This window comes from Bacteroides cellulolyticus (assembly GCF_025567135.1).
In the GTDB taxonomy this organism is placed as follows: Bacteria; Bacteroidota; Bacteroidia; order Bacteroidales; family Bacteroidaceae; genus Phocaeicola; species Phocaeicola cellulolyticus.
The window spans coordinates 1-57671 of record NZ_JAOQJJ010000013.1; the positions used below are offsets into that span (position 1 = coordinate 1).

The 57671-nt window shown below is 43.5% G+C and carries 45 protein-coding genes, 2 tRNA genes, 2 rRNA genes and 2 pseudogenes (1 of these 51 running past the window's edge); 33 read left to right on the forward strand and 18 right to left on the reverse strand.

What is annotated here, in order from left to right:
• Together OCV82_RS11180 and rrf are read left to right on the forward strand one after the other, a co-directional pair.
• A 23S ribosomal RNA gene (locus OCV82_RS11180) occupies nucleotides 1-1794 on the forward strand; the annotation flags it as partial.
• A gap of 111 nt (nucleotides 1795-1905) precedes the next feature.
• A 5S ribosomal RNA gene (gene rrf / locus OCV82_RS11185) occupies nucleotides 1906-2015 on the forward strand.
• Between the two features lie 247 nt (nucleotides 2016-2262).
• On the opposite strand, the gene OCV82_RS11190 is transcribed toward rrf, so the two are convergent.
• Nucleotides 2263-3147, reverse strand: coding sequence for an NAD kinase (locus tag OCV82_RS11190; RefSeq protein WP_154044468.1), 885 nt, complete (start codon nucleotides 3145-3147; stop codon nucleotides 2263-2265).
• Between the two features lie 106 nt (nucleotides 3148-3253).
• Between OCV82_RS11190 and OCV82_RS11195 the strand changes: the two genes are divergently transcribed.
• The 13 genes from OCV82_RS11195 to OCV82_RS11255 all read left to right on the forward strand — a co-directional run bounded on the left by OCV82_RS11195 (nucleotide 3254) and on the right by OCV82_RS11255 (nucleotide 18313).
• Nucleotides 3254-3967, forward strand: a complete 714-nt coding sequence (locus OCV82_RS11195; protein WP_154044469.1) for a pyridoxine 5'-phosphate synthase — start codon at nucleotides 3254-3256, stop codon at nucleotides 3965-3967.
• 3 nt (nucleotides 3968-3970) lie between these two features.
• On the forward strand, nucleotides 3971-4690 hold the full coding sequence (locus OCV82_RS11200; RefSeq protein ID WP_154044470.1) for a MotA/TolQ/ExbB proton channel family protein: 720 nt from the start codon (nucleotides 3971-3973) through the stop codon (nucleotides 4688-4690).
• A gap of 4 nt (nucleotides 4691-4694) precedes the next feature.
• Complete coding sequence (locus tag OCV82_RS11205) at nucleotides 4695-5111, forward strand: ExbD/TolR family protein (RefSeq protein WP_154044471.1); 417 nt, start codon at nucleotides 4695-4697, stop codon at nucleotides 5109-5111.
• Nucleotides 5108-5950, forward strand: coding sequence for a TonB family protein (locus OCV82_RS11210; protein WP_154044472.1), 843 nt, complete (start codon nucleotides 5108-5110; stop codon nucleotides 5948-5950). Before OCV82_RS11205 ends, OCV82_RS11210 begins: the two co-directional genes overlap by 4 nt.
• A 174-nt stretch (nucleotides 5951-6124) precedes the next feature.
• Nucleotides 6125-6670 carry a DJ-1 family glyoxalase III gene (locus OCV82_RS11215; protein ID WP_154044473.1) on the forward strand — a complete coding sequence of 182 codons (546 nt, stop codon included), beginning with the start codon at nucleotides 6125-6127 and terminating at the stop codon, nucleotides 6668-6670.
• Nucleotides 6670-7353, forward strand: a complete 684-nt coding sequence (locus OCV82_RS11220) for a 2-C-methyl-D-erythritol 4-phosphate cytidylyltransferase (protein WP_154044522.1) — start codon at nucleotides 6670-6672, stop codon at nucleotides 7351-7353. Before OCV82_RS11215 ends, OCV82_RS11220 begins: the two co-directional genes overlap by 1 nt.
• 38 nt (nucleotides 7354-7391) lie before the next feature.
• Entirely contained in the window at nucleotides 7392-9491 is a 2100-nt protein-coding gene (gene recG / locus OCV82_RS11225) for an ATP-dependent DNA helicase RecG (RefSeq protein ID WP_154044523.1), read from the forward strand.
• Nucleotides 9492-9641: 150 nt separating this feature from the next.
• Nucleotides 9642-11261, forward strand: a complete 1620-nt coding sequence (locus tag OCV82_RS11230; protein ID WP_262543562.1) for a sialate O-acetylesterase — start codon at nucleotides 9642-9644, stop codon at nucleotides 11259-11261.
• Between the two features lie 36 nt (nucleotides 11262-11297).
• A complete protein-coding gene (locus OCV82_RS11235; RefSeq protein WP_154044474.1) occupies nucleotides 11298-12791 on the forward strand; it encodes an MFS transporter in 1494 nt (497 codons plus the stop codon).
• Nucleotides 12792-12845: 54 nt separating this feature from the next.
• Nucleotides 12846-13979, forward strand: coding sequence for an endo-1,4-beta-xylanase (locus OCV82_RS11240; RefSeq protein ID WP_154044475.1), 1134 nt, complete (start codon nucleotides 12846-12848; stop codon nucleotides 13977-13979).
• A gap of 77 nt (nucleotides 13980-14056) precedes the next feature.
• Nucleotides 14057-15055 (forward strand): glycoside hydrolase family 43 protein, encoded by a 999-nt coding sequence (locus OCV82_RS11245; protein WP_154044476.1) that lies wholly within the window; start codon nucleotides 14057-14059, stop codon nucleotides 15053-15055.
• Nucleotides 15056-15116: 61 nt separating this feature from the next.
• Nucleotides 15117-17129, forward strand: a complete 2013-nt coding sequence (locus OCV82_RS11250; RefSeq protein WP_154044477.1) for an alpha-glucuronidase — start codon at nucleotides 15117-15119, stop codon at nucleotides 17127-17129.
• Nucleotides 17130-17329: 200 nt separating this feature from the next.
• The gene (locus OCV82_RS11255) at nucleotides 17330-18313 is read left to right on the forward strand and encodes a glycoside hydrolase family 43 protein (RefSeq protein ID WP_154044525.1); all 984 of its coding nucleotides are present in this window, start codon (nucleotides 17330-17332) and stop codon (nucleotides 18311-18313) included.
• 146 nt (nucleotides 18314-18459) lie between these two features.
• Here the strand turns inward: OCV82_RS11255 and alaS are convergent, their stop codons facing one another.
• Nucleotides 18460-21081, reverse strand: a complete 2622-nt coding sequence (gene alaS / locus OCV82_RS11260) for an alanine--tRNA ligase (RefSeq protein ID WP_154044478.1) — start codon at nucleotides 21079-21081, stop codon at nucleotides 18460-18462.
• Nucleotides 21082-21211: 130 nt separating this feature from the next.
• Between alaS and OCV82_RS11265 the strand changes: the two genes are divergently transcribed.
• Both OCV82_RS11265 and OCV82_RS11270 read left to right on the forward strand, forming a co-directional pair.
• On the forward strand, nucleotides 21212-22180 hold the full coding sequence (locus OCV82_RS11265) for a M23 family metallopeptidase (protein ID WP_154044479.1): 969 nt from the start codon (nucleotides 21212-21214) through the stop codon (nucleotides 22178-22180).
• Nucleotides 22181-22197: 17 nt separating this feature from the next.
• Nucleotides 22198-22545 (forward strand): MerR family transcriptional regulator, encoded by a 348-nt coding sequence (locus tag OCV82_RS11270; RefSeq protein ID WP_154044480.1) that lies wholly within the window; start codon nucleotides 22198-22200, stop codon nucleotides 22543-22545.
• Here the strand turns inward: OCV82_RS11270 and OCV82_RS11275 are convergent.
• The 5 genes from OCV82_RS11275 to OCV82_RS11295 form a co-directional block, all read right to left on the reverse strand.
• Nucleotides 22542-24812, reverse strand: coding sequence for a RelA/SpoT family protein (locus tag OCV82_RS11275; protein ID WP_154044481.1), 2271 nt, complete (start codon nucleotides 24810-24812; stop codon nucleotides 22542-22544). The genes OCV82_RS11270 and OCV82_RS11275 overlap by 4 nt on opposite strands.
• Nucleotides 24813-24919: 107 nt before the next feature.
• Nucleotides 24920-26158 carry a lytic transglycosylase domain-containing protein gene (locus OCV82_RS11280; protein WP_154044482.1) on the reverse strand — a complete coding sequence of 413 codons (1239 nt, stop codon included), beginning with the start codon at nucleotides 26156-26158 and terminating at the stop codon, nucleotides 24920-24922.
• A gap of 3 nt (nucleotides 26159-26161) precedes the next feature.
• Nucleotides 26162-26953, reverse strand: a complete 792-nt coding sequence (locus OCV82_RS11285; RefSeq protein WP_235340134.1) for a DUF5683 domain-containing protein — start codon at nucleotides 26951-26953, stop codon at nucleotides 26162-26164.
• Nucleotides 26954-26964: 11 nt separating this feature from the next.
• Entirely contained in the window at nucleotides 26965-27849 is an 885-nt protein-coding gene (locus OCV82_RS11290; RefSeq protein WP_154044483.1) for a ParB/RepB/Spo0J family partition protein, read from the reverse strand.
• Between the two features lie 6 nt (nucleotides 27850-27855).
• A complete protein-coding gene (locus OCV82_RS11295; protein ID WP_154044484.1) occupies nucleotides 27856-28620 on the reverse strand; it encodes a ParA family protein in 765 nt (254 codons plus the stop codon).
• A gap of 273 nt (nucleotides 28621-28893) precedes the next feature.
• Here OCV82_RS11295 and surE point away from each other — a divergent pair, with 273 nt between their 5' ends.
• From surE to pyrH, 6 genes are all read left to right on the forward strand, one after another.
• The gene (gene surE / locus OCV82_RS11300) at nucleotides 28894-29667 is read left to right on the forward strand and encodes a 5'/3'-nucleotidase SurE (RefSeq protein ID WP_154044485.1); all 774 of its coding nucleotides are present in this window, start codon (nucleotides 28894-28896) and stop codon (nucleotides 29665-29667) included.
• Between the two features lie 73 nt (nucleotides 29668-29740).
• A complete protein-coding gene (gene lpxB, locus OCV82_RS11305) occupies nucleotides 29741-30874 on the forward strand; it encodes a lipid-A-disaccharide synthase (protein ID WP_154044486.1) in 1134 nt (377 codons plus the stop codon).
• Between the two features lie 270 nt (nucleotides 30875-31144).
• On the forward strand, nucleotides 31145-31909 hold the full coding sequence (locus tag OCV82_RS11310) for a DUF1295 domain-containing protein (protein WP_154044487.1): 765 nt from the start codon (nucleotides 31145-31147) through the stop codon (nucleotides 31907-31909).
• A 4-nt stretch (nucleotides 31910-31913) separates the two neighbouring features.
• A complete protein-coding gene (locus OCV82_RS11315) occupies nucleotides 31914-33140 on the forward strand; it encodes an NADH:flavin oxidoreductase (RefSeq protein WP_154044488.1) in 1227 nt (408 codons plus the stop codon).
• Nucleotides 33140-33994 (forward strand): SDR family oxidoreductase, encoded by an 855-nt coding sequence (locus OCV82_RS11320; protein WP_154044527.1) that lies wholly within the window; start codon nucleotides 33140-33142, stop codon nucleotides 33992-33994. Before OCV82_RS11315 ends, OCV82_RS11320 begins: the two co-directional genes overlap by 1 nt.
• 55 nt (nucleotides 33995-34049) lie before the next feature.
• Nucleotides 34050-34760 carry a UMP kinase gene (gene pyrH, locus OCV82_RS11325; RefSeq protein WP_154044489.1) on the forward strand — a complete coding sequence of 237 codons (711 nt, stop codon included), beginning with the start codon at nucleotides 34050-34052 and terminating at the stop codon, nucleotides 34758-34760.
• Between the two features lie 97 nt (nucleotides 34761-34857).
• Here the strand turns inward: pyrH and OCV82_RS11330 are convergent, their stop codons facing one another.
• Nucleotides 34858-35373: a histidine phosphatase family protein gene (locus OCV82_RS11330; RefSeq protein WP_154044490.1), complete on the reverse strand. Its 516-nt coding sequence runs from the start codon at nucleotides 35371-35373 to the stop codon at nucleotides 34858-34860.
• Nucleotides 35374-35533: 160 nt separating this feature from the next.
• Between OCV82_RS11330 and OCV82_RS11335 the strand changes: the two genes are divergently transcribed.
• A tRNA-Pro gene (locus tag OCV82_RS11335) sits at nucleotides 35534-35606 on the forward strand.
• A 21-nt stretch (nucleotides 35607-35627) separates the two neighbouring features.
• A tRNA-Leu gene (locus tag OCV82_RS11340) sits at nucleotides 35628-35711 on the forward strand.
• A gap of 109 nt (nucleotides 35712-35820) precedes the next feature.
• Here OCV82_RS11340 and OCV82_RS11345 read toward each other — a convergent pair.
• From OCV82_RS11345 to OCV82_RS11370, 5 genes and pseudogenes are all read right to left on the reverse strand, one after another.
• Nucleotides 35821-36273 (reverse strand): DUF4405 domain-containing protein, encoded by a 453-nt coding sequence (locus OCV82_RS11345; protein ID WP_071148000.1) that lies wholly within the window; start codon nucleotides 36271-36273, stop codon nucleotides 35821-35823.
• Nucleotides 36274-36348: 75 nt separating this feature from the next.
• Nucleotides 36349-36882, reverse strand: a pseudogene (locus OCV82_RS15245) (Crp/Fnr family transcriptional regulator).
• 159 nt (nucleotides 36883-37041) lie between these two features.
• Nucleotides 37042-37659 (reverse strand): flavodoxin family protein, encoded by a 618-nt coding sequence (locus OCV82_RS11360; RefSeq protein ID WP_022053087.1) that lies wholly within the window; start codon nucleotides 37657-37659, stop codon nucleotides 37042-37044.
• 6 nt (nucleotides 37660-37665) lie between these two features.
• Entirely contained in the window at nucleotides 37666-38205 is a 540-nt protein-coding gene (locus OCV82_RS11365) for a flavodoxin family protein (protein ID WP_154044491.1), read from the reverse strand.
• 14 nt (nucleotides 38206-38219) lie between these two features.
• Nucleotides 38220-38603 (reverse strand): nuclear transport factor 2 family protein, encoded by a 384-nt coding sequence (locus tag OCV82_RS11370; RefSeq protein WP_022053089.1) that lies wholly within the window; start codon nucleotides 38601-38603, stop codon nucleotides 38220-38222.
• A 155-nt stretch (nucleotides 38604-38758) separates the two neighbouring features.
• Between OCV82_RS11370 and OCV82_RS11375 the strand changes: the two genes are divergently transcribed.
• A complete protein-coding gene (locus tag OCV82_RS11375; RefSeq protein WP_022053090.1) occupies nucleotides 38759-39106 on the forward strand; it encodes a winged helix-turn-helix transcriptional regulator in 348 nt (115 codons plus the stop codon).
• A gap of 150 nt (nucleotides 39107-39256) precedes the next feature.
• Nucleotides 39257-41272 carry a KUP/HAK/KT family potassium transporter gene (locus tag OCV82_RS11380; protein ID WP_154044492.1) on the forward strand — a complete coding sequence of 672 codons (2016 nt, stop codon included), beginning with the start codon at nucleotides 39257-39259 and terminating at the stop codon, nucleotides 41270-41272.
• 158 nt (nucleotides 41273-41430) lie between these two features.
• On the opposite strand, the pseudogene OCV82_RS11385 reads toward OCV82_RS11380, so the two are convergent.
• Both OCV82_RS11385 and OCV82_RS11390 read right to left on the reverse strand, forming a co-directional pair.
• A pseudogene (locus OCV82_RS11385) lies at nucleotides 41431-42237 on the reverse strand (PDDEXK nuclease domain-containing protein); the annotation flags it as partial.
• 92 nt (nucleotides 42238-42329) lie between these two features.
• Nucleotides 42330-43559 carry a site-specific integrase gene (locus OCV82_RS11390; protein WP_154044493.1) on the reverse strand — a complete coding sequence of 410 codons (1230 nt, stop codon included), beginning with the start codon at nucleotides 43557-43559 and terminating at the stop codon, nucleotides 42330-42332.
• 393 nt (nucleotides 43560-43952) lie between these two features.
• Here OCV82_RS11390 and OCV82_RS11395 point away from each other — a divergent pair, with 393 nt between their 5' ends.
• The 5 genes from OCV82_RS11395 (at nucleotide 43953) to OCV82_RS11415 (ending at nucleotide 49301) form a co-directional block, all read left to right on the forward strand.
• Nucleotides 43953-44762 (forward strand): Fic family protein, encoded by an 810-nt coding sequence (locus tag OCV82_RS11395; protein ID WP_154044528.1) that lies wholly within the window; start codon nucleotides 43953-43955, stop codon nucleotides 44760-44762.
• 191 nt (nucleotides 44763-44953) lie between these two features.
• Complete coding sequence (locus tag OCV82_RS11400; RefSeq protein ID WP_154044494.1) at nucleotides 44954-45523, forward strand: Crp/Fnr family transcriptional regulator; 570 nt, start codon at nucleotides 44954-44956, stop codon at nucleotides 45521-45523.
• 73 nt (nucleotides 45524-45596) lie between these two features.
• On the forward strand, nucleotides 45597-46736 hold the full coding sequence (locus OCV82_RS11405; RefSeq protein ID WP_154044495.1) for an acyltransferase: 1140 nt from the start codon (nucleotides 45597-45599) through the stop codon (nucleotides 46734-46736).
• On the forward strand, nucleotides 46733-47827 hold the full coding sequence (locus OCV82_RS11410) for a DUF418 domain-containing protein (protein WP_262543581.1): 1095 nt from the start codon (nucleotides 46733-46735) through the stop codon (nucleotides 47825-47827). The genes OCV82_RS11405 and OCV82_RS11410 overlap by 4 nt, the downstream gene beginning before the upstream one ends.
• 130 nt (nucleotides 47828-47957) lie before the next feature.
• A complete protein-coding gene (locus OCV82_RS11415) occupies nucleotides 47958-49301 on the forward strand; it encodes an MATE family efflux transporter (RefSeq protein ID WP_154044497.1) in 1344 nt (447 codons plus the stop codon).
• Nucleotides 49302-49370: 69 nt separating this feature from the next.
• On the opposite strand, the gene OCV82_RS11420 is transcribed toward OCV82_RS11415, so the two are convergent.
• Together OCV82_RS11420 and OCV82_RS11425 are read right to left on the reverse strand one after the other, a co-directional pair.
• On the reverse strand, nucleotides 49371-49742 hold the full coding sequence (locus OCV82_RS11420; RefSeq protein ID WP_154044529.1) for a thioesterase family protein: 372 nt from the start codon (nucleotides 49740-49742) through the stop codon (nucleotides 49371-49373).
• Between the two features lie 45 nt (nucleotides 49743-49787).
• Nucleotides 49788-51338, reverse strand: a complete 1551-nt coding sequence (locus OCV82_RS11425) for an ATP-binding protein (RefSeq protein ID WP_154044498.1) — start codon at nucleotides 51336-51338, stop codon at nucleotides 49788-49790.
• A 253-nt stretch (nucleotides 51339-51591) separates the two neighbouring features.
• On the opposite strand from OCV82_RS11425, the gene OCV82_RS11430 reads away from it, so the two are divergent.
• Nucleotides 51592-54843, forward strand: a complete 3252-nt coding sequence (locus tag OCV82_RS11430; RefSeq protein WP_154044499.1) for a S41 family peptidase — start codon at nucleotides 51592-51594, stop codon at nucleotides 54841-54843.
• A 187-nt stretch (nucleotides 54844-55030) separates the two neighbouring features.
• Here OCV82_RS11430 and OCV82_RS11435 read toward each other — a convergent pair whose 3' ends face one another.
• On the reverse strand, nucleotides 55031-57671 hold the 3' portion of the coding sequence (locus tag OCV82_RS11435; protein WP_154044500.1) for a glycoside hydrolase family 2 TIM barrel-domain containing protein. The gene runs 689 nt beyond the window's last position; 2641 of the gene's 3330 nt are visible here — the last part of the coding sequence; the start codon falls outside the window, past its right edge; the stop codon is at nucleotides 55031-55033.

The following is a 57671-nucleotide window of genomic DNA, read 5'->3' on the forward strand; positions in this document are numbered from 1 at the left end:
ATTCATTTAAAGAGTGCGTAACAGCTCACTAGTCGAGGAATTTGGCGTGGATAATAATCGGGTATGAAGTTGTCTGCCGAAGCTATGGAATTGAACAATGGCCGCAAGGCAATTGTTTCCAATTGGTAGGGGAGCATTCCATTCTGCGTTGAAGGCGTGGCGCGAGCCACTCTGGAGCGTATGGAAAAGCAAATGTAGGTATAAGTAACGATAAAGGGGGTGGGAAACCCCCTCGCCGAAAGACTAAGGTTTCCTGATCAACGCTAATCGGATCAGGGTAAGTCGGGACCTAAGGTTCAGCCGAACGGCGAGACCGATGGCAGAAACGGTAAAAATTCCGTTACTACCTCCAATGGCGATGTGGAGACGCAGCAGTGACACCACCGCCGGCTGACGGAATAGCCGGTTAAAGAGTGTAGACGTTGATTCCCGCAGGCAAATCCACGGGAAGAGTCGAACTTGAGAGTACACCAACTCCTTCGGGAAGCGGTGATAGTGTGGGTAATCAGACTGCCGAGAAAATCCGCTAAGCTTAACGTTGGAGGTACCCGTACCGCAAACGGACACACGTAGTCGGGTTGAATATACTAAGGCGCTTGGGTGAATCACGGTTAAGGAACTAGGCAAATTGACCCTGTAACTTCGGAATAAAGGGTCCCTCCTCGCAAGAGAGGGCGCAGAGAATAGGTCCAGGCAACTGTTTAACAAAAACACAGGGCTGTGCTAATATGAAAGTAGATGTATACAGCCTGACACCTGCCCGGTGCTGGAAGGTTAAGAGGAGATGTCATCGATGAGAGAAGCATTGAATTGAAGCCCCAGTAAACGGCGGCCGTAACTATAACGGTCCTAAGGTAGCGAAATTCCTTGTCGGGTAAGTTCCGACCTGCACGAATGGTGTAATGATCCGGACACTGTCTCAACCGTGAGCCCAGTGAAATTGTAGTATCGGTGAAGATGCCGATTACCCGCGATGGGACGAAAAGACCCCGTGAACCTTTACTATAGCTTAGCATTGAATTTGGGCACGCGATGTGTAGGATAGGTCGGAGGCAATGAATCGGGCACGCCAGTGTTCGTGGAGCCGCTGTTGAAATACGACCCTTCGTTTGTTTGAGTTCTAACTTCNGAAGGACATTGCTTGGTGGGTAGTTTGACTGGGGTGGTCGCCTCCAAAAGCGTAACGGAGGCTTCTAAAGGTACCCTCAGGCCGATCGGTAACCGGCCCAAGAGTGTAATGGCAAAAGGGTGCTTGACTGGGAGACTGACAAGTCGATCAGGTAGGAAACTAGAGCATAGTGATCCGGTGTTTCCGTATGGAAGGGACATCGCTCAAAGGATAAAAGGTACTCCGGGGATAACAGGCTGATCCCTCCCAAGAGCTCATATCGACGGAGTGGTTTGGCACCTCGATGTCGGCTCGTCACATCCTGGGGCTGGAGAAGGTCCCAAGGGTTGGGCTGTTCGCCCATTAAAGTGGCACGCGAGCTGGGTTCAGAACGTCGTGAGACAGTTCGGTCTCTATCTATCGTGGGCGTATGAAATTTGCGTGGCTCTGACACTAGTACGAGAGGACCGTGTTGGACAGACCTCTGGTTTGCCGGTTGTGCCGCCAGGTGCATTGCCGGGTATCTAAGTCTGGATCGGATAAGTGCTGAAAGCATCTAAGTACGAAGCCGGCCACAAGATTAGATTTCTTGAGGGTCGTCATAGACGATGACGTTGATAGGATGCAGGTGTAAAGCTGGAGACAGCAAAGCCGAGCATTACTAATTGCCCGTCAACTTTCATTGTCACGTGACACGTTAAGGATGTTATATACGTTTAGCACTGAAACAGAATTAGTTTTGAGACAGATTGGTTTTTCAGTTTGTGCTTCATGCAAGACCTGATATAAAAAGAAATTCAGGTGACTATAGCACGAAGGTTCCACCTCTTCCCATTCCGAACAGAGAAGTTAAGCTTCGTCACGCCGATGGTACTGCATATTGTGGGAGAGTAGGTAGTCGCCGTCTTATATGAGAGATCCTCGAGGTAGAGATACTTCGGGGATTTTTTGCGTTTATAAGCTTTGGATTTTCTCTACACGAAGGTTGCGGATGAACAACGGAAAACGGATCAACGTAAAAATCTGAGGGATTCTAGATTTCTGATCTTGAAATTGAACAAGGATAAACGTATGGAATTTGCACCAATAAAAATAGCATATGAAACATCTAAATAATTTCACATGCTATTTTGTATATATGGAATATCTGATTATTAGATTCTATTATCTGCTCCCCACATCATTTTTTCTCTTAGTGTATTGAAAAAAGTATGGTTGTAGCGTTTTACTATCTTTATAAAGTGGCTAGCTCTTTTTATTATAAGTATTGCTTCTTCATGACAACTTTCACTTCTTCCATCTAAAGATATAAGAAAGTTATGACTGCGACTTCCTACTTCAAGTTTTATTTCCCAATCATCGCGTAGGACAATTGGTCTGACATTCAAACTATGTGGAGCTACTGGTGTTATGCAGAGAGTTCCACTTTGTGGTACCATTATAGGACCTCCTACACTTAACGAATATCCTGTAGAACCAGTAGGTGTTGCCACAATCAGACCATCAGCCTGGTATATATTAAGTAATTCATTATTTACATATGCCTTAATGGTAATCATTGATGAACTGTCTCTTTTCAATACTGCAACTTCATTAAGGGCATATGGATTTCCTTTAAGAATATTGTTTTCGCATGTCAGTTTTAAAACTCTTCTCGGTTCTGCTATGAATTTCCCTTGATATATTTCGTCAAATGTTTCTTCCATTTCATCCGGTGAGATAGCAGCTAAAAAGCCTAAACGTCCTGTATTTATTCCCAATATAGGAATTTCTTTTTCCCCAACGCGACTTGCTGCTTTCAGGAAAGTACCGTCACCTCCTATGCTTAAAGCCATGTCTGCTGTGAAATTATTACCGTCGAATATTTCCAGACCGCTTAAATCTGTTTGTGTGTGTATTCTTAGAAATTCGTAGAATTCATGGCTTATGCATATATTTGCATTCTTCTTTCTCAGAATACTAAGTAAATGAGCCACATGCGCTGATTTGTGCTCTTGATATGTATTCCCGAAAATAGCAAATCTCATTTCTTTTTGCATAGAGTGTAGCTTATTATCAATCTTTTTTAACCTGTATGTTAGTTGGTTTATAATAAAACCTGCTAACTTTGCATTCTGATATGCAAAGATATAAAAATCATTCATTATGACCAAACTAAGTGTTAATATAAACAAGATTGCTACTTTACGTAATGCCCGTGGAGGTAATAACCCTGATGTAGAGAAAGTTGCAATGGATTGTGAGGCATTCGGTGCCGAAGGAATTACTGTACATCCCCGTCCTGACGAACGTCATATCAGACGTAGCGACGTATATGCATTGCGTCCGTTGCTTAGAACAGAGTTTAACATTGAAGGATATCCTTCGGACGATTTTATAGACTTGGTTCTGAAAGTCAAACCTCACCAGGTGACGCTTGTGCCTGATGCTCCGGACCAGATAACATCGAACTCAGGATGGGATACAAAAGCCAATCTGGATTTTCTGTCCGATTTGATGGACAGGTTTGGCGAAGCGGGAATAAGAACTTCCATTTTCGTGGGGACAGATATTGAGATGATAGAATATGCCGCGCGTGCCGGAGCAGACAGAGTGGAGCTATACACTGAGCCTTATGCGTCGGGTTACAAAAAGAATCGTGAAGAAGCTGTAGCTCCTTTTGTGGAAGCTGCCATGGCTGTTCGCAGGCTGGGAATGGGGCTTAATGCCGGACACGACCTGAGCCTGGAAAACCTGGAGTATTTTCACAAGAACATTCCATGGCTGGATGAAGTGTCGATAGGTCATGCTTTGGTGTGCGATGCCCTGTATCTGGGATTGAAGAAAACTATTGAAGAATATAAAAACTGCCTTCGTTAAATTATGATTACAATGACTTTAATGGCAGCTGCACAGATGGCTGCCGACACAATGGCGGGTGCCAATCCGGTTCTGACTCCGGTGGTAGATGGCGAACCGCAAATGAATCTTTGGGATATGGCCCTGAAGGGCGGATGGATAATGGCTGTACTGGCTCTGATGTCGGTCATAGCATTTTATATCTTCTTCGAACGTGCTTTCACCATAAGCCGTGCGGCAAAGGAAGATCCTCTGTTTATGGACAGGATACGCGACTATATACGCACGGGTGAGGTGAAATCGGCCATCAACTATTGCCGCATAGCGAATACTCCGGCTGCGAGGATGATTGAAAAAGGTATTACGCGTATGGGGCACCCTGTGGCAGACGTGCAGGCTGCTATCGAGAATACGGGAAATATTGAGGTGGCAAAGCTGGAGAACGGACTCTCCATAATGGCCACCATCTCCAGTGGTGCTCCGATGTTGGGATTCCTTGGAACCGTCACCGGTATGGTACAGGCATTCTGGAATATGGCAAATGCGGGTAATAACATTGACATTACACTTTTGTCGAGTGGTATTTACGAGGCTATGATAACCACGGTGGGTGGTCTGGTGGTTGGTATCGTGACGATGTTTGCCTATAATCATCTGGTCTATAGGATAGACAAGGTGGTGAGCCAGATGGAGGCACGCACTATGGCTTTTATGGATTTGTTGAACGAACCTAACGAAAAATAATATCATGGCGCTGAAAAGAAGACAAAGGATATCGCCGGAATTCAGCATGTCGTCGATGACGGACCTGATATTCTTGCTGCTGATATTTTTTATGATTACTTCTACCATGGTTTCGCCAAATGCCATAAAGGTGCTGCTCCCTCAGGGATCACAGCAGACATCGGCAAAGCCTATGGCAAGAATTATCATTGACAAGAATTTGAATTATTACGGGGCTTTCGGCAATGAGGACGAGATGCCTCTGTTTATAGACGAGGTGACAGGTTTTCTGCAGGACTGTGCCGCCAGGGAGCCTGAAATGTATGTGGCGCTTTATGCCGACGAGTCTGTCCCTTACAGGGAGATTGTGCGCATATTGAATATTGCAAACGAAAATCATTTTAAAATGGTGTTGGCCACACGTAGGCCGGATAAAAAATGAAAAGAAGCAAACTGACAGGAATTATAGGAACACTGGCTGTACATGTGCTTGTGGTTGTGTTGCTGGTCTTGCTCCGTCTGGCTGTGCCGGAAAAGCAGGAAGAGGGAGGTGTGCCTGTTATGATGGGAAATACCGACCTGGCACAAGGAAGCTCGGATCCTTATACTATGACCGAAGTGGATGTTGTCAGCGAGCCACAGCCTGAAACTCCTAGTGTGCCGGAACCGCAGCCGGAGGTGAAACAACCTATGATAACACAACAGGATGAGCCATCGCTGAAGGTGAAGGAAGAGAAGCCGAAAGAAAAGAAAAAGACTGAAACCAGAAAAAAAGATACTCCCGAGAAGAAAACAGTAGAAAAACCTGAAGCGGTAAAGGAAAAAACTGAGGCCGAGAAACGTGCCGAGGCTGAGAAAGCTGCTGCCCAGGCTGCTGCAAACAAAATTGCCGGAGCTTTCGGAAAGGGAGCACAGATGGGCAGTAAGGGAACGGCTGCATCGGGTACGGGAGTGCAAGGCAGACCGGACGGAAACAGCACGACAGGCGGCACGGCTGGTATGGGAGGATATGGTACTTTCGATCTGAACGGACGTAGCCTGGGACAGGGTGGACTGCCGGTGCCGGTATATAATGTGCAGGAAGAGGGCCGCGTGGTGGTGACAATAGTGGTGAACCCGGCAGGACAGGTGATAAGCACAAGCATAAACAAGCGTACGAATACGGTTAACCCTGCATTGAGAAAGGCTGCCGAGGATGCGGCGAAAAAAGCGCGTTTCAACGCTGTGGAAGGACCGGACAATCAAAGTGGTACTATAACGTATTATTTCAGACTTAGATGAAGGGAATTAATAATTAATAATGAAAAATTAATAATTAACCAACGGTCTGCGAAGCTGATAATGAAGTCGTCTGCTTATTCTTGACTTTCAGTTAACTTCATTGACTTTTAATTTTTAATTGAATATCATTTTTAATTCTTAATTCTTAATTTTTAATTGAATTAATTGAATATCATGAGACCAATGATTTTTTTGGCTGAGGGATTCGAGGAATCCGAAGCCTTGTTGCCGTTGGATATATTACGCCGCGGTGGAGTGGATGCCATTACAGTTTCTGTGTCATCAGACAAAGTAGTGAAAAGTTCGCATGGAGTTCAGATAGTGGCAGACGCAGTGATAAATGAAATCTCTGCTGCCGATGTTCAGATGATTATCCTGCCGGGAGGGCTTCCCGGAGCTACTAATCTTGACGCATCGGAGCAGCTTGACAGGCTGATTATGGATTTTGCCTCTGCAGGCAAGCCTCTGGCTGCCATCTGTGCCGCTCCTATGGTTTATGGCAAGCGTGGCCTGCTCAGAGGAAAGAAGGCTACCTGCTATCCGGGTTTCGACAAGTATCTTGACGGGGCCGAATATACGGGAGCCCTGGTGGAATGTGTGGATAATTTCATCCTTGGCAAAGGTCCGGCTGCAGCAGCGGAGTTCGGATTTGCCATCCTTGAAAAGCTGGCCGGTAGCGAAAAGGCTGCCGAGGTGAGAAAAGGTATGCTCTACGCATGATGAAGCGCTATGTCATTATAGTGGCAGGGGGGAAGGGACTGCGTATGGGGGCCGACCTGCCCAAGCAGTTCATTCCCCTTGCCGGCAGGCCTGTGCTGATGCGCACGCTGGAGAACTTCGCCACTTGCGGGATGCCGGCGGACATTGTGCTGGTTCTGCCGCGCGACCATCAGGAGTACTGGCGCAGGCTGTGCGGGGAATATGGCTTCAGGGTGCCGCACCGCATTGCCGACGGGGGCGAGACGAGGTTTCACTCCGTGCGCAACGGCCTCATGCTGGTGGACGATGATGATGCGGTGGTGGCTGTTCACGACGGTGTGCGTCCGTTCGTGAAGCACGATGTGATACGCCGCTGTTTCGCGATGGCTGCCGCCGGACGGGCTGTGGTGCCTGTTACGGGGGTGGTGGACTCTGTGCGCAGGATGGGGCCGGACGGAAGGAGTGCCGCCGTGCCGCGCGGAGAATACAGGCTGGTGCAGACTCCGCAGGTGTTTCCGGCACGCATGCTGAAGGAGGCGTATGCCTGCGGCTACAGCGAGGACTTCACCGACGATGCTTCTGTGGTGGAAGCTGCGGGCATAGATGTGGAGCTGGCGGAAGGAAACAGGGAGAATATAAAAATCACCACGCCTTTTGATCTGATTGTGGCGGAAGCCTTGTGCCGAAGCCGTGTCTGGGAATAAATGTATAAATCTGAATAGAAATCTTGTCATCCGGCCAAATTATCGATTTGTCATCGCGCGACATCAAGTTTCTCCCGGGTGTGGGACCGCACAGGGCTGAAATTCTGGAGAAGGAGCTGGGAATCCGTTCCTTCAGGGACTTGCTGTATCATTTCCCGTACAAGTATGTCGATAGGAGCCGCATATACCGCATATCGGAAATAGACGGAACGATGCCATACATACAGCTCAGGGGGCAGATTCTGAGTTTCGAGACTTTCGGCGAGGGAAGGCAGAGGCGTCTGGTGGCGCATTTCTCGGACGGCACGGGGGTGGCGGATCTGGTGTGGTTTCAGGGGATAAAGTTCGTCAGCGGAAAGTACAGGTGCAGGGAGGAGTATATTGTGTTCGGTAAGCCTACAGTGTTCGGAGGGAGGGTGAACATCGCTCATCCGGACATCGACAGTGCCGACGGTGTGACGCTTTCTGCCATGGGCCTGAGGCCGTATTACAACACCACGGAGAGGATGAAGAGGATGAACATCTCGTCGGGCGCGATAGAGAAGCTGGTGGCGAACCTTTTCGCGGTGATTGGCGACGATGCTGTGGAGGAGACTCTGAGCGGGGGGATTATTTCGGCCAATGGCCTTATGCCTCTTATGGAGGCGCTGCGCAATGTGCATTTCCCGCGAAATCCGGAGGTGCTCAGGCGGGCGCAATACAGGCTGAAGTTTGAGGAACTGTTCTATATACAGCTTAACATCCTGCGCTTCTCGCGCGAGAGGAGGAACCGTTTCGGCGGAATAGTGTTCGGCAGGGTGGGCGAGAATTTCAATACTTTTTATTCGGAGTATCTGCCTTTCAGCCTTACGGGGGCGCAGAAAAGGGTGGTGCGCGAGATGCGGCGCGACATGGGCAGCGGACGGCAGATGAACCGCCTGCTGCAGGGCGATGTGGGCAGCGGAAAGACGCTCGTCGCACTGATGGCCATGCTCATAGCTACGGACAACGGTTGCCAGGCGTGCATGATGGCGCCCACGGAGATTCTGGCGTCGCAGCACTACGAGACGCTGTGCCGTTTTCTTGACGGGATGAGTGTCAGGGTGGAGCTGCTTACGGGCTCGGTAAAGGGGAAGAAAAGAGAGACGATATTGAGGGATCTTATGGCGGGCACGGTGAATATCCTGGTGGGTACGCATGCCGTGATAGAGGACACTGTGGGGTTTGCGTCGCTGGGGCTGGTAATTATAGACGAGCAGCACCGCTTCGGAGTGGAGCAGAGGGCAAGGCTGTGGGCGAAGAACAGTGTTTTGCCTCATGTGCTGGTGATGACTGCCACGCCCATTCCGCGTACGCTGGCAATGACGCTCTACGGCGACCTGGATGTGTCGGTTATAGACGAGCTGCCTCCGGGCAGGAAGCCGGTGACCACCGTCCACCGTTTCGACTCGACCAGGGCTTCGATGTATGAGTTTGTGCGTGGGCAGTTGCGCATGGGGCGCCAGGCGTATATAGTCTATCCTCTGATACAGGAGAGCGAGAAGATGGATATCAGAAATCTTGAGGACGGATATGCCACGGTGTGCGAGGTGTTTCCGGAGTACAGGATAAGCCGTGTGCACGGCAAGATGAAGCCGGCGGAGAAGGATGAGGAGATGCGCCGTTTCGTGCAGGGCGAGACTCAGATTATGGTGGCCACCACGGTGATTGAGGTGGGGGTGAATGTGCCCAATGCCTCGGTGATGGTGATTGAGAACGCCGAACGCTTCGGCCTCTCGCAGCTGCATCAGCTCAGGGGAAGAGTGGGCAGGGGGGCGGACCAGTCGTACTGCATCCTGATGACGGGATACAAGCTTTCGGAGGAGACGCGCAAGAGAATTCAGATTATGGTGGATACGAACGACGGCTTCGAGATTGCGGAGGCGGACCTGAAGCTGCGCGGACCGGGCGACATCGAGGGTACGCAGCAGAGTGGGGTGGCTTTCGACCTGAAGATAGCAAATCTGGCTCGCGACGGACAGCTGCTGCAGTATGTGCGCGAGGTGGCCGAACGTATCATCGACGACGATCCGCAGGCCACCGGACCGGAGAATGCAGTGGTGTGGCGACATCTGGCGGAAATCAGAAAAAGGAATGTTGACTGGTCGGCAATATCATAGAAATATGGCGTTTCGGGGCGCAATGTAACATACGGCAAAGTTTTTGTTACATTGCGCCCCGCGTATGTTACCTCTCCAAAACCCTTTGTATCATACGGATATACGGGTGGGCGCGGTTTTATGTATCTTTGCCTTAAAACCAGATATATCATGAATACACACAGTTTATATTCAGTAATTATCGCTCTGCTTGCCGCATGGACTTTTTCGGCAGATGTTGTGGCAGAGGTCAGGATGTCGCCACTGATATCCGATGGTATGGTTCTGCAGCGAGGACGTGAGCTCAGCATAGGCGGATGGGCCGCTCCGGGCGAGAAAATCAGCTTCAGCCTGGCGGACAGGAAGTGTGAAGTGCGTGCGGGTGCGGACGGACGATGGACGGTGAAGCTGGAGCCTATGAAGGCGGGCGGACCGTATGTGATGAGGGTGAACGGCACGGAGGTGAAGGATGTTATGGTGGGCGATGTGTTTCTCTGCTCGGGCCAGTCTAACATGGAACTCACCGTGGCGAGAGTTATGGACCGTTTCGCGCAGGAAGTGAACGGATATGAGAACACGCGCGTGAGATATCTCAAGGTACCGTATGCATGGCGTTTCGACCATCCGGCGGACAGCATCCGACGCGAGCCGTGGAAGGCGATGACGGAAGACAATGTGCCCGGATTTTCTGCCTTGTGCTATTTCTTCGGCAGGATGATGCAGGAGCGCACGGGAGTGGCTGTGGGAATAGTGAATGCCAGCTGGGGAGGCACTCCGGTGGAAGCATGGACAGGCGAGGAAGGACTGAAGGACTTTCCGGAATATATAAATCTGAAATCGATGTACGAGGACAGGAGTCTGACTGACGGAATATCGCGCATGGAACGTGCCAGACAGGCTTCGTGGAGCAGACAGCTGTATGCTGCCGATCCGGGTATGCACGACACCGAGCCGTGGTATGCCGCCGGTATAGACGACAGCGGATGGGACAAGGTGGATATGTTTGCCGGCGGCTGGGCCCTGAGATGCGGACGTCCGGCAGCGGGCTCGCACTGGCTGAGGAAGGACTTCACAGTGCCGGCTCATATGGCTGGCAGCGAGGCTGTACTCAGGCTGGGCTGTATGGTGGATGCCGACTCGGTGTATGTGAACGGCCGTTTCGTGGGCAGCACAGGCTATCAGTATCCTCCGCGTATATATAAGGTGCCTGCCGGTCTGTTGCATGAGGGCAGAAATCAGGTTACCATCCGTCTGGTGAGCTATGGCGGTGTGCCGTCGTTCGTCAGGGAGAAGCCTTACAAGATTATCTGCCGCGGGGAGGAGATTTCCCTAGAGGGGGAATGGAAACACCGCGTGGGGGCTCAGATGCCTGCATCTCCGCAATCTACATCGTTCCAGAACATGCCTGTGGGGCTCTATAACGGGATGATATATCCGCTCCGTGATTACACGTTCAAGGCTGTGGCTTGGTATCAGGGCGAATCGAACGTGGGACGCTGGAATGAGTATTCCTCTCTTCTCTGTGCCATGATGAAGGACTGGCGCAGGACTTTTGGCGACAATCTGCATTTCTATATCATCGAGCTGGCGGACTTTCTGGCTCCTGACGATCCGGGCAGAAAGGCTTGGGCGGAGATGAGAAAACAGCAGGCTGCGGCCGCGGAAACAGACGGTAACGCCACGCTGATAAAGAACAGCGATACGGGCGAATGGAACGACATCCATCCTCTGGACAAGAAAACTCCGGCGGAAAGGCTCGTGAAGGCGATAATGGAGAATTCCGGAAAATGATAATTGAAAACCAACAACTAATAATCCTAATACCAAATGAATATTCTTAATCAAAAAGTGTCCATGGCCGAGAAGGTGGGCTACGGGCTGGGAGACTGCTCGGCAAATCTTGTCTTCCAGATGATGATGATTTATCAGACTAAGTTTTATACCGACGTGTTCGGACTGGAAGGTGCCATTGCGGGTACGGTGATGCTTGTGGCGCGTATAGCGGACGCGTTTGTCGATCCTACCGTGGGAATCCTTTCGGACAGGACAAACACACGCTGGGGTAAGTATCGTCCTTGGGTGCTTTGGACGGCGTTGCCTTTCATGGTGTTCTATGTGCTGGCGTTCTACAATCCCGGCATCGAGGACAAGGGGCTCGTGGCTCTGTATGCCACTATCTCTTACACCCTGCTCATGACCATGTATTCGTTCAACAATACTCCTTACTCGTCTTTGGGCGGTGTGATGTCGGCTGATATAAAGGAGCGCACCAGCATCACTTCGGTGAGGTTCGTGTTCTCTACAATAGCGCAGTTTGTTGTGCAGGGACTCACTCTGCCGCTGGTGAGCAAGTTTTCCGAAGGTGCCGACAAGGCTCACGGATGGTTGTGCACGGTATCGCTGTTTGCAGCAGTGGGACTGGCGTTCCTGCTCGTGGTGTTCTTCTCTACCAAGGAACGTATCACTCCTCCGGCAGGACAGAAGAATGACACCCGTCAGGATATCAAGGATGTTTTGAGCAGTGTGCCATGGCGTGCCATGTTTGTGCTCACGCTATTCGTGTTCATCACTCTGGCCATGTGGGGAAGCGCCATGAACTATTATTTCGAGAATTATGTTGATCCTGTTGCCCTGTATGCCTTCCTCGACAAAATCGGACTGGTGGCTGCGGAGGCTTCTGATTCTGTGGGCTATCATATCCTTAATGCTTTCGGACTCATAGTCAGCTCGCCCGACAAGGCTTATGAGGTGGGCTTCGGAGTGTTCAATATGTTGGGAGCGCTGGTACAGTTCTTCGGAGTGATTCTGCTGTCGGAATATCTTGCCGGCAAATATGGCAAGAAACGTACTTTCATCGTATGTCTTGCCCTGACTGCCGTATTCACTGCCATGTTCTATTTCCCGGCAAAGGATAATATCGAATTTATGTTTGTCCTCAACTTCCTGAAGAGTCTGGCTTATGCGCCTACTGTTCCTTTGCTTTGGGCTATGATTGCCGATGTGGCAGACCATTCGGAGTATGTCAACTACCGCCGTGCCACAGGATTTGTGTTTGCCGGCGTGGTGTTCGCCCTCAAGGCCGGACTTGGCGTTGGTGGTGCCATCCTTGGCTTCCTGTTGTCAGGCTTCGGATATGTGTCCGGTTCGGGCGTTGCCCAGTCGGAATCGGCTGTGAACGGCATTGTGCTCTCATCAAGCATTATTCCTGCAGTATGTTTCTTCATCGGAGTGATAGCACTCTTCTTTTATCCTATCAGCAAGGAATATAACGAGAAGATGCAGGCTGAACTCAAAGTCAGAAGAAGCAGAAACGATTACTAACAACTGACAACTAATAACTGATAACTGATTATTAACAACAAAAACCTAAATACAATGAAACTGAAAAACATTTTTGCCGCATCGGTGTGCGGTGCCATGATGGCTGCTTGTGCCGGAAACAATGCAACTGTAACTGTAGAAAAAGGATTGAAAGATGCTGTAGGCGATAAATTCCTAATCGGAACAGCTCTTAACGTACGTCAGTCGGGAGGTATTGACACCTTGGCTGTAAGAATTGTGAAACAGCATTTCAATGCGATAGTTGCAGAGAACTGCATGAAGATGGAAGAGATACATCCTGCCAACGGTGTATATGACTTTGAGGAAGCAGACAAGTTTGTGAACTTCGGTATAGAGAATGGCATGACTGTCACCGGTCACTGTCTGATATGGCACTCGCAGTGTCCTGAATGGTTCTTTCTCGACGATAATGGAAAGACCGTTTCGGCTGAAGTGCTGAAGCAGAGAATGAAGGAACACATCACAACTGTTGTTACCAGATATAAAGGAAAAATCAAAGGATGGGATGTCGTGAACGAGGCTATTGTGGAAGACGGTTCATACCGTAAGAGTAAGTTCTACGAAATCCTTGGCGAGGAATTCATCCCTCTTGCATTCCAGTATGCACACGAAGCCGATCCTGATGTGGAACTTTACTACAACGATTATGGAATGAACGTAAAAGGCAGACGCGACGGAGTGGTTAAACTTGTGAACTCGCTTAAGGAACGCGGACTGCGCATCGATGCTGTGGGTATGCAGGGACATATGGGAATGGACTATCCTGACATTAAGGAATTCGAGGAAAGCATGCTTGCCTTTGCCGCTACAGGCGTTAAGGTGATGATTACAGAATGGGATATGAGTGCGCTTCCTACTGCCCGTCAGAGCGCAAACATTTCGGATACTGTGGCATTCAAGAAATCTCTCAATCCTTATCCGGAAGCATTGCCGGACTCAGTAAGCAAGGCTTGGAACGACAGAATGATGCAGTTCTTCAACCTCTTTGAGAAACATGCCGATTTCGTTATCCGCGTCACTGCATGGGGAGTAACTGACGGCGATTCTTGGAAAAACAACTTCCCTGTTCCGGGACGTACAGACTATGCTCTGCTGTTTGACCGTAATTACCAGCCTAAAGAGTTCGTGAAAGAGATTATTTCAGAATCAGATAAAGAAACAAAGTAAATATATTTATTATCCTATAATAACCGGTGTTCCGTGGTGAGATCATTCTCATTGCGGAACCTTAAAACAGAATTGTTATGAAAAAAGAAGAAAGATACCTTTTCCCTGCCGATTATATGGCAGACCCTTCAGTACATGTGTTCAACGGACGTCTGTATATCTATCCGTCGCACGACCGTGAGTCAGGAATTCCTGAAAACGACAATGGCGACCATTTCGACATGAACGACTATCATGTACTCTCTACCGACGATGTGATGCATGGCGAAGTTACCGACCATGGTGTAGCTCTCCGTGTAGCGGATATTCCATGGGCAGGACGCCAGCTTTGGGACTGCGACGTGGCTTACAAAGACGGAAAGTATTATCTTTATTTCCCTCTGAAGGACCGCAATGACATTTTCCGTATGGGAGTAGCCATCAGCGACAAGCCTGAAGGCCCTTTCATCCCTCAGCCGGACCCTATCCGCGGAAGCTACAGTATCGACATGGCAGTGTTCCGCGATGATGACGGAAGCCATTACATTTATTTCGGTGGTATATGGGGCGGCCAGCTGCAGCGCTACCGTGACAATAAGGCTATCGAGAATCCTCACCTCCCTGCAGATGATGAACCGGCATTGCCTGGCCGCGTGGTGAAACTGGCCGACAATATGCTTGAATTTGCAGAAGAGCCACGCCCTGTAGTTATTCTTGGCGAAGACGGAAAGCCTCTAACAGCCGGCGATCCTCACCGTTTCTTTGAAGCTTCATGGATGCACAAGTATAACGGCAAGTATTATCTTTCATATTCAACAGGTGATACCCATCTTCTCTGCTATGCCATCGGTGATAATCCTTACGGACCGTTCACATATCAGGGCGTGATCCTTACTCCAGTGGTCGGATGGACTACTCATCATTCTATTGCCGAATATAAGGGCAAATGGTATCTCTTCCATCATGACTGCGTTCCTTCAAACGGTAAGACATGGCTCCGCAGCCTGAAAGTGGTGGAACTTGAATATGATGAGAACGGAAAGATTAAAACTATTGAAGGAAGTGAAGATATAAGCAAGTTCGGACAGAGATACTGATATTATTTCGAGATACTAGTTTCTAGTTACTGGTCTCTAGGTACCTTAAAAAAATATAAACATGCTGAAACGAATATTATTAGTTTTATTTATTTCTGCCACTGCGCTGCCATCCTTTTCGGAGGACGGCAGCCGTCTGTGGTTACGTTACGACACAGTGTCTGTACGTAAGCAAATAGATAAAGGCATTGATTCGCCTGTCATGCGTCTGGCAGAGAATGAACTCTCGACATTCTGGAAGGGAGGCAAAGTTTCGTTGCAGCTCATGGCAGACAGTGAATATTTCGCTCTTGGCAAGGATGGTTATACCATTAATGTTGAGAATGGAACAACAGTGCTGCGTTCTATGTCGGAAACCGGACTCCTTTATGCTGCCTATCATCTTCTCCGTCTTCAGGCATGTGGTAAAGACTGCTCCCGACTGGATATCAAGGAGAAGCCTGTGAATGACATCCGTATCCTTAATCACTGGGATAATCCGGACGGAACGATAGAGCGCGGATATGCCGGACGTTCTCTCTGGAAATGGGACGAACTGCCTGCTAAAGTATCTCCACGATATGCCGAATATGCCCGTGCCAATGCCTCTATCGGTATTAACGGTACTGTTCTCAACAATGTAAATGCTTCTCCTGAGGCCCTTTCTTCTGATAATCTGAAGAAGGTTAAGACTCTGGCAGATATTTTCCGTCCTTATGGTATCAAGGTCTATCTGTCCGTAAATTTTGCCACACCTATAAAACTTGGCGAACTGGCTACTGCCGATCCTTTGAACAGCGATGTCGCAGAGTGGTGGAAGCAGAAAGTGCACGAGATATACTCAATGATACCCGATTTCGGAGGATTTCTGGTGAAAGCCAATTCAGAAGGACAGCCCGGTCCGTGCGATTATCACCGCACTCATGCCGAAGGAGCCAATATGCTGGCATCCGCACTGAAACCTTACGGAGGAATAGTAATGTGGCGCGCATTCGTCTATAGTCCTAGCGATGCCGACCGTGCCAAGCAGGCATATCTTGAGTTCAAACCGCTCGACGGAAAGTTCCTCGACAATGTTATAGTCCAGGTAAAGAACGGGCCTATAGATTTCCAGCCTCGCGAGCCGTACAGTCCTTTGTTCGGAGCCATGCCTCACACACAGCTCATGGTAGAGTTTCAAGTGACTCAGGAGTATTTGGGACATTCCAATCATCTGGCATATCTTGCTCCGATGTGGAAAGAGTTCTATTCGTACTATGGCCCTTCGAACATGAAGGCCGCTGCCGGAGTGACAAACATTGGCGATGATACTAACTGGTGCGGAAACGATCTTGCACAGTCCAACTGGTACGCTTTCGGCCGTCTGGCATGGAATCCTGCTCTCTCGTCGGAAGAGATAGCCCGCGAGTGGCTTGCCCAGACATTTACTGCCGACAGCCGTTTTGTCCGTCCTATGACAGAAGTCATGATGCAAAGCCGTGAAGCCGTAGTTGACTATATGATGCCGCTCGGTCTGCACCATATATTTGCATGGGGACACCATTACGGTCCTGAACCTTGGTGTGAGATAGAAGGTGCCCGTCCAGACTGGCTTCCTACTTATTATCATCGTGCCGACAAGGAAGGTCTTGGTTTCGACCGTACCACAGATGGCAGCGATGCCGTTTCTCAATACCCTGATTCTCTTGCTGCCGTGTTCAACAGCATCGACAGCTGTCCTGATGAGTTCCTTCTGTGGTTCCATCATGTTCCATGGAAGCATGAGATGAAGTCGGGCCGCACCATGTGGGACGAGCTTTGCCTGCACTATCAGCGAGGAGTGGATGCCGCACGCGGTTTCCGTGATACTTGGAAGGACATGTCGCCATACGTCGATGCAGAGCGTCATGCCGCGGTGGCCCACCGTTTCGATATCCAGGCATCTGATGCCGTGTGGTGGAAGGACGCCTGTCTGGAGTATTTCCGTACATTCTCTCACATGAAATATCCCGCAGGAGTAGAGAAACCGCGTTTCAGCCTGAAGAAACTGAAGAAAGTGAAGCTTCCGATAGACAACTACACATGCCCGTCGGCCGATATGCTTCCCGGATTCTAGCATAAGTTTTGTTTAGGTTAAATTATAAAGACTGAGACTGCTGTACTGGCCTGCCATGCAGCAGTCTTTTTTGTAGCCATGCGGCAGACTCAAATATCCGATAATTTTGCGGAAACAGACTGGCTGGAATTTGACTAACTCTATTAATGTTCAATCTAAAAAACAATCATATGAAAAAGCTTACAGAAACTCTGTTTGTCATGTTTATGGCAATCATTGCCTGTTCGTGTGGCGGCACAAAGCAGACAGGCGAAAAACAATTCACCTTTACGGGCAATCCACTGATACGCGACAAGTTCACCGCCGATCCTGCACCTATGGTATATGACGGCCGTCTGTATCTCTACGTAGGTCATGACGAGTTCTACGAAGGACAGGACACCGCTTCCGGAGGCAAGGAATTCAACATCACCGAATGGCTCTGTTACTCCACATCCGACATGAAGACATGGACCGACCATGGCTCCGTGCTCCGCCCCACCGACTTCAAGTGGGCTGTAGGCGAGGCATGGGCTTCGCAGGTGGTGGAACACAATGGCAAGTTTTATTATTACACCACCGTACAGGCAGGCGAGCCCTTTACCGGCAAGGCAGTGGGAGTGGCAGTGGCCGATTCACCTACAGGTCCCTTCACCGATGCCATAGGACGTCCGCTTGTGAGCGACGACATGACTTCCAACGGCGAGCGCGGCTGGTGGAACGACATCGACCCTACGGTACTGATTGACGACGACGGCGCGGCCTGGCTCTGCTGGGGCAACGGTACATGTTTTCTTGCCCGCCTGAAGGACAACATGACGGAGATTGACGGCGAGATAATGACCCTTGATCTTCCGCAGTATGTAGAAGGCCCGTGGCTTCACAAGAAGGACGGCATATACTACCTCACTTATGCCTCTATGGGCGACGGACGCGAGAATATCTCATATGCCACAGCCGACAGTATGGGCACTGAATGGAAATATCGCGGCGAACTGACAGGCATGGCCGAAAACAGTTTCACCATCCACCCGGGAATAGCCGAATTCAACGGCGAATGGTATCTGTTCTATCATAATGCCGTCCTTACAATAGACGGACACAAGGGAGCCATAGGACGCCGTTCGGTATGTGTCGATAAGCTTTATTATAATCCTGACGGGACGATGAAGCCGGTGGAGCAGAGTGGAAGAGGATTAGAGTAAGATATTAAAGCAGTAAAGTATCAGAGGAGGTAAAGTGATAAAGTTGTAGAGGAATGAAAATGATACAGTGATAAAGTATAAAAGGAGGTAGAGCCACATATCCGGGCTTTACCTCCTTTATTTTCTTTAATACTTTACTGCTATACTTACTTTCTTCCTGCCATTTCCAGCAACTTGTCAACAGCCGCATTCAGTCCGTCAGCGTTCTTGCCTCCCGCAGTTGCAAAGTGAGGCTGACCGCCGCCACCGCCCTGAATAAGTTTGGCAGCCTCGCGAACCATGGCACCCGCATTCATGCCTGCTTTCACAAGGTCTTCGCCAAGCATTACAGTCAGCATAGGCTTGCCTTCGTAGGCGCTGCCGATTGCCACAAACAGGTTGCCGCCCATTTCGCCTTTCAGCTGGAATGCCAGATTCTTCACAGCGTCTGCCGGAAGCGGAAGCACGGTACTGATCACCTTCATGCCGTCAACGTCTTTTGCGCCCTCTATCAGCTTGGCCTTCACTGCCGCCTCTTTCTCCTTCATGAACTCTTCCATCTGCTTTTTCAGACCGGCATTTTCGTCGATATATTTAGTGATGGCCGCTTTCAGGTCAGGAGCATTGTTGAACAGAGCCTTCAGGTCTGCCAGTGTATCCTGGATAGTGTCAAGCATTTCCTCTACCTTGGCACCGGTTACAGCCTCGATACGGCGTACACCGGCAGCTACAGAACTTTCAGAAATGATTTTAACCATACCAATCTTACCTGTAGCGGATACATGAGTACCACCACAGAACTCTATTGATGAACCGAACTGAACCACGCGCACTTCGTCACCGTATTTCTCGCCAAAGAGAGCGATGGCGCCCAGTTCCTTAGCTTTCTCGATAGGCAGATTGCGGTATTCAGTCAGAGGAACATTCGCACGTATCTTCGCATTAACCAGATGTTCCACCTCACGGATCTGTTCAGGAGTAACTTTCTGGAAGTGTGAGAAGTCGAAACGCAAAGAATCCGGAGTCACGAGCGAACCTTTCTGTTCTACGTGTGTACCGAGAACCTCGCGCAAAGCCTCATCAAGCAAGTGTGTACATGAGTGGTTTGCGGCACAGGCGTCGCGTTTGTCAGTATCCACACAAGCCATCATCGGAGCTTCAGGATGTTCAGGCAGTTTCTTTGCGATATGTATAGGAAGATTGTTCTCCTTCTTGGTGTCGATAATCTCTATAGTCTCGAATTCGCTTACCAATACACCGGTGTCGCCCACCTGGCCACCGCTCTCGGCATAGAAAGGAGTGTCGCTCAGCACTATCTGATACAGAGTCTGGTTTTTCTGTTTTACCTGACGGTAGCGGAGGATTGAAGTTTCATACTCAGTATAGTCATATCCTACGAATGTAGTCTCACCTTCTTTCAGTGTAATCCAGTCGCCTGTCTCTACAGCAGCAGCGTTACGCGCACGCGCTTTCTGTTTCTCCATCTCAGCCTCGAAACCTTTCACATCGGCAGTAAGTCCGTTTTCGCGGAGGATAAGCTCGGTAAGGTCGAACGGGAAACCGAATGTATCATACAGAGTAAACGCATCCACACCGCTGATTTCAGTCTTTCCGGCAGCCTTGGCGTCGTTCATAGTTTTGTCAAGCAGGCGGATACCTGTTTCAAGAGTACGAAGGAATGATTCTTCCTCTTCCTTGATAACCTTTTCTATCAGGTTCTGCTGAGCTTTCAGTTCAGGATAAGCCCCACCCATATTTTCCACCAATACAGGGACAAGGCGATACATGAATGCCTGCTTCTGTCCGAGGAATGTATATGCATAGCGCACTGCACGACGCAAGATACGGCGGATAACATAACCTGCTTTGGCGTTCGACGGTAACTGACCGTCAGTTATAGAGAAAGCGATAGTTCTTATGTGGTCGGCTATAACGCGCATAGCCACGTCTGTCTTTTCTTCTTTTCCGTACGCTACGCCTGCCATGTCGCCTATCACCTTGATGATTGGCTGGAACACGTCAGTGTCATAGTTTGAACGTTTTCCCTGCATAGCCATACAAAGACGTTCGAATCCCATACCTGTGTCGATAACCTTTGCAGGCAGAGGTTCAAGACTGCCGTCAGCCTTACGGTTATACTGCATGAACACAAGGTTCCATATTTCAATCACCTGAGGATGGTCGTGGTTTACCAGCTCGCGTCCCGGTACAGCCGCGCGTTCTTCTTCCGGACGGAGGTCGATATGGATTTCCGAGCAAGGTCCGCATGGTCCTGTATCACCCATTTCCCAGAAGTTGTCATGCTTGTTACCGTTTATGATGTGATCTTCCGGCATGTACTGTGCCCAGTAACCTGCAGCTTCGTTGTCGCGCTCAAGTCCTTCTTCAGGGCTTCCTTCAAACACTGTTGCATAAAGGTTTTTAGGGTCAATCTTGAGTACATCAACCAGGAATTCCCATGCCCATGAGATAGCTTCCTTCTTGAAATAATCGCCGAACGACCAGTTACCCAGCATTTCGAACATAGTGTGGTGGTATGTGTCGTGACCCACTTCTTCCAGGTCGTTATGTTTTCCGCTCACACGCAGACATTTCTGCGAGTCTGTCACACGCTTGTATTTGGCAGGATGATTTCCCAGTATAATGTCCTTGAACTGGTTCATACCTGCATTGGTAAACATCAGTGTAGGGTCGTCCTTAATCACCATTGGTGCAGAAGGCACAATCTGATGTCCTTTCGACTCGAAAAACTTTACGAACGAGTCGCGGATTTCATTTGCTGTCAACATATTTATATTCTATGATGGTTAATATTCTGAAAATTGATTTGCAAAGATAACTTGTTTTATTATTTTTGTCGTTAAATTTGGTACAAAATATTGATATATTGTATCTTATTTTTTCATAAAACGAATAGTAATGCGTAAAGTTTATTATATATACAACCCCAAAACACGAACGTACGATCGTATTTATCCCACTTTACGCCAAAGAATAATGAGTTATCTGAGGCGTTTGTTTGTAGGTATGGGATTGGGAGCAGGTAGTTTCCTCGTCTTTTTCTTCATTTTCGGTTCTCCTTCGGAAAAGAGTTTGCGAACGGAGAATTCACAACTTCAGGCACAATATCATATCCTGTCCACAAGACTTGACGAGGCGCTTGATGTGATGAAGCAGATTCAGCAGAGAGATGACAATCTATATAGGGTTATAATGCAAGCCGATCCGGTAAACGACAGGCTTAGATTGGCAAGTTACGGAAATACCAACAGATATGGTGAATTGATGGATATGGCGAACTCCAGACTGGTTGTCAATACTTCCAAGAAGATGGATCTTCTTGCCAGACAGTTGTATATTCAGTCCGAATCGTTCGATGAAGTTGTGGAAATGTGTAAAAAACATGACGAGATACTTGAATGTATTCCTGCCATCCAACCTGTTTCAAATAAGGATTTGAAAAGAACGGCTTCCGGATACGGGGCACGTATAGACCCGATTTATAAAACAGTTAAGTTTCACGAGGGTATGGATTTCTCTGCAAATGTCGGAACGCCAGTATATGTGACCGGTAATGGTAAGGTAATAAAGGCTGGATGGGAAGGACTTTATGGAAACTGTATCACTGTGGATCATGGCTTTGGCTATGTGACAAAATATGCTCATTTGAGTAAAATCAGAGTGAGAAACGGTCAGAATGTTGTCAGGGGAGAAATTATAGGTGATGTAGGAAGTACAGGAAAGAGTACTGGGCCACATCTGCATTATGAAGTGCATTTGAAAGGAAAAGTGATGAATCCTGTCAATTATTATTTTATGGATCTGAATGCTGAAGATTATGATAAGATGGTAGAAATTGCATCTAATCATGGTAAGGTTTATGATTGATTCTAAGTTGTTATTCTATGGCATTGCGTACAGATAAAGAGTTGAAGATATATTACTCAATAAGTGAGGTTGCACAAATGTTTGGTGTAAATGAATCTTTATTGAGGTACTGGGAAAAAGAATTCCCTTTTATTGCACCTAAAAAAGCAGGTGGAAATATCCGTCAGTATAGAAAAGAAGACATCGACAATGTCAGGCTGGTATATCATCTTGTAAAGGAAAAAGGTATGACTCTGGCAGGTGCTAAACAGAGGTTAAAGCAGGAGAGAGAACTTGAAGTGAGGAATGTTGATATTATCGAACGCCTTAAAGATATAAAAGAAGAGCTCCTCAGTATTCGTAAGGAGCTCGATTATATGACTTAATCAGTTGTATCGTCATCAAAATTTTCGATTCGGGTTACTCTTTTTACATTTTCTATTTTCTTTAGGTCATTGCATATTGTATTTACATCGTCAACGTCGTGTACATACAATTGTATTCGTCCTTCGAAAATACCATCATTAGACTCTATATGCAACTTGTGTATGTTTACATTAAGTTGTTGTGATATTATCTCTGTAACCTTATTCAGAATTCCTATACCATCAATACCTTTTACAAATACGTTGACAGGGAAATATAGAGCCTTTCCTGTTTCCCATTGTACGGCCAACAGACGATTTCCAAAACTTGATTTCAGTTGCGCCGCAATCGGACAGTGCAGTTTATGGATAATAATTCTATTATTGTCGTCAATATATCCCAAAACATCATCTCCTGGTATTGGCTTGCAGCAATCTGCGATGATGTAATTTTTTTGTATAGTATCAGGAGTAAGCTTTACAATCTTCTTCTTGTCAATGTTTATTGCCGCAGGTGTTTCCTTCTGGACATTCTTGTTCTTGTTGCCTCCGCCAAATGAGAAAGGAATGAACTTTTTCCAGCCATTGCTGACTGTCTTTTCTTTCAGTTCGTCAATGTCGCTATCACCCAGCTTGATAACTTTCTGTCCGATTTGCAGCATCAACTCATCCGGTGATTTTATTTTATGAAGATTACACAACTTGGAAATGTTCTCATCGTTGAATTCAATCTTTGCATTTTTGAGGAAGTCATTAAGCATATCCTCGCCAAGCTGCTGTGTCTCTTTGCGTTCACGTCTGAGTATTGCCTGTATTTTGGCTTTGGCTTTGGCTGTAGTTGCGAAGTTTACCCAGTCAGGCTGTACTTTCTGTGATTTGGACGTAAGAATTTCCACTTGGTCGCCACTTTGCAGTTTATGGCTTAATGGAACCAGCTTGTGGTTGACCTTGGCTCCTATACAGTGGCTTCCGAGGAAAGTATGTATGGAAAAAGCAAAGTCCAGAGCCGTACAGTTTTGCGGCATTGTCTTTATTTCGCCTTTAGGGGTAAATACAAATATCTCTGACGCGAAAAGGTTAAGCTTTATAGTGTCAAGAAAATCAAGCGCGTCAGGTTGCGGATCATCCAATATTTCCTTGATAGTGTGCAGCCATTTTCCTAATTCTCCTTCGTCCTCGCTTATTCCACCTTCCTTGTATTTCCAATGAGCGGCAAACCCCTGTTCCGCTATCTCGTTCATTCTTTCGCTTCTTATCTGCACTTCAATCCATCTTCCCTGATTGCTCATAAGTGTTACATGAAGCGCCTGATAGCCGTTAGCCTTAGGATGGCTTACCCAGTCTCTTAATCTGTCAGGATGAGGCTTGTATATGCTTGAGATGGATACGTAAATGTTGAAGCAGTCAATTGCTTCCTTATCTGGATTTTCAGGTTCAAAAATGATTCTTACTGCAAGGATATCGTATATTTCCTCAAAAGTGATGTGCTTGGTCTGCATTTTGTTCCATATAGAATATGGTGATTTTACTCTTGCCTGTATTCTATATTTCAGTCCCATATTGTTAAGCTGCTCTTTTATCGGGGCCGTAAACTCTTCAAAAAGAGTGTCTCGTTCAGCCTGTGTGGCTTCCAGCTTTTTCTGTATCTGGGCGTATGCTTCAGGATGCTCGTATTTGAAGCTCAGATCTTCAAGTTCAGTCTTGATCTTGTTCAGGCCCAGTCTGTTGGCCAGCGGAGCATATATATACAGTGTTTCCCCTGCAATCTTATATTGTTTGCTAGGTAACATGGAGCCCAGTGTACGCATATTGTGCAGGCGGTCTGAAATCTTTATCAGGATTACTCTGATATCGTCATTCATTGTAAGAAGTAGCTTCTTGAAGTTTTCAGCCTGCGCTGAGGCCCTGTCTCCGAAAATACCTCCTGATATCTTTGTCAGTCCGTCAACAATAAGGGCAATCTTCTCTCCGAATAGATTTTGAATATCCTCTACCGTATAGTCAGTGTCCTCTACTACATCGTGCAGTAATGCGGCGCATATTGAGGTAGAGCCAAGACCTATTTCGCAGCATGCAATTCTTGCCACTGCTATAGGATGTAATATATAAGGTTCGCCAGAACGTCTGCGTACACCTTTGTGCGCTTGTTTGGCAAAATTGAATGCTTTTGTAATGATTTCTACTTTTTTTCTGTGACGGCTTTCCAAATATCTGTCCAATAGCTCTTCAAAGGCTTCGTTTATCACCTTTTCGTCAGCCTGTTCCTGAGTTAACTTTTCATCAGTCATATACGTATTCCTCCAAAAATAAGACAAATGCAAAAATATGAAATAATCAAAAAAAAGCAAGTATTTCTAAGGTAATTAATTGAAATACTTGCTTTTTTTTAATGCATTTATCTAATCCTGATAGTCTTTCCGGCACGTATATTGCTTCCTTTTATGCCGTTCAGTCTTCTTATCTGGTTAACGCTTACTCCATATTTGATTGCTATACCTCCCAGTGTTTCCCCGTTCCTGATTTTATGATATACTTCGGCGGTTTTAGGAGTTGTGACTTTTACAGTGGATCTTCTGTTCTGATATGTTTGAGGTTTATAATTGTAAATGCTGTCTTCGTGTTCCAGAAAACAACTTACCATATTGTTTGGCAGTCTTAGCGCATAAGTTTTTGTATTGCCCGGAATTATGTCTTTTCTGAATTCGGGGTTTAATGCGCGAAGCTGTTCGATATTCATTTTACATACATCTGCTATCTGGTTCAGGTTTAAATTCCTGTTGATGTGGATTGTATCTGTTCCTTCCGGCATTTGCATAGCCATTGGTCTGATGTTATGCTCGCAATAATAAGTCATTATATAATTTGCTGCAATAAATGCCGGAACATATCCTCTGGTTTCTTTTGGCAATAGATTGTATATTGACCAGAAGTCTGTTGCTCCTCCGGCACGTCTGATTGCTTTGTTGATATTTCCCGGGCCGCAATTATATGCTGCCAGAACAAGATTCCAATCGTGATATATATCATAAAGATCTTTCAGATACCTTGCTGCCGCATATGTCGATTTAATAGGATCCCTTCTTTCGTCAATCAGAGAATTTACTTCAAGGCCATAGATTTTTCCTGTTTTTAACATGAATTGCCATAATCCTGTAGCTCCCTGTCTGGAAACCGCATTAGGGTTCAGGGCTGATTCTATTACCGGTAAATATCTGAGTTCCAATGGCAATCCGTATATTTCCAGTGCTTCTTCGAATATAGGCATATACAGATTGTTTGCACTTAGCATGAATGATACAGTCTCTCGCAATTTTGTAGTGTATTGGTCAATGAATTTTTTGATAATATCATTGTATGGCATTTCTATTATTGCGGGAATTCGCTGAAGTCTGTCTATATATACAGAATCGCTTATATTGGGATTGGAATACCCTGATTCGCAGCTTATAGGTGTAATATAGTTTTTCGAAATCCAGTCGAGGTATAAACTGTCAGTAGCAGAAAGCATTCCTTGTGGAAGTTCTATCTCTTCATTTTCTCCTTGGTCATTCCTTACGGTAATAGTTTCCACTTTCTCTTGTGCATACAAAGTGGAAAAAACTAATGATAAAAGGCTAATTAAAATTTTTCTCATACTCTAAAATTTAATATTACATTGTAAGCCTATACCTTGCGGGCGGTTACGTAATACGTCATTAAATAATGTCGGCTCCAGTTTAAGACTCAAATCTTTTGATATGTCGAAATCAGACAGTTCAGCATCCACATATGCATCGATAACCGATAACAGATAAACGCCTATGAATGCAAATATGCTAAGGTCTCTCTGGCGACGGTATATGTCTTTGGCATTCTTGAATGTATTCTGATAATATTCCAGATTGCTTTCAATGTCAACGTAAGGCGGAATGAAGTCTTTGTAACTGTCATTGTTAGGGTTGTCGCTCATAATGTCCTGATATGCCTGTGAATAGTCATTATACATCTTTGTATTCCATGTCAGGGCGTATGCGCAACCCACAAATCCACCATATATTATAGGTAATTTCCAGTATTTACGGTTGTAAATCTGTCCGGCACCCGGAAGTACCATTGCCATCCATAATGATTTGTTTGAGTCAGGTATCCAGCGTTTTACAGGCTTTTTCTCCTTCTCGTTCAGAATAGAATCGCTTTTTAATGAAATCATTGCAGTATCGACAGGAGATTCCAGTTCTTTGATTTTTTGCGCAACTTTGTCGTCCTGCTCGAGTGATATGATACTGTCTTGTGCGTTTACTGTTATGCTGTCGTTAATGATGTTTCTTTCATTGTTGACAGTCATTAGTTCATGCACGCACATCGCCTGAACCCCCTTCATGTCGAGAAACAACATGATGGAGATACAGAATAAAACCATTATAGGATATATGTGGACTTTATGTTTCAAAACTCTAATCTTTATTCTGGTTGTTTTAACGAATCCAATATTTCCATTATTCTTTCAAGGTCGGCTTCGTCATTGAACGGGATACTTATTTTACCTTTTCCTTTATTGTTGCATGACAACTGTACCTTTGCTCCGAAGAAACTTGAGAGATGGTTTTGCAGAACTCCGAATGTTTCAGGCAGTTTTTCATTCTTTACAGTTTTCTTTTCCTGCTTTTCTGCATTCAGCGATTTTACAAGTTCTTCCACTTTTCTTACGGAATATCCGTTGGCTATTATTTCATTGAATATTTTCAACTGTATCTGCGGATCGTCTATAGAGAGGAGAGCACGTGCGTGTCCCATATCTATTTCCCTGTTTTTTAATGCGACCTGGATAGTGGCAGGTAGTTTCAGAAGTCTCAGATAGTTTGCTACGGTAGTTCTGTTTTTTCCTACTCTTTCGCTTAGCCTTTCCTGAGTCAGTTCATATTGTTCTATCAGGTGTTGATAGGCAAGGGCTATTTCCAGTGAGTTCAGGTCTTCCCTTTGTATGTTTTCTATCAACGCCATCTCCATCACATTTTCATCATCTGCAGTCTTGATGTAAGCCGGGATGGTTTTAAGTCCGGCAAGTGCTGAAGCCTTGTATCTTCTCTCACCGGCAATGATCTGATATGAGTCGTCGTTTATTTTCCTTAATGTAATAGGTTGAATTACACCTACTTCTGATATAGAATCGGCAAGTTCCTGTAATGCTATCGGGTCAAATTCACGTCGCGGCTGGTTAGGGTTGGCAGAAATCTTGCTCAACTCTATTTCGCCGATATTTGACGAACCGGATGTATGCACTTCCTCATTGTTGGATATAAGTGCGTCCAGTCCTCTTCCTAATGCAAATTTTTTCTGTACTGCCATATCTTATTAAATATTTTTCATTATTATTTCGTTGGCCAATGCCAAATGGTTTTTGGCTCCTGTTGATTCGGCATCATACAGTATGGCCGGTATTCCGTGGCTTGGTGCTTCACTCAGTTTTACGTTGCGTTGGATGATGGTTTTGAATACCAGTTCCTGGAAGTGTCTTTTTACATCATCATATATTTGGTTTGCAAGACGCAATCTGGAGTCGTACATTGTCAGAAGAAAACCTTCTATTTCCAATGACGGATTAAGTTTAGTCTTTATTATTTTTATGGTGTTCAGCAGTTTGCTTATTCCTTCAAGGGCGAAATACTCACACTGTACCGGTATGATGACAGAGTTTGCGGCTGTCAGGGCGTTGATTGTTATAAGTCCGAGTGATGGTGAACAGTCAATAAGTATATAGTCATATTCATCTTTCATCGGTTCCAGAGCCTTTTTCATTATTTTTTCTCTGTTCTCCAGATTAAGCATTTCTATTTCAGCTCCTACCAGGTCTATGTGAGATGGTATGATGTCTAATCTGTCAATATCGGTTGTATAAATGGCTTCTCTTATATCAGTTTGATTGATAAGGCATTCATAGATTGAGCAATCGATTTCGTTTACGTTTACTCCAAGACCTGAAGAAGCATTAGCTTGTGGGTCGGCATCTATTACCAATACCTTTTTTTCCAGAGTAGCCAGTGATGCAGCCAAGTTTATTGTTGTAGTAGTTTTTCCTACACCGCCTTTTTGGTTGGCTAAAGCAATTATTTTTCCCATATTAATCAGTTTAATCTTGGTGCGAAATAACTAATAATTAGTGATACGACCAATTAAAAAACTGTTACTTTTACAGAAAGTGTTGATAACTCACTGCTTTTGTTAATAACTAAACTTGGGCAAAGATACTGAAAACCACATAAAAAACTAATCCGGTTTATGAAGATTAAGATTTGAAAACGTATTGTCACATAGTTTTTTGTAGCATTATCTGAAAAGATTGTAACTTTACGTCGTTTTTAAAGTAACTGTGATTTTAATCCCTTTATGTATATGGCAAATAGTAAACCTCTTTTATTGCTGTCGAATGACGATGGCTATCAGGCTAAAGGTATCAACGAATTAATAAAAGCATTGCGCGGTGAAGCCGATTTGGTTGTCGTGGCTCCAGACGGCCCCCGTTCAGGTGCTTCGTGTGCAATAACTTCTGCTGTTCCTGTGCACTATGAAAAGGTTAAGGAGGAAGAAGGACTGGTGGTGTATAAATGTAGTGGAACTCCGGTAGATTGTACCAAACTGGCCATGCATACTATCTTGGAACGTACTCCCGATATGATTATAGGAGGTATAAATCATGGTGATAACTCTTCTGTCAATGTACATTATTCCGGAACAATGGGGATAGTAATAGAAGGATGTCTGAAAGGAATTCCATCAATCGGTTTTTCTCTTTGTAATCATGCTTCTGATGCAGACTTCTCATTTACATTGCCATATGTCAGACAGATTGTGAAGGAGACGTTGAAAAACGGACTTCCTTACGGAACATGTCTTAATGTGAATTTCCCTGATACGAAAGATCTGAAAGGTGTTCGTATATGCCGTCAGACAGACGGAGTGTGGATAAACGAATTTGCCGAATGTAACCATCCCCGTCACGGTGGATATTATTGGCTGACAGGATCTTATAAAAATTATGAACCGAATGCCGAAGACGCAGACCATTGGGCTCTAGATAACGGTTATGTAGCCATAACACCGACAAAAGTTGATGTTACGGCATACGAACTAATGGAGAATATGAAGTCGTGGAACTGGTCTCTTTAAGAAAACAAGGCAACAGTTACAAGGTTACAGTTGCAAACTCAATAACTTACAAACTTAAAAACTCAAAACTTACATGAAATATTATCTGATAGTAGGAGAGGCCTCAGGCGATTTGCATGCTTCAAACCTTATGTGCTCGTTGAAAAAGTATGATGAAAATGCAGAATTCCGCTTTTTCGGAGGTGATCTTATGCAGAGTGTGGGTGGAACACTGGTCAAGCATTATAAGGATATGGCATATATGGGTTTTATTCCCGTGCTTTTGCATTTGCGTACCATATTCCGCAATATGAGTCTGTGTAAATCGGATATATTGGAATGGAAACCTGATGTGATAATTCTGGTGGATTATCCGGGATTTAACTTGAAAATAGCCAAATATATCAAGCAGCATACGGATATCCCTGTCTATTATTATATCTCTCCTAAAATATGGGCATGGAAGGAATACCGTATAAAGGATATAAAGCGTGATATAGACAAGATGCTTTCCATACTTCCTTTTGAAATAGATTTCTATAAGAAGCATAATTACCCTATATCATATGTAGGCAATCCTAGTGTCGATTCAGTTTCGGAATATCTTGCAAATCATCCTTCTGACAGACTTTCTTTTATTAAAGATAACGGGCTGTCAGACAAACCTATAGTGGCGATACTTGCCGGAAGCCGCAAACAAGAGATAAGGGATAATCTAACTCGTATGATGGAAGTAGCCCGTTCCTTCCCGCAGTATCAGTTTGTGGTGGCAGGAGCGCCAGGTATATCACATGATTATTATAAACAATACATAACTCCTGAGACGAAAATAGTATTTTCGCAGACATACAGATTGCTTCAGTATTCTGTGGCGGCTATGGTTACGTCCGGCACTGCAACACTGGAAACAGCATTGTTTGGAGTACCCCAGGTGGTATGTTACTATATGTCGGCCGGAAAACTAGTCTCTTTCCTCAGAAAGTTTCTTCTGAAAGTGAAGTATGTTTCGCTGGTAAATCTTATCACAGGTAAGGAAACAGTGAAAGAACTTGTAGCTGACGGTATGACAGCCTCTAACCTGAAGCATGAGTTTGCTGCAATATTGCCCGGAGGGGATAAACGTGAAAGTGTACAGGATGGGTACTCGCAGTTGAAAAGTATATTGGGAAATCCAGGAGCGTCCGAAAAAGCGGCAGAGATTATAGTTGAGGCGTTAAGGTCGAAATAGATTCGTATATATAAGGTGTCCAACCGGAGTTTAAATACCATTTAAACTACGGTTGGATTTTTTTTATGAAAATATACATAAACCGTCACACGTACGTGTGACGGATGGAACACGAACGTGTCACTATAGTAACACGAACGTGTCACGAGCGTTACACGTACGTGTAACGGTTTCTCAGAACAGGCGTTTTTCTTATTTAGCTCCATGTTTTGTCATCAATAATTGACCGAATGGAAATAAAATCATAAATTTGGGGAAAATACGAATTCTATGATTAATACTTTGTTTAATGTCCTGATGTACATTATGCCTGTGTTGGCTATAATAGTATTCATTGCTTTATTTTTCATAAAGGCAGGCTATGGTATATTCCACACCAAAAGTTGGGGCTTGAGCCTTCCCAATAAAGTGGGGTGGGTGATAATGGAATGTCCAGCATTTATTCTTATGGCAGTAATGTGGCACACCGGACAGTATTCGCTGATGTCCGTTCCCGCTGTTTTCTTCATCCTTTTTGAGATACATTATTTCCAGAGGGCATTTGTTTTCCCGCTTTTGATGAAAGGTAAGAGCAAGATGCCCGTAAGTATAATGCTTATGGGAGTAGTGTTTAATCTTATCAACGGTTTTCTTATAGGATATTCATTGTTCCATATTGATAATTTTGAAAAATATTCGACCGACTGGCTTTATTCACCTTATTTCATAATAGGAACGTTGATATTCATTGCAGGAATGGTGATAAACCTTCATTCGGACAATGTTATAAGACATCTTCGTCCGAAAGGTGATACAAGACACTATTTCCCGCAAAAAGGAATGTACCGTTACGTCACGTCTGCCAATTATCTGGGAGAGCTGATGGAATGGACAGGATTTGCCATACTTACATGCGATGCGGCGGCATGGGTATTCGTGGTATGGACTTTTGCCAATCTCGCTCCACGTGCATACGCAATAAGAAAACGTTATGTGGAGGAGTTCGGAACGGAAGTGGTAGGAAAAAGAAAATGTTTGATACCTTATATATATTAGGAATATGGAAACATCAAAACTCTTTACAGAATATAAGATTGGCCCTTTGACGCTTAGAAACCGTACTATACGTTCGGCTGCCTTTGAAAGTATGTGTCCCGGCAACAAGCCGTCGAAGGCTTTGTATGACTATCATGTGTCGGTTGCTCATGGTGGAGTGGGAATGACTACTGTGGCATACGCTGCGGTGACACGAAGCGGACTGTCTTTCGACCGACAGTTGTGGATGCGTCCTGAGATTGTTCCCGACCTGAAGAAACTTACTGACGCTATCCATCGTGAGGGGGCAGCTGTAAGCATTCAGCTGGGGCATTGTGGAAACATGTCGCACAAGAAGATATGTGGCGAAACGCCTGTCGGTGCATGTACAGGATTTAATCTCTATTCGCCGACGTTTGTCCGCGGACTCCGTAAGGATGAGCTTCCTGTTTTGGCAAAGGCGTATGGAGATTCTGTTAGATTGGCTCGTGAGGCAGGTTTTGATGCCGTAGAGATACATGCCGGACACGGGTATCTGATAAGCCAGTTCCTTTCACCATATACCAACCACAGAAAGGACGAGTATGGCGGTTCGTTAGAGAATAGGATGCGTTTCATGGACGAAGTTATGACAGAGGTGATGAAAGCTGCCGGAGACGATATGGCTGTTCTGGTAAAGATGAACATGCGCGATGGCTTCAAGGGAGGAATGGATATAGACGAAAGCCTGAAAGTGGCGCAGCGTTTGAAAGAGGACGGTGCTCAGGCCCTTGTGCTTAGTGGAGGTTTTGTCAGTAAGGCACCTATGTACGTCATGCGTGGCACAATGCCTATAAAGACTCTTACTCATTATATGGACTGCTGGTGGCTGAAGTACGGTGTAAAACTCTTCGGACATCTTATGATACCTACAGTACCTTTCAGCGAGGCTTATTTCCTTGATGATGCACTGAAGTTCAGAGAGCAGATAAAGGATATTCCGCTGGTATATGTAGGCGGACTTGTTTCAAGAGAGAAAATAGATGAGGTGCTGAACAAAGGATTCGAGTTTGTACAGATGGGGCGTGCCCTGCTGAATGAACCGGGATTTGTCAATCGTATGAAGATGGAAGAATGTGCCCGGTGCAATTGCGGACACAGCAATTACTGTATAGGCAGAATGTACACAGTGGATATGGCATGTCATAAGCATCTGAAAGAAGAACTTCCGCCTTGCCTGAAAAAAGAAATTGAAAAATTGGAGAACAAATGATGAAAAAGACTGCTGTAATAACGGGATCCGACGGAGGTATGGGCTCGGAAATAACCAAGGCCGTTGCGTTGGCAGGTTATCATGTGATAATGGTGTGTTACACCAGTTTCAAGGGTGAGGAAAAGAAAAGCAGGATTGCTCTTGATACCGGCAATGATGATATCGAGGTGGTTCAGGCAGACCTGTCTTCTATGGAATCGGTGGTTGAGGCCGCAAGAAAGATTAAGAGAAAAACACCTTCAGTGGAACTTCTGATGAATAATGCCGGCACGATGTGTACTCATTTCACACGTACGGAAGACGGCTTCGAACATACAGTGGCAGTGAACTATCTGGCTCCGTATCTTCTTACACGTTTGTTATTGCCATTGATGCACGAAGGGAGCAGGATTGTGAGTATGGTTTCGTGTACGTACGCCATCGGAAAAATAGGCCCTAATTTCTTTACGAAAGGACGTGAGGGTAGTTTCTTCCGTATCCCTATATACAGTAATACAAAACTTGCACTCTGGCTTTTCACCCGTGAACTCTCTGAAAGAGTGAAAGACAAGGGAATAACTGTTAATGCTGCCGACCCTGGAATCGTTTCTACCAATATCATCAGGATGGATATGTGGTTTGATCCTCTTACGGATATTCTGTTCCGTCCGTGTATCCGTACTCCCCGACAGGGAGCTGATACAGCGATACATCTTCTGCTTGATGAAAAGTACGAAGGAGTTACCGGCGGAATGTTTGCCTCTTGCAAGCAGAGGAAATTAAGCGACAAGTATCTGCATCATCCACAGATGAAAGAACTATGGGAACAGACGGAGAAGAAGCTGGAAAGCTTTTTAGTTTCTGAAAATTTGTAAGGTAATAATCAAATAAGTAATTTTGTTTCGATAAAATAATAAACGATAAAAAGTTATGGCTAAATTCAAAAGAATCCTCCTTAAGCTGAGCGGTGAAAGCCTGATGGGAGAAAAGAAATACGGTATAGACGAAAAGCGCCTTGGCGAGTATGCACAGCAGATCAAGGAAATACACGATATGGGTGTGCAGATTGGTATTGTGATTGGCGGTGGTAACATCTTCCGCGGACTTAGCGGTGCTGGTAAGGGATTCGACCGTGTGAAAGGTGACCAGATGGGTATGCTTGCTACAGTTATCAACAGCCTCGGACTTAGCTCTGCTCTTGTGGCAGCAGGTGTGAAAGCACGTGTGCTTACAGCAATCCGCATGGAACCGATAGGTGAGTTCTATACCAAATGGAAAGCCATCGAAGCAATGGAAAACGGCGAAGTGGTAATCATGTCTGCCGGTACAGGAAATCCGTTCTTCACTACAGATACAGGCTCTTCATTGAGAGGTATTGAAATTGAGGCCGATGTAATGTTGAAGGGTACTCGTGTAGATGGTATCTATACTGCTGATCCTGAGAAGGATCCTACAGCAACCAAGTTCGACGAAATAACATATGATGAAGTTCTTGCACGCGGACTTAAAGTTATGGACCTGACTGCTACATGTATGTGTAAGGAAAACAATCTGCCTATTATTGTATTCGATATGGATACAGTTGGTAATCTGAAAAAAGTTATGTCTGGAGAAAACATTGGAACTCTGGTTCATCCTTGATTTCCGGTTGATATAGATACATAAAAAAGAAAGTTATTAACAGCTTTGCATATACCTGTTAATAACTTTCTTTTTTGTTAATAACTCTCTTTTCTGTTTATAAAGTGAATTTCCTCACTTCGGCATTCTTCATGTGCGGAATGTTGTAAAGCTCGTTTATATCTACTCCCAATATATGAGCCTGGATGGATCGGTTGATAAGTCCATGTGCCACTACCAGTACATTTTTCCCGGAGTATTTCTCTTTTATATATTCCACTATACGCTTTCCACGTTCATAAAGCATTTCTTTGGTTTCGGCATCTTCCGGAGGATTCTGTTTATCAACTGAGTCTATCTTTAGCCCTGTCCATTTCCCCCAGTCTATTTCTCTGAGCAATTTTGTCTTTTCCCAAGGCAGATGTCTGTTTGCCATGGCATAGTTCACTGTATCGACTACACGTTTAAGGTCGCTGCTCAGTATGCAGTCTATTTGGATACCTTCAAGTTCCTTTCCCAGGTTTCGTGCCTGCTCAATACCATCGGCTGTCAGTGTTCCCGGCAGATGTCCCTGAAAAATCCTCATAAGGTTTTCTTCCGTTTGTCCGTGGCGTGCAAGATATATTGTTGTCATGGTGTTTATAGCTTATAAAATATACTTTTGCGGCTCAAAAGTATGAATTTTCCTATATTCAACAATGATATTTTATGTTTTCGAGCAAAAAATATTACAAAAGTTTTGCAAATACCGATTTTATGAATACCTTTGCATCCGCAAACGAAAAATTCTCACTCGGAATGTAGCGCAGTTGGTAGCGCACTACGTTCGGGACGTAGGGGTCGGGCGTTCGAGTCGCCTCATTCCGACAGAGAATAGAAAGTTAACAAGCCCAGATGGCGGAATCGGTAGACGCGCTGGTCTCAAACACCAGTGGAGTAACATCCATCCCGGTTCGACCCCGGGTCTGGGTACAAGAAAAAGAGCTAAGTATTTGCAAATCAAATATTTAGCTCTTTCCTTTTTATATTAATGTTCCCAAATTGTTCCCGAATATCCTCTTACAAGTTACTAAAGAAAGTTCTAAGCTATAAATATCGGGAACTTACTGTTTTTTGTATTTAAGGACTTGCGAAGAGCAGACAATCGCTTTATAATGTGCCCGATAGCTATGATTATCATTATGATACCTATTTTATAATGCCACAGTCCAAGTGGAGAGTTTGCTCCGCTTACTCCAAGTAATACGATACCTGTAACGGACAGCAATAAAAATATGATAGACAGAACTGCTGTAACCTTGCTTTTCCTGCCTATTCCGTTTTTTATGATTCCCTTATACCACCCCCAGTGTGTTGTCACATGGAATATGATGGCAACAAGGAACAATACACTGCTCACGACATGAACCACTGCCCAGTTATGCCATACTTCGTGGCTGTTCCCATGTCCGGCTATGTGCAGACCAATTCCTGAAATGGCAGACACGATGAATACAACGATTAAAATCCAGTCGATTACAAAAACTTTTTTCATACATTTCCAAATTTAATGGTGCAAAGGTCACTACTTTATCGGAAACGGACGATAACAATTGTAAAGAAATGGAGCTTAGCGATGGTTTCTGATGCGGGAGAGCGAAACAGGAGTAATGCCAAGATAGGAAGCTATGTAATGTTGCGGCACTCGTTGGATGATATTTGGATATTCCTTCAACAGTTCTTCGTACCTTTGCTGTGGTGTATTCTTGATACGGGACAGGAACAGGTGCTGGTAGAAGCTGAACCTCTCTATAATTTTCTCTTCATATAGCTTTCTTAATGAAGAATTGCCTTCTATCTTATTGTAGAAGTCTTCTTTCTTTATAAACAGGACTTCTGACGGCTCGATACTTTCCAGTTAGAACAGGCTCGGTGTACCTTTGTACAGACTGTCAAATGAAGCCACGAAATCTCCCTCGAAGAAAAACTGGAAGGTTATATCCTTTCCCTCATTGTAGAAAAACAATCTCGGACAACCTTTGCGGATAAGGTATATCCTATCCGCAATCTTACCTTCCTCCAGCAATATGGTCTTAGGTGGAATGGGCAAGGTTTCTGCTGTATTATGATTAAAAATATGATTGATTAAATTGTCTTTTGTCATAATCCAAAGTTATGAATAATTTGGCATTCGCTAAAGGTTAGAACAATATCATTATTCCCTAATCCGCAAGAAACCGTGCTGAAAGACGCGGATATTATGGCATAAATACCGATGAAAGTCAGGAACGAGCATGACCTGATTATGAACTTTCATCTTTTATTAAATGAAATTGGTTCTTAGCCTTGGTTCGTATGTTGGCTTTTCTATTCCTGCTTTCTTGCCGCTTTCAATGCATTTCAGTAGCCATGCCATGTTTTGCCCCAAGACTCTCATGGTTTGTAGCCCTTCTTTGTCTTGGTTAACATCATCAGGTGTGAAGCCATGTACAGAATTCCAATATTGAGATGATACAATAGGCATGTTGCAAATCGTGAAATATTGATTGAGTTGCTCAAAGGTTGCAGAGGCTCCTCCCCGTCGGCAAGAAACTACAGATGCTCCCAGTTTGCCAGCCATACGTTTTTCTGTGGCAAAAAATAATCTGTTCAAAAACGAAATCAGTTGACCTGTCGGTGCGCTATAATAGACGGGGGAACCTATGACGATTCCGTTAAATTCATCCAACCTCATCTGGATATCTCGTACGATATCTTTTTGGAAACAAAAACCTGTCGTCATGCAATTCATACAAGCAATACAACCAGAAACAGGCGCTTTACCCAAATGAAGCATTTCAGTCTCTATTCCATTTTGTTGTAATGTTGTTTCCACTTCGTGTAATGCCGTATAAGTGCAGCCCTTTTTATGAGGGCTGCCATTTATAAGTAATACTTTCATTTGTTGTCAAAATTTATAAGCCAGTTCTGCCGCCTGTTTGCAGCCATCAGTATTCTTTATCTCTCCCTCATTCAGTACACCTGGTATGAGCACTTCTCCTGCCAGTTCCCATTTCAGCAAAGCTGCAGTTCTTTCCATAGAAATACGAACACCATCCATGACGGTCGGACCGTCTTCTTCACAGCATGTTATCAGTCCCCATTTCTTTCCGGCAACTTCCTTTCCGCCTACCACAAGTGAAAACATACAATCAATAACTCCCTTTATCTGTGCCGGTATTGAATACCAATAAACGGGCATGGTAAATACAATGGCATCGGAGTCAACTATTGAAGATGCGATAATGTCAAATTCTTCATTGAAAGAACAGGCTTTCCCAGTCTTGTAACATGTCATACAGGCATGGCAGCCTCCAATCTTCATAAATGCTGCATCAAAACGTTTTATTTCATGCCCACAATGTTCTGCTTCCTTTATAAAAGTTTCTGTCATGGCGAAACTGTTGCCATGTTTGCGTGGACTACCTGTGATAACTGTTATTCTCATGATATTTCCACCTTTTATTTTTGAATAGTATCTGAGTTCTGATTATATGCTTTTGCTACGCATTTCCATTCGTTGTTTATCTTTAACAGGAGCAAATAATCTGTAAAATCAATTCTGTCGCCCCATTTTTCTTCTAATACACGCACAACTGCTACAGTTTCTTCCACAGAAACGATGTCTATACGTGCCTTAAAGTTATTACCAGCACTTACCGTATCAACATTATGGTAGAATTGCTCGATGGAACCGTGTTCTAATTTGCCATCCAAATAGCCGAATAAGACTGCTTCATCGACAAATAGATCTTTTGCATAACTACTGTTTCCTTCTGCTACACTTTTAACAAATTTCATGGCAGCGTTTTCCACTGCTTTGTATTCTTCAATATTAGCTCTCATAATTTTATATTTTATGTGTTATTAATTCTATTGCAAAGTTAGGCGGTAGCCTCTGTTTATACAAGTACCGTAAAATTATTCATATACCGAAAATTTATTCGGTATACTTATTCTTCTGTATATTATTAGTAATTTTACCACAAAAACAGAATAATATGTACGAACGAAAAATACCTATAGACTTGGATTGCCCGTTACGATTGACCATGAGTCTTATAGACTCTAAATGGAAATCGTGTATATTGGATGAGTTGCGTTATCGCTCGATGCGGCCCAGTGAGCTTCATAAGGCATTACCAGAAGCTACTCCAAGAGTGTTAGACATACAATTGAAAGAATTGGTAGAAGATGGTCTGGTAAAGAAAACCATATTCCCCGAGCTTCCACCTCGCTCGGAATATTCAATAACGTCTCTTGGACTTACTCTTATCCCAATTATTGATGCTATGCTCGAATGGGGAAAAAAGAATAAGGATTTATTTGAGAGAAAATATGGTAAGTAAGTTCTATCTCTTTGTCCCTTGACCATCGTCAAGGTTTATATGATATTTTTCACGAAAAAAGAAAAGTGAAATCTTATTGTTAAGATTTTATTTTATATTTGCGCCGCTTAAAAGGAAAACAAATATATGTAGAACAAAAAACTACTTTTTATGGCAAACTTATCAAAAGAAGGCAATATTCAACATAAACTTGGATTTGCCGGGTTACTCATCACATTGGGTATTGTTTTTGGTGACATTGGAACATCGCCACTCTATGTTATGAAAGCCATCATTCATACTGGAGAAGCTCTTGATGAAAATTATGTTTTAGGCGCATTGTCTTGTATCATATGGACGCTTACTCTTCAGACTACGGTGAAATATGTGCTGGTGGCTCTCCGTGCCGACAATAACGGGGAGGGTGGCATACTTGCGCTTTATGCCCTTTTACGCCGCCACAGAAGAAGGTGGATTTACATCATTGCCATTATCGGTGCGAGCACTTTGCTTGCTGATGGTATTATCACTCCAGCCATTACGGTCACAACTGCCATAGAAGGACTTGAAAGTATCAGTCCGCATCTGCCTGTGATTCCTATTACACTGACCATTATTACCATTATATTTTTCGTTCAGCGTTTTGGTACAGAAAATATAGGACGGTCATTTGGCATATTTATGCTACTTTGGTTCCTGCTTCTTGGAATCGCCGGAGCTATCAGTCTGACTTCCTATCCTCAAGTATTCAAGGCATTCAATCCTTACTATGCCATACGGTTATTAGTGGAATCCCCCCACTGGTTTCTGATATTGGGTGCCGTTTTCTTGTGTACCACTGGTGCAGAAGCCTTATACTCTGATTTAGGGCACTGTGGCAGACGAAATATTACGGTCAGTTGGATATTTGTAAAGGTGATGCTTATTCTAAATTATTTGGGGCAAGGAGCGTGGGTATTGCATCATCCGGAAAGTGCAGAAGGTACAGTGAACCCATTTTATTCAATCATGCCACAAGAAATACTGTTGTTTTCCATAGCAATGGCTACCGGGGCAGCTATTGTTGCGAGCCAAGCTCTAATAAGCGGTTCATTTTCCATATTGAGTGAAGCTATGAACTTGAATTTCTGGCCTCGTATGCGTATTAAGCACCCTACCAACGTAAAAGGTCAGTCATTTATTCCAATGGTAAACCTTGTAATGTATATTGGAGTAATATTTACTATATTGTTGTTTCGAGATTCCACCCACATGGAAGCCGCTTATGGACTTGCCATAACTATTACAATGTTGATGACAACATTGTTGTTGGGATTCTATTTGCATATACATAACATTCCACGCATTCTATCAATACTGTTTGTCGGCGGATATTGTGTTATTGAAGGTATTTTCCTTGCTGCAAACCTGTCCAAATTTATGGTCGGAGGTTGGTTTACGCTGTTAATAGGTGGATTATTATGTTTTATCATGTTTGTATGGGTAAGTGCCAACAAAATTCGTCGAAAACATATGTCTTCCAAACGGTTAAGTGAATACTACAACATTATTTCTGATATTAAGGCGGACGAAAGCATATCCAAATATGCTTCTAATCTTGTCTATGTGAATCATACAGACAAAGAAGGTTGTGTGGACGATAAATTGTTGTATTCCATAATCAATAAGCAACCTAAACGGGCAGATCATTATTGGCTTATTAACCTTGAATTTGTGGATACACCAGACACACTTGAATATAATTGTTCCACATTAATAAAAGGGACATTGTTTAGTATAACCATGCGTATAGGTTTTCGTATAGAACCGCGCGTGAGCCTTTATTTACGACAAGTAGTTGATGACCTTGTTGCGGATGGTGAAGTAGAACTAACAAGCTCTTATCCTTCATTGCATAAGAATGGCATACCGGGTGATTTTCGCTTTATTATTATCCACCGGATATATTATCCTGAAGATTCCCGTAACCGCCGACAAAATTTGCTGATGAGCCTTTATGCCTTAATTAGAAAGATAGGCATTGGAGAACCGAGTGCGTTGGGGCTTGACACATCGGTTGTTGTTGTCGAGCGTGTACCGTTAATTATAGCTAATAGGGCAAAACATATTCGTCGTATAGAGCGGATTAAGCCTGAAAAATGCGATAATGATGCTAATATAGTTTTGGAAGAACAGAATGTATCATAAGTGACTTGCTATAATTATCGTCTGCATTTACGGTTTAGTTCTGTCTTTTGTATATACATCCAAACTAACCTAAACCTATTCTTGTTGGCAGTAATAAACGTGCTGGCGAAAAGAGAAAGAATGGCTTTCCTTCTTTTCGCCAGTAGTGTTTTTTATTGCTAATAGTTTGCAGTTGAAATGAACTTCTTAATTTCCTCTTCAGTGGGAAGTTCTATCATATACTTTTGCACGAAGATGTTCTGGTCTAATCCGGCAGTGGCGTATTTTACCAACGTGTCGCCCTTCTCGGTGCAAAGCAGGATGCCGACAGGCGGATTGTCGTCGGGTTGCATCACTTCCGCCTTGAAGTAGTTAAGATATAGGTTCAGTTGCGAAGCGTATTCGTGGCGGAACTTGTCTATCTTCAATTCCACGATGACATGGCATTTCAAAATGCGGTGGTAAAACACGAGGTCGGCAAAGAAATAATCCCCGTCTATCAGGATTCTCTTTTGGCGTGCTTCGAAGCAGAAGCCATGTCCCATTTCCAACAGGAAGCGTTGCAGGTTGTCCAGAATGGATTGCTCCAAGTCGTTTTCCGTTACCAAAGCACGGTCGTTCAATCCCAAGAACTCCAACGTAACGGGCGTGTTAATAATGTCTTTGGGCTGCAGCGGCATGGCTTGCCGTTGCACCAAAGCAGATAAGGCTTCTTTGTTTTTCGACAATCCGCTGCGCTCGTAATAGAGGGAATTGATTTGCCGCTCCAGTTCTCTTGCTGACCAACAACCCCTTATTGCTTCCATTTCATAGAAAGCACGTTTGACCGGATTTTCTATTTTAGAAATAAACTTTAAATGAGAATACGGTAATCTTTCAAATAATCTATCAGCTTGTGTATTCCATTCACTTGGTTGATTATTAACGGATTGTAATTCGGCACTCACCGTGTGCCGAATTGGGTCTGTGAATTCGGCGGACAGTGTGTGCGGCTTGCGCCTGCAACGTGCTTTGTATCGTGCTGATATGTTTTACTAATGCTTCAAAGTCCATAATTGCAAAGGTAAGTCTTTTATGGTTAAAACTTTAATTCCGGCAGGCTGTTTATCGCCTCCTCTTTCAATTTATCCACCGCACGGGTGTATTTCTCCGTATGTTTCAGTCCGCTATGCCCGAGCAGGCTGGCAACCGTCTTGATGTTCGCCCCATTGTTGAGGATATTCACGGCGAATGAGTGACGGGCGCAATGCCAGCTTATGTGCTTATCTATCCCGGCTCTTTTCACCCAACGCTTGACGGATTTGCAGCAACTTTCATACGAAGGCAGGTTGAAGATGAGAGCGTCTTTGTTACCGTCTGCCGGCGGTTCTCCCACAAGCGAAAGAAGACCGTCATTGAGCGGAATGACCACACCGCTACTGGCGGAATGACCTTTGGTCTTGTTCTGCTCAAATTTTAGCAGCTTATTAGCGTAGTCGATATTCTTATAGGTAAGGTCTTTCACATCACAGAAGCGCAAGCCACAATACAGGCAAAAGATAAACGCACGCCTTACGTTGGGGTTCTCGTTGTCATAATGGCACGCAATCAACCGCTGGATTTCTTCCGGCGAAAGCACGTCCTTGCGTAGTATCTGGCTATCCGCCTTGCAGGTAACGCCTTTGCAGGGGTCTTTCAGCATCACATCGTGGTCAATCGCATAGTGGATAATCTTCTTGAAACGCTGGAAGATGCTTTTAGCCCCTTCGCCCACGCTCCGGGATTGCAGATAAGCTACGAACTGTTCCATCATGTCCTTCGTGATAAGTTCAGGCTTGATGCCGAACTCGTACATCGGGTAATGCTCCTTCAAAAAGTCCTTGAAACGGCTTAAGGCGATTTGCACCATCCGAATGTCTTTCTTGGTGTAGTCATTGATATAGGCTTGAAAATAATCCAAGAAATTCACGTTCCGGTCTTTTTTCAGACGGTAGCCCAACATACTTTCCTTAAACTCCTGTTCACGTTCGGCACGTATTTTTACAGCAAGCTCCAGTGTTTCCTTGTTCTGCTGGCGTTCCGCAGGGGTACGTGGCTTCTCTATCAGATACAGGCTGAGGTTCTCTTTTCGCCTGTGATGCTTGATAGCGAACTTCGGCTTTCCCTGCATCTTACCGCTTTCATAATACACCTGATTACCGTTTTCATCCAATACAGGCTTTTCCTCTCTACCCAAATAATACTCCAGATACAAACTAATTCTGCCGTCCGACAGCCTGTTTTGCTCCAATTTAGGGTTTTCTTTCGTTTTATTTTCTAACTTTGCCATTGTTTAGAGGTTTTATCCCGATTTAGATACCGTAACCGGGTGATTACGCTAAATAATTGATTTTCTTTTGTTTTTCGATATTGCAAAGGTACAAAAGAATATGAAATTTCAAAGTGTACTAAAAGTGTACTTAATGACGAAAAATGGGCAAAATATGGCAAAAATGGAGAAAATAAGAAATATACAAATGACTGATAATAAGGAAGATAAATTCTTTTATTTTCCTATGATTTCTATGCCTTGTACCGGGTCTGGGTACAAGAAAAAAAGCTAAGTATAGGAATGACTATTACTTAGCTTTTTTTGTTTTTACATGTAAAAACAATTTCTTTTCTTTTGTTAAGACATAAAAAGAATGTATTTTTGAAAAAATCAACCAATCAATTACAAGATATGCAGTCAGTGGTTTGGCAGGAGATTGAACAACTATATCAGGAATTTCAGAAGCTTGGTATCAGTGAGTCGGTGGACTATGATAAGTACTACCTCTATTCTCTTATAACCCATTCTACTGCTATCGAAGGTTCTACTCTTACAGAAGTGGAAACTCAAATGTTGTTTGATGAGGGTTTGACTGCTAATGGAAAGCCACTCGTATATCATTTGATGAATGAGGACTTAAAGAATGCATACGAACTAGCTAAAGATGAAGCCAAACGTAAAATTTCGGTTACAGCGGAATTTTTGCAGAGATTGAATGCTGCACTGATGCGTACTACAGGTACTACATATAATGTAATGGGTGGATCATTCGATTCTTCGAAAGGTGATTTCCGGCTTTGCGGTGTTACTGCCGGTTTTGGCGGATTCTCATATATGAATTATCCGAAAGTCCCTGTAAAAGTAGAAGAATTTTGCAATGTATTGCAGCAAAGGCAGAATGCAGTCGAAACATTGCGTGAACAATATGAATTAAGTTTCAATGCCCATCTCAATTTGGTGACTATCCATCCGTGGGTCGATGGAAACGGAAGGACTGCACGTCTGTTGATGAATTATATTCAGTTCTGCCATAATCTTTTCCCTACAAAGGTTTTCATTGAAGACAGAGAAGAGTATATTCTTTCATTACGTCAATCACAGGAGGAAGAAAACAATCGGTATTTTCTTGATTTCATGTTCGGCCAATTAAAGAAGTCTCTTTTGTTAGAAATTGAAAAGTTCAATGCTTCGCAGAAGAAAGGATTTAGTTTTATGTTTTAGATGTGATTGTAAAATTATTTCTTTTCATGAATGCGAAGTTTGTATAGGTATTAAGCCTTAATTGGAATCTTGCATCTTTAGCTTACCAATTCCATTACTGAGGTAGAGGAGGTATATTTATGTGAAGGATGTGAAGGTGAAATTTAATATGATTTACTGAGAATATTTTTATCTGAACTTAACTGATACTTATGACTTTTCCCAATATAATAAAATCCATAAAAAGTTATTATCCGGTTTCTGATGAATCTATAAATCAACTTATTGAGCATTTTACTGTACATTATTTTCCGTCTAAGCATTTAATTATAAGAGACGGTATTATTGATAGAAATGTTTACTTTATAGAAAAAGGTTTGACTCGTTCTTATTGCTTGGTGGATGGTGATGAACATACTACATGGTTTTCAAAAGAAGGTGACATTACTTTCGGGCTGTTATGCTTATATCATAATAAAGCCGGGTTTGAATTTGTTGAAACAGTGGAACCAACTATTGCGTATTCAATACCGATAAATATTCTGAATAAACTGTATGAAACCAATATTGAGATTGCTAATTGGGGCAGGGTTATTCATCAGGAGTGTCTTCTTACTTTACAATGTGTAATGATTGATAATCTTACCATGACGGCAAAAGAGAGATACAATGTTCTTTTGAAGAGATTTCCGGATATATGCCAGAGGGTGAATTTGGGATATATTGCTTCATTCCTTGGCATATCAATATCTACTTTAAGCAGGATAAGAGCTGAAAAGTAGTCATTTATAATTGCTTTTTGATATAGGTCAAAAAATGTGTTTAATGTGGTGGCTACTTTTGTAGCAAAAAAACATGAGAACACAACTGATTGAAAAAGAAAACAAGCGTATTGTATGGCTTGACTTTGTGAAATTTATCGCAATCTTCATGATGATAGCAGTACATTGTACGGATAATGTTACTCCGGCTGAGCGTTCTGAACCATTGTATAATCTTTGGGGTAGTTTCTATGGCTCGTTTATGCGTCCTGCCATACCTCTGTTTGTTATGGTTACGGGTGCTTTGCTTCTGCCTGTAAAAGAGAATATTTCAGCTTTCTATAAAAAACGTCTGACCAGACTTCTTGTTCCTTTTTTAATATGGTCTGTTCTGTATAACCTTTTTCCATGGATAACCGGACTACTGGGACTTTCACCCACTGTAATTAATGATTCCTTTGCGTGGGCAGAACCTGATCAGTCTTTTGCAGGTGTCTTGCATAACATCCTGATGATTCCTTTCAATTTTTCTATGTTCGCGGTGCAGATGTGGTATGTATATCTTCTTATAGGACTGTATCTTTATATGCCAATTTTCTCAGCATGGGTCAGACAGGCATCGCTAAAAGAACAGAAAGTATTTCTGCCTCTTTGGCTTGTATCACTTTTCATTCCTTATTTAAGAGAATATCTTACAAAAGACCTTTGGGGTACATGTTCTTGGAATGAGTTTGGTTTATTATATTATTTTGCCGGATTCAATGGCTATTTACTTTTAGGTCATTATATTATAAAAAATAATATTGACCTAAGCTGGACTAAGTTGGCTGTTATTGGCATCCCTTCTTTTGTTGTAGGCTATTGCATTACCTTCTTCGGTTTTAAGTCCATAACAGCGGTTCCGGGTCAGCCTGTAGAACTGGTGGAACTGTTCTTTACATATTGTTCTCCTAATGTACTGTTGATGACTCTCCCTATTTTCCTTGCTGTTAAAAAGTTAAAATTCCAATCCGTTGCAGTCAGACGTTTTGCGGTCAGCATTTCCACCTGCACGTTTGGCATCTGGATGTCGCATTATCTTTTCCTTGGACCATGCTATATGCTTGTCGAGTCATTGCCTTTGCATACAATGGTGAAAATGATAGTATGTACTATACTGCTTCTTTCGGTTACCTGGGGCTTTGTTTATGTAGTAAGAAAATCAGGGAAATTGGGCAAATGGATAATGGGATGACAGGTATTGGGCGTATCAATGCTGTTGACGCATTGCGTGGCTTTGCCATTTCAGCTATAATTCTTATACATTCGTCTAATCATTTTCTTTATTCCGGTATTCCCAAAAGTTCACCCGAATGGCTTCTGCAACTGGATGAAATATTGAAGTCTTTCCTGTATTTCATATTTGAGGGTAAAGCCTATTCTGTCTTTGCCTTGCTTTTCGGATTTACTTATGCACTTCGATTGGACAAAAGGATGTCTAAAGGCATGGATATGAAGTACCGGATGATGTGGAGAATGTTATTGTTAGCTCTTTTCGGATTTTTCAACGCGGCTTTTTTTGCAGGAGGCGACCCGCTGATTTTCTATGCCTTGTGTATGATACCTGTAATGTTTTTGAGACATGCTGGTAATAAAGTTCTCTTTGGGGTGGGGTTTTTCTTTTTGCTTCAACCTCTTGAATGGTTGAATTATGCCTTTCATCTGTTTGATGACAGCTATGGTGTGTTTTATGAAAATATGGGTAATACATTGAAAACCGGTGATTTTGTTGAGACTGTGAAGATGAATGTTACGGATGGTGTTAAAGGATGTCTGCTTTGGGCTTTTCAGACTGGGAGAATGTCACAGGCCTTAGGGCTTTTTTGTATCGGTATGCTGACTTATCGAACTGGTTTTTTTATCCGTGATGTTTCGTTTTATAAGAGAATGACTTTGTATTCTTTGGTCTTGTCTGTGTTATTGTATATAGCAGTGATTGCTGTTGGCAATATTCCATTGAGAATGTATTATAATCTATCTTCTTCTGTCTGTATGGTCAATTTGTTGCTTTGGATTTATTACAAAAGTCAGAATGCGGCTTTGTGGCATTATATGAGGATATACGGAAGAATGAGCCTGACAAATTTCATCGGTCAGAGTGTAATTTGCACTTTCCTGTTTTATCCTTGGGGGCTACACTTGGGTTTGGTTGTTGGAACTTCTTTGAGTATAGTGCTTGCAATCATGGTATTAGTAGTACAGATTATTTTCAGTCGTTTCTGGTTTAATTATCATAAGCAAGGACCATTGGAGTATTTATGGCATAAATTGACATGGATTGAATAAACAAATCCTGCTATTCATTCTTTCATTAATGTCAATTTCATGATGTGTATTTCATTGTATCCCAGGTTTTGTATTTTCTTTTATTGAAGTTTGTATTATCTTTGCCCGATGATTGACTAAAGATATTTATATGAATAACTATCAGAAAAAAGCATATACCTCTAAAGAAATTCTGACCATAGCCTATCCCATACTTATCAGCCTTGTGATGGAGCAGGCAATAGGTATGACCGATACAGCCTTCCTGGGGCGGGTGGGAGAGATAGAGCTTGGTGCTTCTGCCATAGCCGGAGTATATTATATCGCTATTTTCATGATAGGTTTCGGTTTCAGTATCGGTTCGCAGATACTGATGGCGCGAAGGAACGGCGAAAAGAGATATTCCGAGATAGGCGACATATTTTATCAGGGAGTGTATTTCATGATTTTTCTGGCAGCGGCCGCGTTTACTCTTACCGAGTTGATAACGCCGTGGTTGCTTCCGAAGATACTTTCGTCGCAGAATATTTATGCTGCCGCCGAGAGTTATATTCACTGGAGGGCTTTCGGATTCTTCTTCTCATTCGTGGCTGTGATGTTCAGGGCTTTCTTTGTCGGTACTACCCAGACCAAGACTCTTACTCTGAATTCGCTTGTGATGGTGGGCTCGAACATTGTTTTCAATTATATCCTGATTTTCGGTAAGTTGGGATTTCCGGCTCTTGGAATAGCAGGTGCGGCAATAGGTTCGTCGCTTGCGGAGCTTGTATCACTGATCTTTTTCATAACATATACCGTTAGGAAAATAGACCTGAAGAAATATGGTCTGAACAGGTTCAGTTCATTCAATACGGATAAACTCAGAAGAATTCTTAATGTCTCTCTGTGGACAATGATTCAGAATTTCGTATCGCTTTCCACATGGTTTATATTCTTTCTTTATGTGGAGCATCTGGGCGAACGTCCGCTTGCGATAACAAATATCATAAGGAACATCTCCGGTATCACGTTTATGATAATATCTGCGTTTGCTTCCACGTGCGGTTCGCTCGTAAGTAATCAGATAGGTGCAGGTAAGGCTGACAGTGTGGTCTGTACGGTGCATCAGCATATAAAACTGGCGCTGTCTATTGTTTTACCGTTGACCATTTTGTTTGCGGTATTTCCCACTGTGGTATTAGGCATCTATACAGATATGCCTGATCTTATAGAAGCGTCAATCCCGTCGTTGTGGGTGTTCTGTACCACTACATGGCTTACGGCTGCATCGAATATATATTTTCAATCGGTATCGGGTACGGGAAATACGCGTATGGCGTTTATGCTGGAGCTGTCAACTCTGGTGATTTATGCTGCGTATATCACATTGATAATTCAGGTGATGAGGCTCGATGTGGCTTGGTGCTGGACTTCGGAACATGTTTACGGAGGATTCCTGCTCATCTTCTGCAGTATATATCTGCATCGGGGAAAATGGAAATTGAAGAGGATATAGAAAAGAATACGGACCGTTTCACATATTAGACTGAAACGGTCCGTATTGGTTTATTGTTTAAGGTTTTTCTTATTTCAGTTTAGAGAGGAAACGTTCTCTATCTACTATATAGCGGATATGTTTTCCTTCGCCTATTGTACCTTTTGAATCAGATGCAGTAACCTTGAATGTAAGCTTTCTGCCGTCTATTTCTTCAAGTATAGCTTCTGCGTTAACTGTTTCTCCCAAAGCTGATGGCTTGATATGAGATGTTTCCATCATTGCTCCTACAGTGGTGGAGCCTTCCGGCAGATGGGGCGCGACTGCGTTCATTGCCGCATTCTCCATTAAAGCTACCATTGCAGGTGTAGCGAAAACTTCCATATCGCCCGAACCCATTGTGAGGGCTGTGTTGGCAGCACTTACGGTCACTGTGCTGACGTGTTTTAATCCTGTTTCCATCATTGTATGTATGTTTGTTGTTATTATCAGTTGCAAAAATAAATATTATTCTTCAACTATCCATTTTTCTATTCCTCTTATCTTATTGTTGAAGTTAATGCCTACCTTCAACAATTTGCGGGTGTCGGAAGCGAATGGTTTTGCGTATTCTTTTTCATTTATCTGTTTTATAGCTTCTTCGGCACTGCCGTTAAGTTTGAATTCCATAACGTAGATATAATTGTTTGTCTTGACTATCATGTCAATTCTTCCGTTCGAAGTATGGTATTCGGCTTCGGTATAGAAACCCAATAGCTTGAAGACTATGAAAAGAACATTCTGATAGTGCAATTCAAGTTCTCTTGCCAGTTCGTAAGGGGTATCGGCAAAGAAACTTTGCAGGCGTATCATGAATGAATCTATATCTCCATTGCGTACATCATTGATAAATGATTTTATCTGGAATGTAGTGTTGCCGTTCTCTACAGACGCATAGTATGGCAACAGGAAACGGTTGAATCCTTCTTCTACTTCACGGTTGGGAAATCCCAAATAGTATAGTCTGAACTCCTTGTCGAAATCTTTGATAGTCAGATACCCGCTCTGATAAAGAATAGGTACAGGATTTACATATATAGACTCAATTCCTCCTAATGAATCTGACGATGCCATTTCATTATTGAATCTGTTCAGATCGTAATTGCTTTTCTTAAGCAGTTCCACCAGGAATGTCGGTGTGCCGGTTTCAAACCAGTAGCTTCCCAACTGCATTTCTGCAAAGGTGTTCAGAATACTGAAAGGATTGTAGATATCTTCGCTCTTGTCGGCAAAATGATATCCGTCGTACCATATTTTCAGAGTATCCTTCATCTCCTCTTCGGTCATGTCGTTCTTTTCGGCCATTATTTTTATGTCTTCCTTGAAGTCGCGGTGCAGTTCATGTTCTGTAATTCCGCAAATATTGGCGAAACGCCTTGACAGGGAGATGTCCATAAGATTGTTAAGATCACTGAACACACTGACTTTGCTGAATTTTGTAACTCCTGTAAGCAGTGCAAACTTTATGTATCGGTCGCAGCTTTTCAAAGTTCCGTAGAATGCTTTCAGGGTGTTTCTGTATTCTGTCAGAAGATCTTCATTTCCTATTGCTTGTAGCATAGGCTTGTCATATTCATCTATCAGTATGACAACGTTTTTACCGGCCTTTTCTGCAGCACGCTGTATAACTCCCTGAAAACGTAAGGAAAGACTGCTTTCTGCTTCCCTTGCTCCGTATAGCTCTTCCCAGTGTGTTAATGTGTTGTTAAGAATCTCGTCCAAACTGTCTTTGTACTCATATTTTTGATTGTTCAGATCTATATGCAATACAGGATATTCTATCCACTCTTTTTCAAGATTTTCCATGGCAAGACCATTGAAAAGTTCTTTTTTGCCTAGAAAGTATGCTTCTATGGTCGAAATAAGAAGGCTTTTACCGAAACGTCGCGGACGGCTCAGAAAGTAATATTTCCCGTTTTTAATCAATTCGTGGATATATTCTGTCTTGTCGATATAAATATATCCACCTTTACGGATTTCGTCGAAACTCTGTATCCCTACCGGATAAATATTAGCCATACAAGTGTTGCTCTTTTAATAGATGATTAGTCGTTACAAATATATGTTTTTCTTCGCACAATGTCAAGAACACCAGAATAAAAGGTAATTAATATGCTGCTTGCTTTCTTGAAGAATATATCGGATAATAAAAGGAATTAGAGTCTGATTCAAAGTTTTCTGTTCATTTCTTGCTGAAATTACGGAATTTTGTGATTTTTGTATTACGATTATATTTATAAACAGGTATTTAAAAAATTACAAAATTAAGCTTATGAAAAGACTTTTATTCGCAACGGTCGTTTCTATTGCCGGAGTGGCATCGTATGCTGAGGATTCTCCGTTATGGATGCGCTATTGCGCTATTTCTCCTGACGGCGAGCAGATAGCTTTTACTTACAAGGGTGATATTTACACCGTACCTGTCAAAGGTGGTAAGGCATTGCAGATAACTTCCAATCAGGGACATGACACACATCCTGTGTGGAGTCCTGACGGAAAGAATATTGCTTTTGCTTCCGACAGGGAAGGTAGTATGGATATATTTATTGTAGGCAAGGACGGTGGAGTGCCACGAAGACTTACCACTCATTCCGGAAATGAGGTGCCATACGCTTTTCGCGACAACAGTCATGTGCTTTTTCAGGCTGCAGTTATGCCTGATGCTCAGGATATGACTTTCCCCAGTTCTCAGTTCCCGCAGATATATGAAGTAGGAACAGATGGAGGCAGACCTGTGATGTTCTCGTCTATACCTATGGAGGATATCAGCATCAGTCCTGATGGCAAGTCTCTTCTTTATCATGACAAGAAGGGATATGAAGACGCATGGCGTAAACATCACACATCATCCATAACACGTGATATTTGGCTCTGCACAGAACAGGAAGGAACAGAAAAAAGTTACAGGAAAATTACTTCTTTCGACGGTGAAGACAGAACTCCTGTATGGACTCCGGATGGAAAATCGTTCTATTATCTGAGCGAGAGAGAAGGTAGTTTCAATATCTACAAGTCAGATCTTGACGGTAAGAACATTACACGTCTGACGTCTCATACCGGCCATCCTGTACGTTTCCTTTCAGTTGCTTCAAACGGAACCTTGTGCTATGGATTCAATGGAGAAATATATACAGTGAAAGAAGGAGAGTCTCCAAAGAAAGTCAATGTCAGCATTGTGGCAGACAGTTATGACAAGCATCTGGTGAAATGGTTGAAATCGTCAGGTGCTACGGAGATATCAGTATCTCCTGAAGGCAAGGAGATAGCTTTCATCCTGCGTGGTGATGTATATGTAACATCTGTAGAATATAAGACAACAAAGCAGATTACCGACACTCCTGAGCAGGAGAGGAATATAGATTTCTCACCTGACGGAAGAAGTATAGTCTATGCGTCTGAACGAAACGGTCTGTGGCAGATATATCAGACCTCGCTGGTTAATAAAGAAGATGAGTTGTTTACATATGCCAATGAATTCAAGGAAGAAAGACTGATAAACAGTAATGTGACTTCATTCCAGCCTCAGTATAGTCCTGACGGCAAGGAAGTGGCCTTTCTTGAAAACAGAACAACATTACGTGTTCTTAATCTGAAGACAAAGGCAGTTCGCACAGTAATGGATGGTAAGTTCGAATATTCTTATAGTGACGGTGACCAGTGGTTTGAATGGAGCCCTGACAGCCGTTGGCTATTGTCCGGATATATCGGTCATGGCGGCTGGAACAATAACGACGTAGCTTTGGTCAATGCGTCAGGCAATGGTGAAATACATAATCTTACTCAGAGCGGATATACTGACGGAGATGCGAAATGGGTTCTGGGCGGTAAGGCTATGATATGGAAAAGCGACCGTGCGGGTTATCGCAGTCACGGCAGTTGGGGTTCTGAGGATGATGTATATATCATGTTTTTCGATCTTGACGCTTACGAACGTTTCCGCATGAGTAAAGAAGAACTTGCCCTTGTGGAAGAACAGGAAAAGAAAGATAAAGAGGATGCGGAGAAGAAGGAAAACGAAAAGAAAAAAGGAAAGAAGAAAGATGAAAAGAAGGATAAGGAAGACGAAGTCAAGCCTTTGGTATTCGATCTTGAAAACTGTCGTGACAGAATTATCCGTCTGACTGTAAACTCTTCTAATCTTGGTGATGCTGTACTTTCTTCAAAAGGTGACAAACTGTACTATCAGGCAGCCTTTGAGGATGGTTATGACCTGTGGATGCACGATCTGAAGGAGAATAAGACTTCAATCGTTATGAAGAATATAGGTTACGGATCTATGATGACGGACAAGAAACAGGAAAACCTGTATCTCTGCAATTCTTCTATCAAAAAAGTGAATATGGAGAAAGGAGAGTCTAAGAATGTGGAATTCAGTGCTCCTTTCAATTATCGTCCGTATGATGAACGTATGTATATGTTCGACCATATATGGAAACAGGTTGAAGACAAGTTCTATGTTGCCGATTTGCATGGGGCAGACTGGAAAGGCTATTATGAAAACTATAAGCGTTTCCTGCCTTATATAAACAATAACTATGATTTCCAGGAAATGTTGAGCGAACTGCTTGGCGAACTAAACGGTTCTCATACGGGAGCAAGATATTATGCGGCAGGAGCTTCGTTCCCAACTGCGTGTCTTGGTGTGTTCTATGATAATGAATACACGGGAGATGGCTTGAAGATAAAGGAAATAATCGCTAAAGGACCTTTCGCAGTGAAGAAGACAGGTGTAACAGAAGGATGTATCATCGAAAAAATAGATGGCGAAAAGATTTTGGCAGGCGTTGATTATTATCCTATGTTGGAAGGCAAGGCAGGTAAGAAGGTGCTTCTTTCAGTTTATAATCCTGAAACAAAAAAACGTTTTGATGTTACAGTGAAGGCAATCAGCGCAGGCGAACAGTCTAATCTGCTTTACAAGAGATGGGTGAAACGTAATGAACAGCTTGTTGAAAAACTTTCCGGAGGACGTGTGGCATATGTACACGTACAGGGAATGGATAGTCCGAGCTTCCGTACAGTATATAGCGAACTGTTGAGCGAGAAGAACAGAACCAAGGATGCGGTGATAGTTGACACACGTCATAATGGCGGTGGATGGCTTCACGATGACCTTGTCACACTGCTCAGTGGAAAGGAATATCAGAGATTTGTTCCTAGAGGACAGTACATCGGTAGCGATCCGTTCAACAAGTGGCTCAAACCGTCATGTGTCCTTGTTTGTGAGGATAACTATAGTAACGCTCACGGTTTCCCATGGGTTTATAAGGAACTTGGTATAGGCAAGCTTATCGGTACTCCTGTTCCCGGAACAATGACTGCCGTATGGTGGGAAAGACAGATAGATCCAAGCATTGTTTTCGGAATACCACAGGTGGGATGTATGAATATGCGCGGAGAGTATCTTGAAAACAAAGAACTCCAGCCAGACATAGAAGTTTATAATTCTCCTGAAGAGGTATTGAAAGGTGAAGACAGACAGTTGGAGGCTGCAGTGAAGGAGATGCTGAAAACTATTGAGTGATAACAGTGTCCAATATGTAATTTCTTCTGTAATCTTCATGGCTCAGATTACATAAGTTAGAAATGACAATAAACAGTAAAGGTCCTGAAATGGAAATCACTAGTATTTTCCGTTTCGGGACCTTTATTTTATGATTTAATTATCAGAATTTCAGAACATATATTTGAAGTATTTATTCGCTTCAATATTATCTGGAAGGAACAAGGGTAAATCCCCATTTATATTCCTGATTGGCCGGGATAAGATACTGTTTGTCAGGAATGGCTCCCCAGCTGTCGTATCCACCTACACCCATCTGTTTCATATCTACGCATACTTCAACAAAATCGCGTGGCTTGATATCACTGATGTGAGTCTGCCTTGGCTTGATGTTTTTGGCAGTTGACACATCATGTTTCAGTTCTTCCGCATCACGGTTGTTCCACTGATAGTCGCAATATGTCGCTTCCTCACCGTCGAAATCTTCTATTGAGTTGCGCAACGTATTGAAGCCGATAGTCTGGTCGGCATAAATTGTAAGACCTTTTCCGCCTTTCCTGCCAACGCTAAGCCAGCGTGTATCTGTGTGATGACCATTTTCCTGAGGGCGTACGTATGGGAAATACATATCATCGGCAGTGTTCTTATAGAGACCGACGAGTGTACCGTTATTGCGGTCAATATAGTTTTCTTCAGGTCCGCGACCGAAATATGTCACATAATTCATATTGGCCGGCATACGGAAACGGATACCTATACGCGGTACCACAAGTTTTGAACTTTCCTTGCGGATGGCATCATTACCCGGAGTGAAGGTAGCCATAAGAGTAGCTTCGGACAATTCGGTCTTTGTTGCCTCCATATCGGTAGAAGTAAAGGTATAGTCAGCTTTTACAACTCCAGAAGGATGTATGCGGTATGTTGCTATATAAAGATTTCCTGCAGCCAGAAGATATGTGGTTTTCAGTACGGCATCCTTACCATCCATTTCTACAGAAGCATCCACTACATTGAAGTTTTTGCTTGACTGTTTCCATATCTGCAGGCGTTTAGGCATCTGGCTTCCGTAATCATTGTCGTTTGGAGCACGCCAGAAGTTAGGCTGAATACCGAAACCTTCGCTGAAGTATTCTGTTCCTCCAACCTTATAGGAAGTGACAATTCCGCTTTTCCTGTCGAACTTGAAATTTACCTTTGAAGAAGATACGCTTAAAATATTACCTTCTGTGCTACACTTAAGGGCAGGACCGGAAACAGCAAATTCACGTTCCAGAGGTTCTACCGGTAAACGGAACTGCTCGTGTGCCAGTTCAAATCCGATAGGAACAAGTGTTTCAGGCTCCACGGTAGTTACACTGAACTCAACAAAATATTCAGTACCTGCTTTCTGCTTCAGACCGCTTACATCTACTTTAAGTTCTTTACTTGCCTGCGGTTCAATATCCATTGATATCTTGTTACGGCGAATTACCTTATCATTCTCCTTGACAAGATATGTAATCATATATTTCTTTAGATTTGTGAAGTAATAACGGTTGGTTACATTGAATATACCGTTTTCCCCATCTTTCATCTCGAAACCTACATACTGGTGAGCATATTTCACTTCACTCATGGCAGGATGAGGAGTACGGTCAGGGCTGACGATACCATTGCAGCAGAAGTTACCGTCACTTGGCATATTAGTTCCGAAGTCACCTCCGTATGCCCAGAAGAAACCGCCATCTTCAGTATTGACTTTCAGTCCCTGGTCAACCCAGTCCCAGATATAACCACCCTGAAGATTAGGATACTTATATATTGCTTTCCACTGATCCCAAAGACTGCCTGTAGAGTTACCCATAGCATGAGCATATTCAGAAGGAGCAACAGGACGGTCGCTACCTTTCTTGCCTATAGATTCCAGCCATGATGCACTAGGATATTGAGGTACATACATGTCGGAGTTCCATTCCCACTGGGCACGTTCATAGTTTACCGGACGATTCATAATATCTTTGTCTGCTTCTTTCAACCACAGATAAGTCTGGTAGAAATTGTAACCGTTGCCTGCTTCATTACCGAGCGACCAGAATGTAAGTGAAGGATAATTCTTGTTACGTTCAAACATATTGATGGTACGATACAAATGTGGCTTCAGCCATTCAGGATTATTTCCTAATGTACCACCTTTTCTCAGATCGTAATACATACCGTGACTTTCAATGTTTGCTTCATCATAAACATAAAGACCATATTCGTCACACAGTTCATAGAAACGTCTGTCCTGAGGATAGTGACACAGACGAACTGTGTTCAGGTTATGTTGTCTCATTAGTTCGAAATCTTTTCTCATAAGCTCCTCACTCACATAATGTCCTGTTTCAGGATTATGTTCATGGATATTTACTCCTCGCAGCTTGATTGGCTGGCCATTGACCAATAATACTTTATAATTATTCCCGTCGGCTGATTTCTGATCAATTTCCTTTATCTCTATTCTTCGGAAACCAACGTTAAATGGAACCACTTCTGTAACTTTTCCGTTCTCCTTTACAGTCATAAACATCTTGTAAAGATTAGGAGCTTCAGACGACCATGTCTTTACCTGTGGAATTTCTTTGTTGAAAACAACTGTGTTCTCCTTTTTAGACTCAACAGATACATTCTTGTTTTCCTGTGCTATGACATTTCCTTGTCTGTCAACAAGTTCATAGCTCACTTCAAGATCGGCAGTTGTACTGCGGCTGTTCTTCATATCTATTGCCAGACGGAAGATACCATTACTGTACGTATCATCAAGAGTGGAAGTCACACGGAAATCACTCACCGAAGCCTTGGGCTGTGAATAAACAAATACATCTCTTTCT

What these genes read in the sequence shown, in the direction of transcription:
- OCV82_RS11190 (WP_154044468.1), bottom strand. Translation starts at nt 3,147, where the DNA reads ATGCAAAAAGAAATGAGATTTGCTATTTTCGGGAATACATATCAAGAG.
- OCV82_RS11195 (WP_154044469.1), top strand. Translation starts at nt 3,254, where the DNA reads ATGACCAAACTAAGTGTTAATATAAACAAGATTGCTACTTTACGTAAT.
- OCV82_RS11200 (WP_154044470.1), top strand. Translation starts at nt 3,971, where the DNA reads ATGATTACAATGACTTTAATGGCAGCTGCACAGATGGCTGCCGACACA.
- OCV82_RS11205 (WP_154044471.1), top strand. Translation starts at nt 4,695, where the DNA reads ATGGCGCTGAAAAGAAGACAAAGGATATCGCCGGAATTCAGCATGTCG.
- OCV82_RS11210 (WP_154044472.1), top strand. Translation starts at nt 5,108, where the DNA reads ATGAAAAGAAGCAAACTGACAGGAATTATAGGAACACTGGCTGTACAT.
- OCV82_RS11215 (WP_154044473.1), top strand. Translation starts at nt 6,125, where the DNA reads ATGAGACCAATGATTTTTTTGGCTGAGGGATTCGAGGAATCCGAAGCC.
- OCV82_RS11220 (WP_154044522.1), top strand. Translation starts at nt 6,670, where the DNA reads ATGAAGCGCTATGTCATTATAGTGGCAGGGGGGAAGGGACTGCGTATG.
- OCV82_RS11230 (WP_262543562.1), top strand. Translation starts at nt 9,642, where the DNA reads ATGAATACACACAGTTTATATTCAGTAATTATCGCTCTGCTTGCCGCA.
- OCV82_RS11235 (WP_154044474.1), top strand. Translation starts at nt 11,298, where the DNA reads ATGAATATTCTTAATCAAAAAGTGTCCATGGCCGAGAAGGTGGGCTAC.
- OCV82_RS11240 (WP_154044475.1), top strand. Translation starts at nt 12,846, where the DNA reads ATGAAACTGAAAAACATTTTTGCCGCATCGGTGTGCGGTGCCATGATG.
- OCV82_RS11245 (WP_154044476.1), top strand. Translation starts at nt 14,057, where the DNA reads ATGAAAAAAGAAGAAAGATACCTTTTCCCTGCCGATTATATGGCAGAC.
- OCV82_RS11250 (WP_154044477.1), top strand. Translation starts at nt 15,117, where the DNA reads ATGCTGAAACGAATATTATTAGTTTTATTTATTTCTGCCACTGCGCTG.
- OCV82_RS11255 (WP_154044525.1), top strand. Translation starts at nt 17,330, where the DNA reads ATGTTTATGGCAATCATTGCCTGTTCGTGTGGCGGCACAAAGCAGACA.
- alaS (WP_154044478.1), bottom strand. Translation starts at nt 21,081, where the DNA reads ATGTTGACAGCAAATGAAATCCGCGACTCGTTCGTAAAGTTTTTCGAG.
- OCV82_RS11265 (WP_154044479.1), top strand. Translation starts at nt 21,212, where the DNA reads ATGCGTAAAGTTTATTATATATACAACCCCAAAACACGAACGTACGAT.
- OCV82_RS11270 (WP_154044480.1), top strand. Translation starts at nt 22,198, where the DNA reads ATGGCATTGCGTACAGATAAAGAGTTGAAGATATATTACTCAATAAGT.
- OCV82_RS11275 (WP_154044481.1), bottom strand. Translation starts at nt 24,812, where the DNA reads ATGACTGATGAAAAGTTAACTCAGGAACAGGCTGACGAAAAGGTGATA.
- OCV82_RS11280 (WP_154044482.1), bottom strand. Translation starts at nt 26,158, where the DNA reads ATGAGAAAAATTTTAATTAGCCTTTTATCATTAGTTTTTTCCACTTTG.
- OCV82_RS11290 (WP_154044483.1), bottom strand. Translation starts at nt 27,849, where the DNA reads ATGGCAGTACAGAAAAAATTTGCATTAGGAAGAGGACTGGACGCACTT.
- OCV82_RS11295 (WP_154044484.1), bottom strand. Translation starts at nt 28,620, where the DNA reads ATGGGAAAAATAATTGCTTTAGCCAACCAAAAAGGCGGTGTAGGAAAA.
- surE (WP_154044485.1), top strand. Translation starts at nt 28,894, where the DNA reads ATGGCAAATAGTAAACCTCTTTTATTGCTGTCGAATGACGATGGCTAT.
- lpxB (WP_154044486.1), top strand. Translation starts at nt 29,741, where the DNA reads ATGAAATATTATCTGATAGTAGGAGAGGCCTCAGGCGATTTGCATGCT.
- OCV82_RS11310 (WP_154044487.1), top strand. Translation starts at nt 31,145, where the DNA reads ATGATTAATACTTTGTTTAATGTCCTGATGTACATTATGCCTGTGTTG.
- OCV82_RS11315 (WP_154044488.1), top strand. Translation starts at nt 31,914, where the DNA reads ATGGAAACATCAAAACTCTTTACAGAATATAAGATTGGCCCTTTGACG.
- OCV82_RS11320 (WP_154044527.1), top strand. Translation starts at nt 33,140, where the DNA reads ATGAAAAAGACTGCTGTAATAACGGGATCCGACGGAGGTATGGGCTCG.
- pyrH (WP_154044489.1), top strand. Translation starts at nt 34,050, where the DNA reads ATGGCTAAATTCAAAAGAATCCTCCTTAAGCTGAGCGGTGAAAGCCTG.
- OCV82_RS11330 (WP_154044490.1), bottom strand. Translation starts at nt 35,373, where the DNA reads ATGACAACAATATATCTTGCACGCCACGGACAAACGGAAGAAAACCTT.
- OCV82_RS11345 (WP_071148000.1), bottom strand. Translation starts at nt 36,273, where the DNA reads ATGAAAAAAGTTTTTGTAATCGACTGGATTTTAATCGTTGTATTCATC.
- OCV82_RS11360 (WP_022053087.1), bottom strand. Translation starts at nt 37,659, where the DNA reads ATGAAAGTATTACTTATAAATGGCAGCCCTCATAAAAAGGGCTGCACT.
- OCV82_RS11365 (WP_154044491.1), bottom strand. Translation starts at nt 38,205, where the DNA reads ATGAGAATAACAGTTATCACAGGTAGTCCACGCAAACATGGCAACAGT.
- OCV82_RS11370 (WP_022053089.1), bottom strand. Translation starts at nt 38,603, where the DNA reads ATGAGAGCTAATATTGAAGAATACAAAGCAGTGGAAAACGCTGCCATG.
- OCV82_RS11375 (WP_022053090.1), top strand. Translation starts at nt 38,759, where the DNA reads ATGTACGAACGAAAAATACCTATAGACTTGGATTGCCCGTTACGATTG.
- OCV82_RS11380 (WP_154044492.1), top strand. Translation starts at nt 39,257, where the DNA reads ATGGCAAACTTATCAAAAGAAGGCAATATTCAACATAAACTTGGATTT.
- OCV82_RS11390 (WP_154044493.1), bottom strand. Translation starts at nt 43,559, where the DNA reads ATGGCAAAGTTAGAAAATAAAACGAAAGAAAACCCTAAATTGGAGCAA.
- OCV82_RS11395 (WP_154044528.1), top strand. Translation starts at nt 43,953, where the DNA reads ATGCAGTCAGTGGTTTGGCAGGAGATTGAACAACTATATCAGGAATTT.
- OCV82_RS11400 (WP_154044494.1), top strand. Translation starts at nt 44,954, where the DNA reads ATGACTTTTCCCAATATAATAAAATCCATAAAAAGTTATTATCCGGTT.
- OCV82_RS11405 (WP_154044495.1), top strand. Translation starts at nt 45,597, where the DNA reads ATGAGAACACAACTGATTGAAAAAGAAAACAAGCGTATTGTATGGCTT.
- OCV82_RS11410 (WP_262543581.1), top strand. Translation starts at nt 46,733, where the DNA reads ATGACAGGTATTGGGCGTATCAATGCTGTTGACGCATTGCGTGGCTTT.
- OCV82_RS11415 (WP_154044497.1), top strand. Translation starts at nt 47,958, where the DNA reads ATGAATAACTATCAGAAAAAAGCATATACCTCTAAAGAAATTCTGACC.
- OCV82_RS11420 (WP_154044529.1), bottom strand. Translation starts at nt 49,742, where the DNA reads ATGGAAACAGGATTAAAACACGTCAGCACAGTGACCGTAAGTGCTGCC.
- OCV82_RS11425 (WP_154044498.1), bottom strand. Translation starts at nt 51,338, where the DNA reads ATGGCTAATATTTATCCGGTAGGGATACAGAGTTTCGACGAAATCCGT.
- OCV82_RS11430 (WP_154044499.1), top strand. Translation starts at nt 51,592, where the DNA reads ATGAAAAGACTTTTATTCGCAACGGTCGTTTCTATTGCCGGAGTGGCA.